61 protein-coding genes (2 of these 61 cut by a window edge) are annotated in these 53974 nt (G+C 44.8%); 28 read left to right on the forward strand and 33 right to left on the reverse strand.

Going from position 1 to position 53974, the window contains the following annotated elements; genetic code table 11:
• The 4 genes from ACLWBD_RS16235 to ACLWBD_RS16250 form a co-directional block, all read left to right on the forward strand.
• Positions 1-512: the end of an ABC transporter ATP-binding protein gene (locus tag ACLWBD_RS16235; RefSeq protein WP_063205385.1), read on the forward strand. 529 nt of this gene lie to the left of the window's left edge; only the last 512 of its 1041 coding nucleotides appear in the window; its start codon lies off the left edge, out of view; the stop codon is at positions 510-512.
• Between the two features lie 9 nt (positions 513-521).
• Positions 522-1970, forward strand: coding sequence for an alpha-amylase (locus tag ACLWBD_RS16240; RefSeq protein ID WP_413569001.1), 1449 nt, complete (start codon positions 522-524; stop codon positions 1968-1970).
• 4 nt (positions 1971-1974) lie between these two features.
• Entirely contained in the window at positions 1975-2937 is a 963-nt protein-coding gene (locus ACLWBD_RS16245; protein ID WP_413569002.1) for an ROK family protein, read from the forward strand.
• Between the two features lie 92 nt (positions 2938-3029).
• Positions 3030-3527, forward strand: coding sequence for an SgcJ/EcaC family oxidoreductase (locus ACLWBD_RS16250; protein WP_081112139.1), 498 nt, complete (start codon positions 3030-3032; stop codon positions 3525-3527).
• A gap of 173 nt (positions 3528-3700) precedes the next feature.
• On the opposite strand, the gene ACLWBD_RS16255 is transcribed toward ACLWBD_RS16250, so the two are convergent.
• Positions 3701-4603, reverse strand: a complete 903-nt coding sequence (locus ACLWBD_RS16255; protein WP_172795503.1) for a LysR family transcriptional regulator — start codon at positions 4601-4603, stop codon at positions 3701-3703.
• A gap of 95 nt (positions 4604-4698) precedes the next feature.
• Between ACLWBD_RS16255 and ACLWBD_RS16260 the strand changes: the two genes are divergently transcribed.
• Together ACLWBD_RS16260 and ACLWBD_RS16265 are read left to right on the forward strand one after the other, a co-directional pair.
• Positions 4699-5487 carry an SDR family NAD(P)-dependent oxidoreductase gene (locus tag ACLWBD_RS16260; RefSeq protein ID WP_063205390.1) on the forward strand — a complete coding sequence of 263 codons (789 nt, stop codon included), beginning with the start codon at positions 4699-4701 and terminating at the stop codon, positions 5485-5487.
• Between the two features lie 33 nt (positions 5488-5520).
• On the forward strand, positions 5521-6027 hold the full coding sequence (locus ACLWBD_RS16265; protein WP_063205391.1) for a DUF1993 family protein: 507 nt from the start codon (positions 5521-5523) through the stop codon (positions 6025-6027).
• Between the two features lie 25 nt (positions 6028-6052).
• Here ACLWBD_RS16265 and ACLWBD_RS16270 read toward each other — a convergent pair whose 3' ends face one another.
• Both ACLWBD_RS16270 and ACLWBD_RS16275 read right to left on the reverse strand, forming a co-directional pair.
• Positions 6053-7195 (reverse strand): winged helix-turn-helix domain-containing protein, encoded by a 1143-nt coding sequence (locus tag ACLWBD_RS16270; RefSeq protein ID WP_413569003.1) that lies wholly within the window; start codon positions 7193-7195, stop codon positions 6053-6055.
• Entirely contained in the window at positions 7192-7686 is a 495-nt protein-coding gene (locus ACLWBD_RS16275) for a hypothetical protein (RefSeq protein WP_413569004.1), read from the reverse strand. Before ACLWBD_RS16275 ends, ACLWBD_RS16270 begins: the two co-directional genes overlap by 4 nt.
• Positions 7687-7895: 209 nt before the next feature.
• Between ACLWBD_RS16275 and ACLWBD_RS16280 the strand changes: the two genes are divergently transcribed.
• Positions 7896-8546, forward strand: coding sequence for a L,D-transpeptidase (locus ACLWBD_RS16280; protein WP_063242386.1), 651 nt, complete (start codon positions 7896-7898; stop codon positions 8544-8546).
• 53 nt (positions 8547-8599) lie between these two features.
• On the opposite strand, the gene ACLWBD_RS16285 is transcribed toward ACLWBD_RS16280, so the two are convergent.
• The 4 genes from ACLWBD_RS16285 to ACLWBD_RS16300 form a co-directional block, all read right to left on the reverse strand.
• On the reverse strand, positions 8600-9040 hold the full coding sequence (locus ACLWBD_RS16285) for a hypothetical protein (RefSeq protein WP_413569005.1): 441 nt from the start codon (positions 9038-9040) through the stop codon (positions 8600-8602).
• 2 nt (positions 9041-9042) lie between these two features.
• Positions 9043-9831: a hypothetical protein gene (locus ACLWBD_RS16290; RefSeq protein WP_063205396.1), complete on the reverse strand. Its 789-nt coding sequence runs from the start codon at positions 9829-9831 to the stop codon at positions 9043-9045.
• 138 nt (positions 9832-9969) lie between these two features.
• Positions 9970-10335 carry an MGMT family protein gene (locus ACLWBD_RS16295; RefSeq protein WP_253696499.1) on the reverse strand — a complete coding sequence of 122 codons (366 nt, stop codon included), beginning with the start codon at positions 10333-10335 and terminating at the stop codon, positions 9970-9972.
• 9 nt (positions 10336-10344) lie between these two features.
• The gene (locus ACLWBD_RS16300) at positions 10345-12216 is read right to left on the reverse strand and encodes an OPT family oligopeptide transporter (protein ID WP_081112140.1); all 1872 of its coding nucleotides are present in this window, start codon (positions 12214-12216) and stop codon (positions 10345-10347) included.
• 122 nt (positions 12217-12338) lie between these two features.
• Here ACLWBD_RS16300 and ACLWBD_RS16305 point away from each other — a divergent pair, with 122 nt between their 5' ends.
• The gene (locus ACLWBD_RS16305; RefSeq protein WP_063205397.1) at positions 12339-13265 is read left to right on the forward strand and encodes an ABC transporter ATP-binding protein; all 927 of its coding nucleotides are present in this window, start codon (positions 12339-12341) and stop codon (positions 13263-13265) included.
• Positions 13262-14023, forward strand: a complete 762-nt coding sequence (locus tag ACLWBD_RS16310) for an ABC transporter permease (protein WP_063205398.1) — start codon at positions 13262-13264, stop codon at positions 14021-14023. Before ACLWBD_RS16305 ends, ACLWBD_RS16310 begins: the two co-directional genes overlap by 4 nt.
• A gap of 32 nt (positions 14024-14055) precedes the next feature.
• Here the strand turns inward: ACLWBD_RS16310 and ACLWBD_RS16315 are convergent, their stop codons facing one another.
• The gene (locus tag ACLWBD_RS16315; RefSeq protein WP_063205399.1) at positions 14056-14454 is read right to left on the reverse strand and encodes a DoxX family membrane protein; all 399 of its coding nucleotides are present in this window, start codon (positions 14452-14454) and stop codon (positions 14056-14058) included.
• A 23-nt stretch (positions 14455-14477) separates the two neighbouring features.
• On the reverse strand, positions 14478-15071 hold the full coding sequence (locus ACLWBD_RS16320; RefSeq protein WP_063205400.1) for a TetR/AcrR family transcriptional regulator: 594 nt from the start codon (positions 15069-15071) through the stop codon (positions 14478-14480).
• 155 nt (positions 15072-15226) lie between these two features.
• Here ACLWBD_RS16320 and ACLWBD_RS16325 point away from each other — a divergent pair, with 155 nt between their 5' ends.
• From ACLWBD_RS16325 to ACLWBD_RS16335, 3 genes are read left to right on the forward strand one after another with little or no spacing between them, the layout of a single operon-like run.
• Positions 15227-15739: an SRPBCC family protein gene (locus ACLWBD_RS16325; RefSeq protein WP_063205401.1), complete on the forward strand. Its 513-nt coding sequence runs from the start codon at positions 15227-15229 to the stop codon at positions 15737-15739.
• Positions 15718-16113 (forward strand): VOC family protein, encoded by a 396-nt coding sequence (locus ACLWBD_RS16330; protein WP_063206590.1) that lies wholly within the window; start codon positions 15718-15720, stop codon positions 16111-16113. The genes ACLWBD_RS16325 and ACLWBD_RS16330 overlap by 22 nt, the downstream gene beginning before the upstream one ends.
• 9 nt (positions 16114-16122) lie before the next feature.
• Positions 16123-16605, forward strand: a complete 483-nt coding sequence (locus ACLWBD_RS16335; RefSeq protein WP_063205402.1) for an SRPBCC family protein — start codon at positions 16123-16125, stop codon at positions 16603-16605.
• Between the two features lie 33 nt (positions 16606-16638).
• Here ACLWBD_RS16335 and ACLWBD_RS16340 read toward each other — a convergent pair whose 3' ends face one another.
• The 3 genes from ACLWBD_RS16340 to ACLWBD_RS16350 all read right to left on the reverse strand — a co-directional run bounded on the left by ACLWBD_RS16340 (position 16639) and on the right by ACLWBD_RS16350 (position 18320).
• Entirely contained in the window at positions 16639-17124 is a 486-nt protein-coding gene (locus ACLWBD_RS16340; RefSeq protein ID WP_216635248.1) for a PPC domain-containing DNA-binding protein, read from the reverse strand.
• 192 nt (positions 17125-17316) lie between these two features.
• A complete protein-coding gene (locus ACLWBD_RS16345; protein WP_063205403.1) occupies positions 17317-17775 on the reverse strand; it encodes a GyrI-like domain-containing protein in 459 nt (152 codons plus the stop codon).
• A gap of 11 nt (positions 17776-17786) precedes the next feature.
• The gene (locus ACLWBD_RS16350) at positions 17787-18320 is read right to left on the reverse strand and encodes an SRPBCC family protein (protein ID WP_063205404.1); all 534 of its coding nucleotides are present in this window, start codon (positions 18318-18320) and stop codon (positions 17787-17789) included.
• A gap of 88 nt (positions 18321-18408) precedes the next feature.
• Here ACLWBD_RS16350 and ACLWBD_RS16355 point away from each other — a divergent pair, with 88 nt between their 5' ends.
• Positions 18409-19032, forward strand: coding sequence for a TetR/AcrR family transcriptional regulator (locus tag ACLWBD_RS16355; RefSeq protein ID WP_063205405.1), 624 nt, complete (start codon positions 18409-18411; stop codon positions 19030-19032).
• Here the strand turns inward: ACLWBD_RS16355 and ACLWBD_RS16360 are convergent.
• Positions 19025-19900 (reverse strand): SDR family oxidoreductase, encoded by an 876-nt coding sequence (locus ACLWBD_RS16360; RefSeq protein ID WP_413569006.1) that lies wholly within the window; start codon positions 19898-19900, stop codon positions 19025-19027. The two genes, ACLWBD_RS16355 and ACLWBD_RS16360, sit on opposite strands and share 8 nt — an antisense overlap.
• Positions 19901-19999: 99 nt before the next feature.
• Between ACLWBD_RS16360 and ACLWBD_RS16365 the strand changes: the two genes are divergently transcribed.
• The 3 genes from ACLWBD_RS16365 (at position 20000) to ACLWBD_RS16375 (ending at position 22664) form a co-directional block, all read left to right on the forward strand.
• Positions 20000-20887: a LysR family transcriptional regulator gene (locus ACLWBD_RS16365; RefSeq protein ID WP_063205407.1), complete on the forward strand. Its 888-nt coding sequence runs from the start codon at positions 20000-20002 to the stop codon at positions 20885-20887.
• A 12-nt stretch (positions 20888-20899) separates the two neighbouring features.
• Positions 20900-21256 carry a zinc ribbon domain-containing protein YjdM gene (locus tag ACLWBD_RS16370; RefSeq protein WP_063205408.1) on the forward strand — a complete coding sequence of 119 codons (357 nt, stop codon included), beginning with the start codon at positions 20900-20902 and terminating at the stop codon, positions 21254-21256.
• Between the two features lie 76 nt (positions 21257-21332).
• Positions 21333-22664, forward strand: a complete 1332-nt coding sequence (locus tag ACLWBD_RS16375; RefSeq protein ID WP_413569007.1) for an erythromycin esterase family protein — start codon at positions 21333-21335, stop codon at positions 22662-22664.
• Here the strand turns inward: ACLWBD_RS16375 and ACLWBD_RS16380 are convergent.
• Together ACLWBD_RS16380 and ACLWBD_RS16385 are read right to left on the reverse strand one after the other, a co-directional pair.
• Entirely contained in the window at positions 22661-24475 is a 1815-nt protein-coding gene (locus ACLWBD_RS16380) for a methyl-accepting chemotaxis protein (protein WP_413569008.1), read from the reverse strand. The genes ACLWBD_RS16375 and ACLWBD_RS16380 overlap by 4 nt on opposite strands.
• Positions 24476-24636: 161 nt before the next feature.
• Complete coding sequence (locus tag ACLWBD_RS16385) at positions 24637-25182, reverse strand: glutathione peroxidase (protein WP_413569009.1); 546 nt, start codon at positions 25180-25182, stop codon at positions 24637-24639.
• A gap of 250 nt (positions 25183-25432) precedes the next feature.
• Here ACLWBD_RS16385 and ACLWBD_RS16390 point away from each other — a divergent pair, with 250 nt between their 5' ends.
• Both ACLWBD_RS16390 and ACLWBD_RS16395 read left to right on the forward strand, forming a co-directional pair.
• Entirely contained in the window at positions 25433-26977 is a 1545-nt protein-coding gene (locus tag ACLWBD_RS16390) for a methyl-accepting chemotaxis protein (RefSeq protein WP_063205412.1), read from the forward strand.
• A 105-nt stretch (positions 26978-27082) separates the two neighbouring features.
• Positions 27083-27565, forward strand: a complete 483-nt coding sequence (locus ACLWBD_RS16395; protein ID WP_063205413.1) for a BON domain-containing protein — start codon at positions 27083-27085, stop codon at positions 27563-27565.
• Between the two features lie 28 nt (positions 27566-27593).
• Here ACLWBD_RS16395 and ACLWBD_RS16400 read toward each other — a convergent pair whose 3' ends face one another.
• Positions 27594-27953 (reverse strand): DUF1428 domain-containing protein, encoded by a 360-nt coding sequence (locus tag ACLWBD_RS16400; RefSeq protein WP_413569010.1) that lies wholly within the window; start codon positions 27951-27953, stop codon positions 27594-27596.
• Positions 27954-28087: 134 nt separating this feature from the next.
• Between ACLWBD_RS16400 and ACLWBD_RS16405 the strand changes: the two genes are divergently transcribed.
• A complete protein-coding gene (locus tag ACLWBD_RS16405) occupies positions 28088-29359 on the forward strand; it encodes a putative DNA modification/repair radical SAM protein (RefSeq protein ID WP_413569011.1) in 1272 nt (423 codons plus the stop codon).
• Complete coding sequence (locus tag ACLWBD_RS16410; protein ID WP_413569012.1) at positions 29356-30723, forward strand: UdgX family uracil-DNA binding protein; 1368 nt, start codon at positions 29356-29358, stop codon at positions 30721-30723. Before ACLWBD_RS16405 ends, ACLWBD_RS16410 begins: the two co-directional genes overlap by 4 nt.
• Here ACLWBD_RS16410 and ACLWBD_RS16415 read toward each other — a convergent pair.
• The gene (locus ACLWBD_RS16415) at positions 30720-31652 is read right to left on the reverse strand and encodes an NAD(P)/FAD-dependent oxidoreductase (RefSeq protein WP_413569013.1); all 933 of its coding nucleotides are present in this window, start codon (positions 31650-31652) and stop codon (positions 30720-30722) included. The genes ACLWBD_RS16410 and ACLWBD_RS16415 overlap by 4 nt on opposite strands.
• A 94-nt stretch (positions 31653-31746) precedes the next feature.
• Here ACLWBD_RS16415 and ACLWBD_RS16420 point away from each other — a divergent pair, with 94 nt between their 5' ends.
• Positions 31747-32664 (forward strand): LysR substrate-binding domain-containing protein, encoded by a 918-nt coding sequence (locus ACLWBD_RS16420; protein ID WP_413569014.1) that lies wholly within the window; start codon positions 31747-31749, stop codon positions 32662-32664.
• Here ACLWBD_RS16420 and ACLWBD_RS16425 read toward each other — a convergent pair.
• The 5 genes from ACLWBD_RS16425 to ACLWBD_RS16445 all read right to left on the reverse strand — a co-directional run bounded on the left by ACLWBD_RS16425 (position 32661) and on the right by ACLWBD_RS16445 (position 37170).
• On the reverse strand, positions 32661-33263 hold the full coding sequence (locus tag ACLWBD_RS16425) for a hypothetical protein (protein ID WP_413569015.1): 603 nt from the start codon (positions 33261-33263) through the stop codon (positions 32661-32663). The two genes, ACLWBD_RS16420 and ACLWBD_RS16425, sit on opposite strands and share 4 nt — an antisense overlap.
• Positions 33264-33373: 110 nt before the next feature.
• A complete protein-coding gene (locus ACLWBD_RS16430; protein WP_413569016.1) occupies positions 33374-33955 on the reverse strand; it encodes a DUF2239 family protein in 582 nt (193 codons plus the stop codon).
• Entirely contained in the window at positions 33942-35174 is a 1233-nt protein-coding gene (locus ACLWBD_RS16435) for an MFS transporter (RefSeq protein WP_063205421.1), read from the reverse strand. Before ACLWBD_RS16435 ends, ACLWBD_RS16430 begins: the two co-directional genes overlap by 14 nt.
• Before the next feature lie 107 nt (positions 35175-35281).
• Entirely contained in the window at positions 35282-36637 is a 1356-nt protein-coding gene (locus tag ACLWBD_RS16440) for an MBL fold metallo-hydrolase (RefSeq protein ID WP_413569017.1), read from the reverse strand.
• A gap of 14 nt (positions 36638-36651) precedes the next feature.
• Positions 36652-37170: an SRPBCC family protein gene (locus tag ACLWBD_RS16445; RefSeq protein ID WP_413569018.1), complete on the reverse strand. Its 519-nt coding sequence runs from the start codon at positions 37168-37170 to the stop codon at positions 36652-36654.
• 124 nt (positions 37171-37294) lie between these two features.
• Between ACLWBD_RS16445 and ACLWBD_RS16450 the strand changes: the two genes are divergently transcribed.
• The gene (locus tag ACLWBD_RS16450) at positions 37295-37903 is read left to right on the forward strand and encodes an HAD family hydrolase (protein WP_413569019.1); all 609 of its coding nucleotides are present in this window, start codon (positions 37295-37297) and stop codon (positions 37901-37903) included.
• On the opposite strand, the gene ACLWBD_RS16455 is transcribed toward ACLWBD_RS16450, so the two are convergent.
• Entirely contained in the window at positions 37900-38397 is a 498-nt protein-coding gene (locus tag ACLWBD_RS16455; protein ID WP_155722544.1) for an FBP domain-containing protein, read from the reverse strand. The two genes, ACLWBD_RS16450 and ACLWBD_RS16455, sit on opposite strands and share 4 nt — an antisense overlap.
• A 204-nt stretch (positions 38398-38601) precedes the next feature.
• Between ACLWBD_RS16455 and ACLWBD_RS16460 the strand changes: the two genes are divergently transcribed.
• Positions 38602-39087, forward strand: coding sequence for a CBS domain-containing protein (locus ACLWBD_RS16460; protein ID WP_063205426.1), 486 nt, complete (start codon positions 38602-38604; stop codon positions 39085-39087).
• Positions 39088-39096: 9 nt separating this feature from the next.
• Complete coding sequence (locus ACLWBD_RS16465) at positions 39097-39459, forward strand: DUF4440 domain-containing protein (protein WP_413569020.1); 363 nt, start codon at positions 39097-39099, stop codon at positions 39457-39459.
• Positions 39460-39490: 31 nt separating this feature from the next.
• Here the strand turns inward: ACLWBD_RS16465 and ACLWBD_RS16470 are convergent, their stop codons facing one another.
• The 8 genes from ACLWBD_RS16470 to crtY form a co-directional block, all read right to left on the reverse strand.
• Positions 39491-40426 carry an SDR family oxidoreductase gene (locus ACLWBD_RS16470; RefSeq protein ID WP_413569021.1) on the reverse strand — a complete coding sequence of 312 codons (936 nt, stop codon included), beginning with the start codon at positions 40424-40426 and terminating at the stop codon, positions 39491-39493.
• A gap of 101 nt (positions 40427-40527) precedes the next feature.
• Entirely contained in the window at positions 40528-40959 is a 432-nt protein-coding gene (locus tag ACLWBD_RS16475; RefSeq protein ID WP_413569022.1) for a DUF2141 domain-containing protein, read from the reverse strand.
• Positions 40946-41884: a glycosyltransferase gene (locus tag ACLWBD_RS16480; protein ID WP_413569023.1), complete on the reverse strand. Its 939-nt coding sequence runs from the start codon at positions 41882-41884 to the stop codon at positions 40946-40948. The genes ACLWBD_RS16475 and ACLWBD_RS16480 overlap by 14 nt, the downstream gene beginning before the upstream one ends.
• A 95-nt stretch (positions 41885-41979) precedes the next feature.
• A complete protein-coding gene (locus tag ACLWBD_RS16485) occupies positions 41980-42570 on the reverse strand; it encodes a hypothetical protein (RefSeq protein WP_063205431.1) in 591 nt (196 codons plus the stop codon).
• Positions 42557-43423, reverse strand: a complete 867-nt coding sequence (locus ACLWBD_RS16490) for a phytoene/squalene synthase family protein (protein WP_063205432.1) — start codon at positions 43421-43423, stop codon at positions 42557-42559. The genes ACLWBD_RS16485 and ACLWBD_RS16490 overlap by 14 nt, the downstream gene beginning before the upstream one ends.
• Positions 43420-44910 carry a phytoene desaturase gene (locus ACLWBD_RS16495; RefSeq protein ID WP_063205433.1) on the reverse strand — a complete coding sequence of 497 codons (1491 nt, stop codon included), beginning with the start codon at positions 44908-44910 and terminating at the stop codon, positions 43420-43422. The genes ACLWBD_RS16490 and ACLWBD_RS16495 overlap by 4 nt, the downstream gene beginning before the upstream one ends.
• On the reverse strand, positions 44903-45931 hold the full coding sequence (locus tag ACLWBD_RS16500; protein ID WP_413569024.1) for a polyprenyl synthetase family protein: 1029 nt from the start codon (positions 45929-45931) through the stop codon (positions 44903-44905). The genes ACLWBD_RS16495 and ACLWBD_RS16500 overlap by 8 nt, the downstream gene beginning before the upstream one ends.
• Entirely contained in the window at positions 45928-47073 is a 1146-nt protein-coding gene (gene crtY, locus ACLWBD_RS16505) for a lycopene beta-cyclase CrtY (RefSeq protein WP_413569025.1), read from the reverse strand. The genes ACLWBD_RS16500 and crtY overlap by 4 nt, the downstream gene beginning before the upstream one ends.
• Positions 47074-47211: 138 nt before the next feature.
• On the opposite strand from crtY, the gene ACLWBD_RS16510 reads away from it, so the two are divergent.
• From ACLWBD_RS16510 to ACLWBD_RS16525, 4 genes are all read left to right on the forward strand, one after another.
• Entirely contained in the window at positions 47212-48120 is a 909-nt protein-coding gene (locus ACLWBD_RS16510) for a MerR family transcriptional regulator (RefSeq protein WP_413569026.1), read from the forward strand.
• Between the two features lie 107 nt (positions 48121-48227).
• Positions 48228-49181 (forward strand): GNAT family N-acetyltransferase, encoded by a 954-nt coding sequence (locus ACLWBD_RS16515; protein WP_413569027.1) that lies wholly within the window; start codon positions 48228-48230, stop codon positions 49179-49181.
• A 93-nt stretch (positions 49182-49274) separates the two neighbouring features.
• A complete protein-coding gene (locus tag ACLWBD_RS16520; protein WP_413569028.1) occupies positions 49275-49937 on the forward strand; it encodes a dihydrofolate reductase family protein in 663 nt (220 codons plus the stop codon).
• Between the two features lie 78 nt (positions 49938-50015).
• On the forward strand, positions 50016-51560 hold the full coding sequence (locus ACLWBD_RS16525; protein WP_063205439.1) for an AbgT family transporter: 1545 nt from the start codon (positions 50016-50018) through the stop codon (positions 51558-51560).
• A gap of 48 nt (positions 51561-51608) precedes the next feature.
• Here ACLWBD_RS16525 and katG read toward each other — a convergent pair whose 3' ends face one another.
• Both katG and ACLWBD_RS16535 read right to left on the reverse strand, forming a co-directional pair.
• Positions 51609-53807: a catalase/peroxidase HPI gene (katG, locus tag ACLWBD_RS16530; RefSeq protein WP_413569029.1), complete on the reverse strand. Its 2199-nt coding sequence runs from the start codon at positions 53805-53807 to the stop codon at positions 51609-51611.
• A 118-nt stretch (positions 53808-53925) separates the two neighbouring features.
• Positions 53926-53974, reverse strand: partial view of a YciI family protein gene (locus ACLWBD_RS16535; RefSeq protein ID WP_413569030.1) — the 3' end only. 305 nt of this gene lie beyond the right edge of the window; the window shows 49 of its 354 coding nt (coding positions 306-354); the start codon falls outside the window, past its right edge; its stop codon occupies positions 53926-53928.

The raw sequence follows: 53974 nt of genomic DNA on the forward strand, positions 1-53974 counted from the left end.
AACGTCTTCACCAAAGTTTGAAATCAACCATGATTTACGTCACCCACGACCAGATGGAAGCAACAACCATGGGGGACCGTATCGCCGTTCTTAAAGACGGGATCGTGGAACAAGTTGGAACTCCTACCCAAATTTACCACCAACCGAAGAATCTTTTCATCGCCGGGTTTATTGGTTCTCCTGAGATGAACTTCATTCAGGGTTCATTGTTGAAAAAACTTCCTTGGAAAGAAGTCCAAGATGGCGACATTTTGGGTGTGCGCCCCGAAGCCTTTAAGATTTCCAACGGAAACTTGGAAAGCAATGAATTAGAGCTGGGAAGCTACCAAATCGAGCTTTCTGAAAATTTGGGAGGCCAACAGATGCTTCATGGCTCGTTAGAGGGCCAAAGTGTCAGAATTCTTGTGGATTCTTCTTATAATTTTTCTAAAGATGAAAAGGTTCGTTTAAAGATCGACCTGACAAAGTCCCACCTCTTTGATAAAAAAACGGGACTGAATAAGCGACTTTAAGGAGACTGCATGTCTTTGAGCCTTTGGGCACGCCTTCTTTGTTTTGCCATCTTTGTGACAGGCCTGCAGGTGCATGCAGCTCCGCGCACTGTCTTCATACAACTTTTTGAGTGGTCTTGGGCTGATGTCGCCAATGAGTGCGAAAATTACCTGGGACCCGCGGGTTTTTCTGCGGTTCAAGTTTCTCCTCCGCATGAACATATCATGTGGGAAAACACGCCTTGGTGGGAACGTTATCAGGTCGCAAGTTATAACTTAAATTCTCGAAGTGGCAATGAGGCTGAATTTGCAGACATGGTTCGCCGCTGCCAGTCCGTGGGCGTTGATGTTTACGCGGATGCGGTCATTAACCACACAACAGGCATTCCTGGTGGTGTTGGTTTCGGGGGAACAGCATTTACCCATTACGATTACCCAGGCCTTTATTCGCACAAAGACTTTCATCACTGTGGCCGTAACGGCAACGACAACATTGTGGATTATTCTGACCGTTACGAGATTCAAAATTGCGAACTTGTGGATCTCGCCGATCTTGCAACAGAAACAGAGTACGTGCGCAACCGCTTGGCCGCTTACCTGAATAAGCTTTTGGACTTGGGTGTTGCGGGTTTTCGCATTGACGCCGCAAAACATATTCCAGCGCAAGATTTAGCAGCCATTTATTCCCGCTTAAAACGTTCGGCTTATATTTACCATGAAGTTATTTACGACCCTCAAGGTCCTATCCAATACAGCGAATATCTTCCCTACGGCGACGTGATGGCTTATGACTATCCTCGCGTACTTGCCGGGGGATTGCGCTTTAAAGATGCGGAACGTTTGCATCGTATCGCCGAAGGTTTTCCTGACAGCAAAGACTGTATCGTGTTCACAACAAATCACGATCTTGAACGTCACGATGCAAACTCGGTACTAAGCTACAACGGTGCTGAACAACGTCTTTACCGTTTGGGCCAAGTCTTCATGCTGGCGTGGCCTTATGGATACCCTCAGCTGTTCTCGGGATTTAAATTTGAAAACTTTGATCAAGGTCCTCCTCTGACTTCTGAAATGAAGTCTCATCCCGTCTTTGATCAAAATGGTCAATGTGTCGCCCCTTGGACGTGTGAACATCGTCTGCCTGAAGTTGCGGCGATGGTGGACTTCAGAAATCAAACGGACAAAGCCTTTTATATTTCCAATTGGTGGTCCAACGGCAAAGACCAGCTGTCCTTCGGCCGCGGCAGCTTTGGATTTGTCGCAATGAATTTTTCCGATGCAGAAATGCAACGTGATTTTGCCACGTCGCTGACTCCGGGTGCCTACTGCAACATCGTCAGCTCTGATTATAATCCTCGCACGAAGACCTGCACTGAATCATGGACCGTCACCAGTCGTGGTTACGTTCACGGAAAAATTCCAGCGATGTCAGCAGTCGTGCTTTTAAAAACTTCTCCATTTAAAACCAGAAAAAAGTAAATCCATGAAAAAGACTTACACTATCGGCTTTGATCTTGGTGGTACAAAATTAGCAGCGGCACTTTTAGATAATAACGGCACTATGCTGGACTTTATTAAAGTGCCGGTGGATATGAAACGCGAGAAATCCGCACTACAGACGCAAAAGCGGGTGATTGGCTTGATGGCAGATATTGCCATGGATTTCAAAAAACGTTTTCCAAAAGAAACAACGGGGAAACATTTTCTAGGTATCGGACTTGCTAGCGCCGGACCATTGAACGCCGAAGAGGGCAAGCTGATTCACCCGATGAATTATCCAGGCTGGAAGATTGTTCCGATTCGTGATCTTGTTGCAAAAGAAATCAATGCTCGTGGTTTTAAAACAAAAGTGCATTTCCAACATGACGGCACAGCTGCGGCGTTGGCAGAAGGCTGGGTTGGTGGCGGTAAAGGCATGCGTTCTTACGCGGTCGTTACGGTAGGAACTGGGGTGGGTTCGGGAGTGATCTTCAATGGATTTCCCGCACAAAGCCGCGGCATGGGCTCTGAATACGGGCATACAATCGTAGATTTTAAAAAACTTCAAGAGACTCCCGATAAACTTCATCACTGCACGGTAGAAGGAGTGGCTTCGGGCACGGGCCTTCTTCGTCGCGCAAAAGAGTTGGGTTTCACCGGAAATTCCGTCGAAGAACTTGTAGAATCTAAAGACGCCAAGTACCAGACGCTTTTTAAAGAGATGGGTTGGGCTTTGGCCTGTCTGTGTTATGACCTTTCAATTGGCTATAACTTAGAAAGAATTTTCTTAAGTGGCGGACTTATCAAGATTAAGAATCTTTATTTCAACGATCTTAAATCTCACTATAAAAAAATGATTCACCAAATGAATCCTATGTTCGAGTGCAAGATTGAAATCGCGAAAACCAAAAACCACGCCGGAGTTCTAGGCGCTGGCTACCTTCCATATCTAGCTCTTAAGAAATAAGTCCCTAGGTCGTGATGTCATTTACGGCCTAGCCTTGCGATGGCCGTAAAACTCTCGCACACTTTGCTCAAGCACTCTTGCGGGAGGTGGTCGTGGATTTACATCCTCACACGGGCGAAGAATCCCAGATTCGCATTTTGTATCACAACCTTTTAAGTGCATGGAATAAGCGCAGTGCCGCTGACATGGCTCATCTGTTTTCTGAAGATGCGAACATGATCGGCTTTGATGGCAGTCACCTTATGGGACAAGAAGAAATCGGAAAGCATCTGGCAACGATTTTTTTTCATCATCCGACGGGGTCCTTTGTGAACATTGTACGCAATGTGCGTTTTATCGCTCCAGAAGTCGCTGTATTGAATGCAGTAGCAGGTATGATTCCACCTGGGAAGACGGACATCTTGCCAGAGCTGACGGCCATACAAACGCTTGTCAGCGTGAAAGATGATGATCACTGGCGAATATCGATATTTCAAAATACTCCGGCCGCCTTCCATGGTCGGCCTGAAGAAATTGACAAGTTAGCTTTAGAATTAAGACGCGAGATGCGTGAATCCTTTCGCGCCGAAAAAAGTGCTCAAGGATTTTAGAAAAAAATAAGGAGGCCCCACGACAGGGCCCCCATGCAGGGACTGGAAAAGGATTACACTGATTTCTATAAGCAGGATTGGTGCCAAACTTCTATTCTTACGTATTGAACGTGAAGGAAATCGCACTCCCTTTTCTCCTCATTTGCGGGTGATTTTGCCCCACGGATTCTTTGTCAATTTGCGGACTCGAGGAACTTTGGAAATTCCTGCACCAAAGTGTCCATCAACGCCCGCACTCGTCGAGACATATAGCGGTTCGATGGGGTCACGATGTAAGCGTCGTGTCCGCTTTCAAGCCGATCGTTGAGTACAACTTCCACAACGTCTTTTTTCCTCAACAAGTCTGCCACGTCCCAGTGAGATCGCACCGCAATCCCCGCCCCCAGTTTCATAAGTTCAGTTAGAAATAATCCATTGTTCGAATGAGTCGTTGGTTCTTTGCTAACCTCGCCTAAACTGAGTCCCGATTTTACAAACTTTCTTTGGCGATGAATGGAAAGAAAGAGCAGACGATGTTTCACAAGATCTTTCACCGTTTTGGGAGTCCCGTGTTTTTTTAAGTACGAGGGTGAGGCAATGATCTTTAAATAATTGGGGCCCAGACGACGGGCTATTAAAGAAGAATCTTCAAGCGTTGAAAAGCGAATCGCCAAATCAAAACCCGATTCCACGAGTTTTTCGAGTTTATCGCTGAAATGCACACTGACTTCCACTTTCGGATGATTTTTGGAAAAATCCGCAAGGATTTTCGCAACCGGCCCTTGCGCCAAGGTTAAAGGCAAAGTCAGGCGCACGGGGCCTTTCAACTCATTCGTGTCGGCAAATTGTTCTTCAACTTCTTTAATATCCCCTAAAATTCTTTGTGCTTGTGGAACTAAAATTTTTCCTTCTTCCGTAAGATTCACCGCGCGCGTGCTTCGTTGAAAAAGACGCAAACCTAATACTTCTTCTAATCTTGCGATTCGTTTACTAAGAACAGAGACAGGGACAGAAAGGGTTTTGGCCGCTTGAGAGAAACTTTTAAGCTCTGCCACCTGCAAAAAAGCAACGAGGTCTTCTAAATTCTGAATTTTCATATTTTCCATAATAGAAAAAATGTTTCTCTGATTCAATGTATTATCAGCGAATCAGAAATAGCGTAGATTTAGATAGAATTTAAATCGGAGACCTAATGAAGAAAAAACGTTTAGCTTTAATCACAGGTTCGACAGCCGGTATCGGTTTTGCCATTGCCGAAAAAATGCTTCAGCAAGGCTTTGATGTCATTATCAACGGTCGCAGCGAAGCTCGAGTCAACCACGCAATAAATCAGTTGATCGAAAACGGAGCGACTAAGAACGCTTTGCAAGGTGTCGCAGCCGACTTAACTACTATAGAGGGCATTAACACAGTCACCGACCTTTTTGCGGATGTGGATGTTCTTGTGAATAACTTCGGAATCTTTGAGCCCAAAGATTTTGTCGATATCACTGACGAGGACTGGAACAAAATGTGGAACGCCAACTTTCTTTCAGGGGCGCGTTTATCACGACATTACTTTCCTCGCATGTTGAAAAAGAATTATGGTCGCATCATCTTTATTTCCAGTGAGTCGGCACTGCAAATCCCTCTTGAGATGATTCACTATGGAGTTTCAAAGACGGCGCAGCTTTCTTTGGCTAGAGGTTTAGCAGAAGCCGCAGCTCAAACAAACGTCACGGTAAATTCGGTGCTGGTCGGCCCCACGAAATCTGAGGGCGTTGGTACTTTCCTGAAACAGCTTGCAGAAAAAGCGCAAATGTCAGAAGAAGAAATCGAAAAAGATTTCTTTAAAAATGCGCGTCCGACAAGTCTTTTAAAACGTTTTATTCGACCTGAAGAGATAGGATCTTTCGTGAGCTATTTGAGTAGCGAAGAAGCTTCTGCAATTACCGGGTCTGCGCTTCGCGTTGATGGTGGTTTGTTAAAAACAATCGTTTAAGAATATTTCGGACTCATCACCCGAGGAGAAATAATGATCTTTGACCTGACTGTTCCCCAATTTATAAAGATGCTTCGTAACTTAGATGGCTTCTTAGATAAAGCATCTCATTATGCTGATACTAAAAAGTTTTCTACCGATGTTTTAGTTCAATCTCGCTTGGCTCCGGATCAATTTCCATTGGCTCGCCAGATCCAAATCGCCTGTGACACAGCAAAGCTTTGTGGATTTCGACTGACGGGCAAAACAGCCCCTTCGAACGAAGATACTGAAAAGACTTTTCCGGAATTGAAGGCCCGCATTGCAAGCACCATTGGTTATTTGGAAGGCTTGACTTTGAAAGACTATACCGAAGCTTCCGCAAAACAAGTGACTCAGCCCCGTTGGGAAGGAAAATGGATGAAAGGTGATGACTACGTCATTCATCACGCTATTCCGAATTTCTATTTCCATGTGACGACGGCTTACGCGATATTACGTCATAACGGAGTGGACGTAGGCAAGAACGACTACCTTGGAAAATTACCCTTTAATCACTGATTGAAATTAAAAACCCCTTAAGAGATTAAGGGGTTTCTTCTTTTGCGAGCTGAAATTTTTCGAAGCGATGAAGTTCTTCTTCTATACGCTCCTTATTTTTCTTAGATTTGTGTTTTCCTAACCAAGTCCACTTTTGCACCAAAAGTTCTTTGTTCGCCCGGTCTGTTTTTAGATCCAAAGCCGCGACAATCTCATCGTCTAACAGAACCGGTAAAGCAAAGTATCCGAAGACGCGTTTTTCTTTAGGAATGTAGGCCTCGAAACGATGCTCATAATCAAAAATGGCTTGCAGTCTTTTTCTCTGAATAATCAATGGGTCAAATGGCGATAGAATATGCGTGATTGGCTGCAACTCAAGTTTCATATCTAGATCTTCCGGACGAATCCATAGTTGATATTTTGAAATACCATCTATTTCGATCTCTAGAAGTTCCTTTTTTCGGACCCTTTGATCTATCAAACGACGAATCTCTGGTTTGCGACTAGGGTACAGGTGGCAGACCGAATCTAATGTGACGAACGATTGCGAACGCAGTGCCCGATCCAAAAGATAGTTATACACTTCTTTTGTTGAAGCCGGTTTTGGCTTTTTCTTCCAACCAAAATGCCGATCCAAAAGTTCATATTTTTTTAGCATCCCCAATCGCTCGGACACCGTTAAAAGACCTCCATTGAACGCCAGTTGCAGGGCTTTTTTGGAGGGTTTACGGCTAACCCAGGGATGATCTTTTTCAACTAAGACGTCATCTTCAATATCACGAATAGAAATGGCACCGTCTTTTTTAATCAACTTAAGGACTTTTTGCAGATCCTCTTTCTTAACGCTCTTGTACCAGTTCGAGGGCTCAAGTCGGCGCCTTTTCATGTCATTCATGAAATAGCGAAAGTCTTTCGTCGGCACGTAGGCCAGTGCATGGGTCCAATACTCAAATACAGACTTTTCTGTCGTCTGAGCTGTATGGAGATCCTGTCTTCGATATTTCGGAATGCGTGAATACAAAATATGGTGATGACAACGCTCGATCACGTGAATGGTATCGATTTGCACATAACCCAGATGATCAACAGCCGCACTTGTCGCTTTCGGGCCGGCTCCAAAAGGCGCCGAAACATCCAGTCTTTGTGCGTGAATCCAGAAGCGGCGGGCTTGCGCTTTTGTTAACTTCATTTTGGCAAAAGCCTTTTTGATTCAAGTTGCACAGGAATGCCAGTGCCACTCCACTTTGTAGTTTGATAACGCCCTTGCAAGACCTTTTCTGACTGAATATCTACATCGATCAAACCGTTGAATTTAGCTTTGGCCGCCAAAAAAGCCAGCCTTAACAGAGTCTCTTCACGGTCCGGACAGTCTTTGACTTTGAAAGGTTTCTCTTTGCGCTTTAAAAGTCGAGTTTCTTTCGTCTGCGTCTTAAAGAAAACCGCCACGTTCTTCGCTTCTTCCATTGTTTCATTGTAGTCCACCAACTGTGGCGCCACGTGATTATCGTAACAAGCTCCGCAATAAGTGCTGTGAGACAACTCTTCTGGAAGATTCTGCAAAAAAGAGAAGGTTTCTTTCTCTAAAAACTGCGCACAGTTCTTACAGACGGCGCTTTTGCAGTGACCGCATTCAAGGGTGGCTTTCGGTTTTTGACAGGAACAGCAGACATTATTTTCCATATATTTAAGACATCTAACATAGATTTCTGACAAATACAGCCTCCCGACTTCGGTGCGCAAATGTTTCTTCAGAACCAGAAATCGGGCTCTGCAGAAGGCTTAAATCTCACGAATTGCATGTCAGGCGTCTTAAGACGGCCCTCCCGTGTTGTACCGGAGCAGTAACATTGAACTCGGAACTATCAACAACACAAACACAGGAGGTGTTTATGAAAACAGGGCTGAAGATAACAACCTTCGTTTTCTCACTACTTTTTGGCATAAATTTCCAAGCCAACGCACAAACTGCAGAAGCCTTGGCAGAAGACGAACGCATTCCCAACATGATTGAGGAACTCGACCCTTTCGATCCGAACATCGAAGAGACCTTAGAGTACTACGATAAAATTTATGAAGAAGAAACTGGCAAACCTGCGCATCTTCCCGATGCCTTTATTAACGACATTATTGGTTTAGATACCTGTCGAAGAGCAAACTGCGCCGTCTGGGCACAAGTTGTAAAAGATACTCAGAGAATGTACTTGTATGTAAATGGAAGTCTGAGAGGTTCTTGGGCTGTTTCTACTGGAGTTAGTGGACATGGAACACCCAATTTCGACAAACATCCAGATGGACGTATCTACGACAGATACACCTCTAGCAAATTCCCTGGAGGAGACTATAATGGGTTAGGTAATATGCCTTATGCCGTATTTATTCGAGGTGGTTTTGCCCTCCATGGGACTCCACGATCGAATTGGCCTAAGCTAGGAACCCGGGCATCGCACGGATGTATCCGCATGCATCCCGACAACGCATATACGTTCAATCGCCTGGTGCGAGCGAACGGAGTACGCAATGTATGGATTACCGTGCAGTGATCTAGGTTTTTTCAGTGGAATATCCCCGATAGTCTCGGGGATATTCTTTTTTTTTACTTCTGACAATATTGTTCTACAGAGAATTTAAATTCTTTCCCCGCCTTCTGACATTTCGGTTTCATATCACCTAGCTGTCTGGCATCTGCCATCGTAGAAAGCTTGTTAAAAGAATCCGCATCAGTTTCACGCACTAAGACCGTGATGTATTTTCCGTCGTCAGATAATTTTGCCGACTGCGGTTTCACATCACAGACTGATTCTGAATCCGCCACTTGCACTTTTTGCCAGTTCGGAGCTGCGGCTCCGCAGCTGACTTTGAGTTCCACGGCGTAAGGTCTTCCCAGTTTTTCTTCTACGATGCGAGAAGAAACCAATGCCTGACCTTTTCCGTTCGGTAAAGTGACAGTTTTTTCACCCACAACATCATTTGCTGCAAAAGCGTTTGTTGAAAGGATGAATGTCGAAAGAGCTAATAAGTTTTTAAAGTTTTTCATAGTTACCCCGCACACAATGGGAATGAAAGATGGATATGGTCATTGTGAAGATCGTTACCGCCTAAAGCCGATCCTGGAATTCCAATGGACCCTGCGTATTCACGTTGACCTGGTCTGCACTTCGTAGGCATCGTGTCTTTCCAGCACTGACGGAAGGCATTGTAAAACGTCTTCGTTGTCCCTTTAAAGTCACGAACATGCGTGCTTACTGAAGTCACACCACCCGTTCTATCGTAAATAAGAAACTTCACAATGTCGATGGCGCGCGCATAAGCATGCATACTTAAACTCGAAGAGTTTCTGGCATTTCGATTCACATAAGTTCCCCAGTGACGAATGAAAACTCTTTCAGGTTGGGGATAGTTGGCTGCTAACGCCGCCGTTTCCACACAGCCAAAGAAATGTTTATTCAGGTGAGTCGCATAGTTTGGATGAATAGTTCCGTTACCGCATTTTGTATCGCTGTCATAACCGCCGCGAACAATCGCTGCCGAATCACAACCATTCCAAGTTTTACCTGGACCATAAGCAAGCTGTGTCGTTCCTGGTTTAAAAGAAAAATACAATCCGTTGATTGGAGGTTCTGTCGGAGTTGTGACCGTGCCAGAGCCCGTATCACCACCATCTGGAATTGTTGGTGAGGTGCCTTGTGTGGTGTCGTCGGGCTCTCCTGATGCCCATTCACCATCTCCTGAAGCCTGCGCACATCCTAGACCTAGAAGTGCGGAAGAGATTAATAAAATTGAAAGACCGCCTTTAATTTTGTTTGTCAGTGTCTTGTGTTTTTGCATTGGTTAAGTCTTAAGTGACAGCCTTGTAACTTAAAACCCCAATGGCCTAGCTCTGGACCATATATAGACCAAGGACTCCCGGGAAACCCGCTGTAGGAGCTATTCTCACGTCACTATACGAGAATCCTCAGAATAAAATCACTTTGAAAACATGCGAGGGGATCGAGACGATCTGATTTTTTTGGGCTCTTTTTTCCATTGGAACTTTTTAAGATCGATCTTATTTTTCTCTGTGAAAATCACGCCTTCCTTTATTAGCAGTGATTTTTGTTTCTTGAAGAACGAAGAGTCCTCTGGAAAAGATATTCTTCCTTGCGAGTTGATCACCCTTTGCCAAGGAAGTTTATAAGTCTTTGAAGAAGAGTGCAGAATCCAAGCGACTCCTCGCGAACCTTGGGGCTTCCCCGCAAGTTTCGCGATTTGTCCATACGTAGCGACGTTTCCCTTGGGAATCTGCTGAATAAACTTAATAACATTTTTCGAAAATTCATTCAGCTCTTCCAAGGTAACTTCCTATCCAACGGCGTTTTCTAAAAGAATCAGAATGATTCCGATAATAGAGCCGCCCGCGATCACACCCGCCGCCAAAGTTTCTTGATTCTCTACAAAAGCGCGATAGCCAAAGCTTGTTTGATCTTTGTAGCGCTTTTTTGCAATCCAGAACAATAAAGTTCCTAAAGCCATCGACCAAGCGTCAACGAAGCGAAGAACGAAACCAAGTCCCAAACCGACACCCGAAAGAGGGAAACGGCCTTTGGTTTTCTTGTTCAGAATTTCGATCACAATACCTGCTACTGCACCGACACCCGCCGCCAATTGCGCCGTAGGATGAAGATTGCTAAGTCCTTTCGTCAAAACCTCCGCAACACCTTTCCAAATCGAAGCTCCTGGAAGCGGCAACGCTTCCGAAGTGAAAAGTGAAACGTCTCCATGGAATAAAGAATAAAAAACCGGAACAGCAACCAGGCCGCCTGCGAAAATTCCCAGTACGTGTCCAACGGCTTGATGGCGAGGTTTACCACCTAACATGTAAGCAGGTTTAATATCCATCAACAGGTTGCTGGCGTTTAAGGATACTTCGGATGTGATTCCCGCCGTCATCAAGTTGGTCGTCACATTTCCGGGCGCCGCCACACCGTAAGTGATCTGAGTCAACTTACCTAAAGCTCCCCCTGGAGTGATACCAGTTAAACCTGTTGAAGTGACTGCGATCAAAGTAAAGATAAAGACAAGGGGGATGGCCAATAGACCCAACCAATAATGAATTCCAAACCACACATGACCGAGATAGATCGTGATCGCGCCGACGACAGGAATACCAACGGCGAAAATCCACATTGGAAGTTCAATTTTTTCAAGTGGATCTGCCTTTTTATCTTTCTTTTTAGCAAACCCCTTACGGAAAGTTTCAACCAAGATTTGTGGTTTAGAAAAGAAAGAATAAAGCGATGAGGTCGTCATAATCGCAGCACCACCCCATAAAGCCCACATCGTGATCGCCTTGAACTTCGCCTCTGGAATCACTCCATTGCTGATCATAATAGGTGCAAGAACGAAATAGTTTAAGAATCCACCCAGCAGAATAGACATCGCTGTCTTCATGCTCATCAAACCACCCGTTCCCATCATCACGATGGATGTATCAAACTGGATAGTGAGGTCTTTAAGAGGACTTCCCAAGATTTTAGGTGTCGCAAACTTATAAACGAAATCGTCCCAATAATGAGGAAGGGCTAAGAAAGGCATTTTGATTGCCGTCAGCACAGCATCCGCGCGCAAGATTTCAATCAAAGCGGAAATCCCCGCACCACTCATCAGGAGCTTCGCCTTAAACATCCCCTGTTTGCCATCCTCCGAATGCAAGCTGTCTAAGACGACGCCAGCGGCGTAACCTTCAGGGAACGGCAGTTGTTCTTCATTGATGAAACGTTTTTTAAGCGGAAATGCAAACAAGACACCCAAAATAGCCAAAACAACAATCCACCAGAATGTCTGCCACATAGGAATTACTTCCCCGGTGACCATCATGTAGGCCGGAATGGATGCCATCATCGGTGCTGTCATGTAGCCCGCGCTCGTAGCGATACTTTGCATGGCATTGTTTTCTAAAATCGACATGTGCGTGCCAAGCTTTAACTTGTCCATCAATTTAAAGAATGCAAAAGAAAGTATCACGGAAGAGATTCCGACGCCCAAAGTCCAACCGGTTTTAATTCCGATGTAAAGGTTTGTCAGGCTTAGGACACCACCCAAAATCATCCCAGTTAAAGCCGAACGAAGTGTTAGTTGCGGCATGTCGCCTTTATAAACATTCTTAAGCCACCACTCGTCTTTCTGTTCCAAGGTCATCGAATGGATTTGTTCTTCGTTGAGTTCTTTAATCATGAATAGCCTCCGCAAAAAGTAGAAGACCAGATTTTGCGCCAGGACACAATCATTATCAGAGGGAAAAAAAGATGACCACTGAAGCGAAACTCTGAAACAATCAGATGAAAGAAGGTACTGCGATGTCGGACGTCATTAATATTTCAGAGCTGAATAAAGTGTATTCTTCAGGTCATAGCGCCTTAAAAAATATCCAACTGCAGATCCGCCGTGGAGAGATCTTTGCGCTTCTTGGGCCTAATGGTGCCGGAAAGACGACGTTGATCAATATTATTTGCGGCATCGTCAACCGCAGTTCGGGATCGATAATTGTTGATGGACTGGATATACAAAAAGACTATCGAAAAGTTCGAGGCAAGATCGGCTTGGTCCCTCAAGAGTTGACCGGCGATATGTTCGAGAAAGTGTGGGATTCAGTTGAATTTAGTCGCGGTGTCTTCGGAAAACCGCGAAACGCAAACCACTTGGAAAAGGTCCTAAAAGATCTGTCCTTGTGGGACAAGAAGGATTCTAAAATCATGACTCTTTCAGGTGGAATGAAAAGAAGAGTGATGATTGCCAAAGCTCTTTCCCACGAGCCTGATATTCTATTTTTGGATGAACCTACGGCGGGAGTGGACGTGGAGCTTCGCCACGATATGTGGGCCATGGTCCGCAAGCTTCGCGAGAGCGGAGTCACAATCATTCTGACGACCCATTACATTGAAGAAGCTGAAGAGATGGCGGATCGAATCGGCGTCATTAACAAGGGCGAACTGATTCTTGTCGAGAATAAACACACGCTGATGAAAAAACTGGGTAAAAAGCAACTGACGCTGCAACTGCAAAGTCCCCTGGCCGAAATTCCCTCCGAATTCAAAGGCACGCATTTGGAACTTTCAGAAGACAAGAGCCAACTTATTTACACGTTTGATACTCAGGCAGAGCAGACCGGAATCTCAGAGCTACTAAGAAAACTCGGCACCTATGGGATCGACTTTAAAGATCTAAAGTCTTCCGAGAGCTCCCTTGAAGAAATCTTCGTCAAACTTATTGGAGGCAAAAAATGAATATTTATGCGATCCGCGCTATTTACTGGCACGAACTTGCAAGGTTCTTTCGCACGCTTTTTCAGAGTATCGCTTCTCCGGTTCTTTCAACGTCGCTTTACTTCATTGTTTTCGGTGCCGCCATTGGTTCACGCATGAACGACATGAATGGAGTTAGCTACGGAGCATTCATCGTTCCCGGATTGATTATGCTTTCAATTCTGACTGAAAGTATTTCGAACGCCTCTTTTGGCATTTACCTTCCACGCTACACCGGTACGATTTACGAAGTGCTGTCCGCTCCCATTTCGGCATTTGAGATCGTCATTGGTTATGTTGGGGCCGCCGCCACTAAGTCCATTATTCTAGGTACAATCATTTTGATCACTTCAAGAATCTTCGTTGACTACACGATCGCGCACCCTTTCGTCATGATCGCATTTCTTATCCTAACTTCGGTCACCTTCAGTCTTTTCGGATTTATTATCGGTCTATGGGCCGACGGCTTTGAAAAGCTTCAAGTGATACCACTTATGATTATTACACCACTGACTTTCCTGGGTGGAAGTTTCTATTCCATCGACATGCTTCCCCAGTTTTGGCAAAAGGTGTCTTTGTTCAATCCAGTGGTATATCTGATCAGTGGTTTTCGTTGGAGTTTTTTTGAGAAGGCCGACGTCAGCATCGGGGCAAGTCTGGGACTGACGTTTTTATTTTTCGCAATATGCATGGCGATTGTCTGGTGGATCTTTAAAACGGGCTACAAAATCAAAGCATAAAAAAAGAGGCAGATAAATCTGCCTCTTTTCGTTTACGCGCGTGGGTTGCGTTTAAAAAGTGGAGCATACAAATGCCAGTAAGCGCTTGCCGCCAAGATATGAAGTACGATCATCGCTAAAGGCATAATGAAGTTCTGAAATCCCGGTGTTAAAAAACCGTGGAATAAAGCAATTTGCAATGTGATTGGCGCAAGGATCACCAAAGCCACTGGCGAGGCAAATCCCAAAAGCAACAAAGCACCACAGATAGTTTCTGTTCCCTTAAGAACAGGCATGAAGTAGGCCGTCGACATCACCCCTTCAAAAAACTTCATAACACTTTCCGGTTGTGTTGCCGGTGCTGGAATGAAATTAAAAAATCCATTCAGACCAAAAACAAAATAGATCAAACCAAGGATAATCTGTGCTCCTAGAGCGATTTTATTTTTCATAACGTGCTAAACCCTTTCTGTGGTTATTTTTTTGTTCTTAAAGATTTAATATAGTTTAAAGCTTGAGCGGCGGCATTTTCGAACATATCGGGATCCCTCTTCATTTTTGTAAGAAGCATCCCGCCTTGCATGATAGAAATACAGAAATCCGCTAAAGGCTCTGGCTTTGCGGATGAAACAAGCTCACCCGCCGCCTTCTTTTCGGCAAAAAAACGTGTTAGCTGCCCGCGACTCCACTCTAAAAATAGTCGGACATCCTGACGAAGAAGCTCTTGTTCGTTAGAGATATCAGCTCCGATAGTTCCAATTGGACAGGAACATTCAAACTTCACGCTTTTTTGGAAATCGATGTAAGTCTGGAACCAGTTTTCCAGATCTTTCCAGGTTTGGATGTTGTATCCCGTTGGGGTTTGACCCGACCGAATCACTTCGTGCAAAAACTGTAAAACTGCATGAATAAGGCCATCTTTATTGCGAAAGTAATGAGAAAACTGACTTTTTCCGGTTTCAGACTGGGCCAAGATTTGATCAATACTAGTGGCATTCACACCCTGACGGTGGAACAACTCTAAAGCAGCATTAATCATACGCAAACGGGTGTCAGATTTGACGGCCATGCTAAACCTCTATCATTCTGTTCTATATAGTACAAGATTTACATGAATTTGTGGCAAGAATTAGGATGAAAATGCCCCAAAACGAGGCTTATTCTATTCTAGACTTGAAGTGTACCAATTAGTACAGTAGAACTAAAAATGAACTGGAGGCTGTTATGGAAACACATTCAGAACCTATTATAGTCACTCGCTTATTTGATGCTTCCCGCGACGATGTCTGGAAAAGCTGGACCGTCCCTGAACGAATCAAACAATGGTGGGGGCCCCACACGTTTACGGCTCCCACAGCCAAATGTGATGTCCGAGTCGGTGGCGTTTACCTCTTTGCCATGCAAGATCCCGAAAAAAAAGTTTATTGGGGCACAGGAACCTATAAAGAGGTAGTTCCTCATACCAAACTCGTCTTTACGGATTCTTTCGCGGATGAAAACGGGAACATTGTTTCTTCCGAGTACTATGGAATGCCCGGAATTCCTAAAGAGTTGTTAGTCACCGTGACACTGGAAGAAGAAAACGGAAAAACCAAAATGACGTTGAAGCATGAAGGATTTCCTGCAGGCGAAATGGCCGATCAGTGCAAAGAAGGTTGGGAACAGTCTTTTGATAAATTCGAAAAAACACTTAATAAAGAAGAAGGGCGCAAGCAATGGCTAGACAAATCTATGTAAACTTACCCGTGAAAGATTTAAAAAAATCGATGAACTTTTTCTCTCAGCTTGGTTTTGAATTCAATATGGAATTTACTAATGACCAAGGGGCTTGCTTGATCATTGGTGAAAATATTTATGCCATGCTTTTAGCTGAAGACTTCTTTAAAACGTTCACTAATAAACCTCTTGTCGACGCAAAGAAAAGTACGGAAGTCTTAGTTTGCTTTTCGACCGACACGCGCAAACAAGTGGATGAGTTTGTGGCTAAAGCAAAGCAAGCCGGAGGAACTGCTCCCCGCGCTTCGCAAGATCACGGATTTATGTATCAACATGGTTTCGAAGATCTTGATGGACATATTTGGGAAGTCGTATCCTACGAACAAGCGAAATAAGGAGAGAACGTGAAAGTAAAGAAGCATCCTGTAAATCCGGAACTGGATTTAGTTTTAGAGCGAGTCGTCGATGTTCCGAGACATCTTGTTTGGAAGGCGTGGACAACGCCTGAACTCATGAAACAATGGTTTGCGCCCCGCCCTTGGACGACGCCCCAAATTCGCTTGGATCTTTATCCCGGCGGCGCTTTTAATACCACGATGAAATCCCCCGAAGGACAAGAGTATCCAAGTCAGGGCTGTGTCTTAGAGGTTATCGAAAATGAACGTTTGGCCTTTACTTCCGCATTGAGTGAAGGTTTTCGCCCGACGGGTGAATCCTTCATGACAGCGATCATCACCCTTGAAGATCATCCCCAAGGAACGAAGTACACGGCTCACGCTGTTCACAAAAATAAAGAGGATAGAAAAACTCACGAGGACATGGGGTTTATGACGGGTTGGGGTATCTGTCTTGATCAACTAGTCGAACTGGTCAAAAAAGGAATTTAAATAAAGAAGCCGCTTGCAGAAGCGGCTTCTTACTTAGGGGATTTCTAAGATCTTTGCTCCTAACGATTCATCCATCTTACGGTTCAACTTTTTATCCATAAGTTCCACCCGGATCTCCAAAGATCCCGTGTCGACCGTAGCTTCAAGAATGTGACCTGCTACCGCCTGAAAATTTTCCCCCGCTCCGACTCCATGTGCATGCAGCGAGGGCTTTCCCTCTTCCCAGGCGATACTTCCTTTCAAACTTGCCAGTTCGATTTTTTTAAACTCTTTAGGAACATACTCTTTCGTTTTAAAATCAAAGAATCCAAATTTTACGTTGGCAAAACCGATACCACTGAATGTGGCACTTTTAATATTTTCTTTCTTCGCTAATTCTTCTAGATGCTTAAATACTTGATCACCCTCTCGCAACACCATCAGGTAACCGCCACTGACCTTGATATATCGTTTCGTTGTATCCGCCTGAGCGATTTCAAACATAAACACCACCATCATTCCAAATAAGAAAAGCTTCATTGAACTTCCGCTGATTCAGCAGATCGCTCTTGGAGCGGCGGCAAACAAAGAGCCAAGTGTTGCGTGGAAAGAAAGAAAATTGAAAGACTGCAAAAAAGACGCACAGCCGCCTCCTTATGACAACTGCGCTAAAGAATAGTGTCAGTCAGAGGCGGCATCTAGAAACATGATTTTATTTTGTCGGAAAACAGCTTATTTCGTAGGAATGAGTATTTCGGTCACAAGCTGCTCTTCGGGGGTCGTTTTGGGATCATTCACATAATTTTCAATGAAGAAGTCATCGCGCATAGGGGCCGCCGACTTTTCAAAAGAGCTAAAGATCATCCCGCAAGCCTCAGGCAGATTGGCATACGATCCCGTCATCGTGTAACGAGAGTATTTACCGCCCTCAAATCGCATGTACTTAAAACCATCCGGCAGTTTTTCTGGCTTCTCTTGCACGGCGACTCCCGCACAGTAAAGCATTTGAGGCTGCACCTTATAAAGACTCATAAACCCCTTAAGCTTCATATCATTAGCAATTCCAGCCAAGCCGGCGTGCAATTCTTGCCACGCTTTGGGTGCTGTCTCTTGAAAAGGTCCGATTTTTTCGATGTAAACATAGTGCGTTGCAGGCCACTGAATGATTTCTGCTTTGTCTGTCACTTTCATAATTCCTCTTTTTAGTTTTTTGCTTCAACGAGTGTTTTCAAATTTTGAATACCTTGAACAAATTGATCGCCGACCATTTTTTCAACATCGATAAAAACATGGACGAGCTTTCCCATAAACCCGCCGTCACCTTCCATAGACCAGGTGAACCGAGTGGCATCCCCTTCAGACGTTAACGTGTAAGTGACTAGGTTTTCCGCGTGCATAGGTTTTATCATCGTTAATTTAAGTTCCACCGTTTCCTGAGGAGTTAGTTTCACAATTTCAATTTTTCCGGAACCGGATTGATCATTTCCCTCAAAACTCATGGTTGCTCCGACGCCCGCCTCAGGCCCCGAAAAGGACTTTTTCATCGTAGGATCTGCTTTTTCATAAGGAGACCACTCGCCCCCCAACTTCAAATCACTGATATAGGGATAAATTTTATCCTTGGGAGCCTTAATCAAATCACTACGAACGTATTTGAATTTCCCCTCTCGTGTAGAAACATAGCCAAGAAATGCCACCAAAAGAACCAGAACCGCTAAACCTGCGACTTTCAACATATAGAACCTCATAAGTTAAATGTGAATTCAGCTTAACATACTAAATAGTATGTTGTAAATAGTATCGAACTTTGTTAGACTTTTCTTTATGAAAAAGAAGACCGCGGCCCCAAAAAAGACACGAAATCTTGAGAAATCTCGAAAAGAGATCCTGGAGGCCGCTTTTCCATTGGTTTTCGCCCGCGGGTTTCAGGGTGTCAGCATCGATGACATTGTTAACCAGACCTCACTAACCAAAGGTGCTTTTTATCATCAGTTTCCCACGAAGTTAGAACTGGGTTATGCACTGGTTGATGAGGTTATTAAGCCTATGATCATCGACAGATGGATTAAACCACTAGAAGGATTTGAAAATCCTCTAGAGGGAATTCTAAAACAAATGAAGACATTGATCGGCAAAGCTTCTCCTGAAGAACTGCGACTGGGCTGCCCTTTGAACAATTTGGTCCAAGAAATGGCGCCGATCGACACCGGCTTTCGAGACCGCTTAGAGGCTTCGCTCACTCTGTGGATTGACGAGATGGAAGTTCATATCAAAAGAGCTAAGAAAGAAGGCTATCTAAAAAATGACGTCAACACTCGTCACGTCGCTCATTTCGTGGTGATGACTCATGAAGGCTTTTACGGAATGCTCAAAGGCCTTCATGATCCGAAAGCCTTTGACGCCTTATTTGATTCCTTAAAAAGATACTTTCAAACTATTTCTAATTAAGCAGGGCCGCGCGATTTTCACTTAGAAACTGTCTTAAAAGAACAGGTTCTTTGTGCGCAAAATCTTTCACTGCTGTCGTCACGGATTGAAGACTTCCCTTTCTTGCGGAAGCATCAAAGGTCATAAAAACTTGCGCCCAAGCTTCTGGAAGTCCGGATTTGATAAGAGCTCCTGCAAATTCTGAATCTGAAAGATCTTGATAACGAATCGTTTTACCTAAGACCTCGCTCAAAAGTTTCACAAGATCCTCATAACTAACAGCTTCGGAACCTGTGATATCGATGATTTTATTTTCATAGATCTCTTCCGCCAATGCCCCCGCTGCGGCTTCGGCACAATCTGCACGACTGACGTAAGCGATTTTACCGGCGCCGGCAGAGCCGTATAAAGTACCCATCGCCACCGCACTTTTTAAAGACATTAGCAGGTTATCCATATACAGATTGTTGCGAAGGAACGTGTAGGTCAGTCCACTTTCTTTAATCGCTACTTCTGTCGCGTAATGATCTGGAGCTACCACGGAAGGACTGATTTCTGCCTGAGGAAGAGATGTATAAAGAATATGCTTCACACCGGCTTTCTTGGCTGCATTGACTGCATTTTTGTGAGCCTTGATGCGATCTCCAAAACGATCTGTACTAATCAATAATAAGCGGGACCCGCCTTTAAAAGCCGACTCTAGCGAGTTCACATCATCAAAGTCTGCAAAACGCACATCCACCCCTTGTTGGACCAGATCCTTCAATTTATCAGGTGTTCGTGTAGTGACGATGATGCGATTTCCTGGCACCCGCTTTAAAAGAGCTTTTAAAGTTAATTGACCTAAATTTCCGGAAGCGCCAGTAAGAATAAGTTTTCCTGAGTTCATATTTATCTCCTTTTGACACCTTAAGTATGAACTATCTTCGCGGGCGCGATTAGACAGTAAAATCTGGAAATATTATGCGGATATCCGTATAATGAGGGAATGAACTTAGATGGAATAGACGTTTTTGTAAAAGTAGTTCAAGCAGGAAGCTTCACCGCAGCGGCGAAGTTATTAAATATGCCGACAACGACTGTCAGTGGAAAAGTAGCCCACTTAGAGCGGCGACTGGGAGTCACTTTACTTCAGCGCACCACCCGCAAACTCAATCTGACTCAGGCCGGTAGCAAGTTTTTCTCTAGATGCGTAAAAGCTTTGGAGGAAGTAGAAGCGGGCGAAAGTGAACTCACTGCGATTAAGGCGGAACCTCAAGGACTTTTAAAAATCACCACGGTCGCGGATCTTGGGCACTCATTGATGCCGGATCTTATTCGCGGTTATTTGAAAAAATATCCCCAAATGCAGGTGGAGCTTATTCTTACAACTCGCGTAGTGGATCTTATCGGCGAGGGAATAGACCTCGCAATCCGTACCGGCAGTTTGGAGGACTCTACTCTGATAGCGAAGAAGTTTTATAATGATGAATTGGGACTGTGGGCCTCTCCGGCTTATTTAAAAAAGAACGGCATACCAAAAGCCGTGAAAGATCTTAAGAAACACCAATTCATTAAGTTTTCTTCTAGCCCCCGGCTGTTCAAAGCTATGAGCGACAAAGACTCTGAAAAGCTCGTTATGCCCAGCCGAATTTTCGTCGACGACATGGAAACAATGAAGGCTTTTGTGTTGGGTGGAGATGGCATTGGTACTCTTCCAGGCACATTGGCGGATAAGGAAGAAAAGGCGGGTAAAATCGTGCGCGTCCTACCGGGATGGAGATGGGGTGCCGCGAACTTTTACTTCGTCTATCCTCCTCAACGCTTTGTTTCTTTAAAGGTCCAAACTTTCATTGAACACGCTTTGCAAACCCGTGCAGAGCGCAAAGATCTATGATAGGTTGCAAGAATGGAAAATCAAACTCACTGTCCTCAATGCAATTCTGAAAATATTTATGCCGATGGAAATCTTTGGATTTGTCCAGAGTGCGGTCACGAATGGAGTTCGTTTGCCGCCGCTGAAGGCACGGCGGAAAAAGTCGAAGACACAAGTATTCGCGATGCGAATGGCAACGTCCTTAACGATGGGGACTCCATCACTGTTATCAAGGATCTGAAAGTGAAGGGCTCTTCATTGGTTGTAAAAGTGGGTTCAAAGGCTAAAAATATCCGCCTCGTTGACAGTGCTGATGGACATAATATCGCCTGTAAGATTGATGGTATCGGCGCGATCAATTTGAAGTCCGAATTTGTAAAGAAGGCCTAAAAACCATTCTTTGATTCTTCACCAAATCTGCTTATTTATTTTCTCGGCCCGCCGTTGTCTATGATGATATCGGGCCATGAATCAGTCATCACAATACACGTCACAAGTCCCGGGTTCCTCTCGCATTCTTCAAGAAATTGAAAAGAACGCCGTACCTCTGAAGGATAATCGGGATTTAGAAAAACTCATTAAAAATATCGCCGATAAAAAGATCGTTATGCTGGGAGAATCCAGCCACGGCACAGAAGAATTCTACAAATGGCGGCGCCTTCTTTCTCAAGAGCTTATTCAACACCACGGATTCAGCTTTATCGCAGTCGAGGGGGATTGGCCTCCCAGCGCGGAGCTCAATCGCTTTGCCCAAGGCGGCACTCGCACGAAAGCCCCCGAAGATGCTTTGAAGAGTTTCCAAAGATGGCCGACCTGGATGTGGGCAAATACCGAGATCGTACGATTGGCTCACTGGCTTAAGGATTATAATAAGAAAGAAAAACAGAAAGTGGGCTTTTTCGGACTGGATGTGTATTCACTATTTGAATCCATTGATGAAATTATTAAACAGCTCAACAGCATTGATCCGGATTTGGCATATCATATTCAAAGTCAGTACGCATGTTTCGATCCGTATCAAAGAGATGAAAGAACTTACGCCAGATCGCTGATTCAATTTCCGGAGGGCTGCGAGAAACAAGTCTTAAAAGCCTTAACCGATCTTCTTAATGTGCGACTGGATAAGATGACCCGTCATTCTGAAAAGTATTTCGACGCTCGTCAAAATGCGCGCATCGTAAAAAATGCTGAAAAATATTATCGTGCCATGATTCAAGGGGAAGAAGACTCTTGGAATGTCCGGGATCGTCACATGATTGAAACACTAGATATTCTTCTAAACCGTCATGGAGAAAACTCAAAAGCCATCGTTTGGGCGCATAACACTCACATCGGTGATTACCGCGCCACACCCATGCTACAGGAAGGCCAAGTAAATATCGGTGGACTGGCCCGTGAACAATGGGGTGCTGAAGAGGTCGCGCTTGTTGGATTCGGAACATATCAAGGCGAAGTCATCGCCTCTCATGCCTGGGACGGACCGATTGAAGTCATGAAAGTGCCGCCCGGAAGGGAGCAGAGCTACGAATTCTACTTTCATGAGGCCTCAAAACACCTTCGCGAAGATTCATTTTACGTTTGGTTGAATAACAGTGAAATTTTATCTGAAACTTACGGTCACCGAGCGATTGGTGTCGTCTATGATCCCGAACATGAACGCTTCGGGAACTACGTGCCTTCTTCTTTGTCAAAGCGTTATGATGCCTTTGTTTTTATAGATAAAACGACGGCTCTCACCCCTCTAAAACAAGATTTTAAAAGGGACGAGATTCCAGAGACGTGGCCCCGTGGAACTTAAGCTTCTGCTAAAATCTGAGAGGGCGAACTTGATTTTTGCAAGACCGCAGAGCGACCGCGAACATCCATTTCAAGTTGAGTTATAATTTCATTTAATAGATGAACCTGTGCAAAGACCTCGTCAGAAGCATCAGACACTTCTTTCATGCTGTCTTTATTTTCGTTGGTGGCTTTTTCGAAAGCACTAATAAGCTTTGAAATATGGATCAAGCCGACAGCTTGTTCTTTTGTAGCTCCCGCAATTTCTGTATTTAGGGCGGTCACTTTTTGCACAGAAGAAACAATGTCGTGAAGAAGTTTTGCCGCCTGATCAGCCCGCGCCTGACTTGAATCGACTAAAAAGACATTCTCTTTAAGCAAAGAATTGATCTCTTTAGCCGAAGTCGCACTCTTCTGTGCCAACGAACGGACAGCATCCGCGACAACGGCAAAACCTTTTCCTTGTTCACCGGCTCGGGCGGCTTCGACCGAGGCATTCAAAGCTAAAAGATTTGTTTGAAATGCGATATCATCGATGACCGTGATTGTTTCTACGATCTTCTTGGAACTCATCGCGATATCTTTCATCGAATTAAGCACTGCCATAATCTCGGCCTGACCGTTAACGGCGGATGCGTTCGCGTTTGTGGCGACGGCCGCCGCTTGTTGCGAACTTTCTGTGCTAACCTTGAGCATGCCATTAATTTCTTCGATAGAGGCAGCGGTCTCTTCAATTGTGGCGGCTTGTTCAGTCACCTTTTGATGAACGCTCTGAGAAGCATTCTGCAATACGGCGCTCACTTCTTGAGAGGTGTCTGCTGACTGCTTTAATCGCGTGATCGATTTCAAAATCGAGGTCAGGCTTTGGCCAATTGTGTTTCCAATATAAATGGAAATCAGAATGGTCACTAATAGCGCAAGGCCTGAATAAATCAAAGACTTTGCTCGCCCGTCCTGCAATGTCTGGATTCTGACTTTCAAAAGCACTTCCAGTTCGGCATTTGCAACGGTCCAGGAGGCGAAGCTTTGATCAATGGCCTTCATCCCACTTTGAAATAGAGCGGTTCTTTCAACGCTTTCGCCTCGCGAGAGCGCTCTTAGTTTTTCAATCACGTCCTTAACACTGTTTGACAGTATAGAGACCTCAGCCGGTATTCTTTCTTGTAAAGACGAAGAAGTTCCATAAAAGTTCGGGTCTTCATTGATTGCCGTTTGGCTGTCGGCAATGATGCGGTTTAGGTCCGATTCCTCTAGCTGTGTGGCGTAGAGAGCCGCTTGAATACGACGATCAACATCGCTTCCGTTGACATAAAGGGCATCTAAGTTTCCAGTGATACTAGCAAGACGATCCTGCATTTGCGGTAGTGCCAATAAAGAAATATCCATCATGTAGTAACTGTCTAAATCGGGATCCAGGATTAAGTTGGAAGTGTCACCCAAATGTGTGATTGCTGTTTTCACAGAAGAAATAGCCTCACTCCATTTTTTCTCTTTAATCAAAGAAGAAAGCTCTTGAAAGCTCGCGATTTCACGTTTTCTTTTTGCAAGCTCTGCATCTGAAAACTGTAAGAGCTCTTCGCGAATATGATATTGCGCTTCTAACCTTTTCAATGAATCTTCCGGAGACTTATCCGTAGTTCCCAGCTGCAGATGAACGAGCTCTTGCCACAAAGCCTCGTAAGATTTCTGCAATTCATTCCCCTCATATTCTTTCAAAGAAAAGTCGACGTTGACACTTTCAGATCTGTACATCAAGACCGTCAAAACAACGATGGGAAGTGTGAAGATAAAAATATTAATTATTAAGCGCCACTTTAAAGGAATCTTTTCCACAAAAACGTACCTATCTATGAGAACCGACTCATGTTTTTATTGTGGAAATAAACAAAGGAGGCCGTCAATGAAGGAACAGGCGCAAGGGCTTTGGGCTAGTGTTTTGGCGCGTACAGGGGGCGCTGATCCATATAGTTCTTGAATCAGCGCCGTCAAAATGCCTAAAGAGCGGCTTCGATAGCCTTAATAATAATGGGATCGTCAGGAGTGATATCCGGAGAGAAGCGAGCAATCACTTCACCATCACGGCCAATAAGGAATTTTTCGAAATTCCAAAGGATATCTTCTTTCTTTTCACGCACGATGCCGTACTCTTTAAGCTGCTGTTCAAAGTTCACGCCGTCTTTCAAAGTAGCCACGGGTTTCTTTTCAATAAGGAAGCGGTAAAGAGGATGTTGACCATCACCCTTCACCACGATTTTTTCAAACATGGGAAATTTAATACCAAATTTGCTTTGGCAGAAGTTTTGAATTTCGGCGTTACTACCAGGCTCTTGCGCGCCAAACTCATTTGCGGGGAATCCTAAAACTGCGAATCCCTTCTCTTGATACTTTTCATAAATCTTTTCCAAACCTTCATACTGCGGCGTCAGGCCGCACTCAGAGGCCACGTTCACCACCAACGCCACTTTTCCTTTGAAGTTTTCCAAAGGTGTGTTTTCACCACGGATGTTTTTCATCGTAAACGTATAAAAACTGGTACTCATAGCGAACTCCCTCGTAACTGAAAGTACTTCAAATTCTTGTCGACCTTCGACAGGATTTATTACGGCGATCAGACTCTCACTCCGATCATAAAGGTGCAAATAAGAATTTATTTTTAAACGCAGCATCCACCCAGGGTGCATTCCGCCCAGTTAATTTTTTTTGTTTGCAGCATTTTGAAATTCCTCCCGAACTATTCGCCAACCACCGCCACAACACGAACAGTGGCAACAACTCCACGGAGATGGGGAAATGAAAAACACCAGTCTGAGTTTTAAAATGTACTTCGTTATGGGAATCTTGATTGCGGGATCTATTGTGATCGCCGCCATCGGCCTGAGCCGTATGAGAAAAATCAACGACACTCTTCATTCCATTGTGAATGAAAAGTCTGCGCGAGTCTCTATCGTCAAAGATATTCGCTCCACTTTTTATCTCCAACTGATGAATGAAAGAAACTACATTCTAGAAACCGACCCGGAAAAAATGAAAAAGATCGATGCTCTCATGGAAACTCGCCATGACGAGATCTTAAAGCGTGTCGACGATCTGCACGCTGTATCTACGGAGATTGGCAAGGAAGAGGCTGCCAAGTTTAAAGCCGCTTATCAGGAATGGTGGAAAAACACGCAAGAGGTCAAAGCCTTCGTAGCCTCCGGCGATAAGACCAAGGCTTTACATCAAAGCCAGTCCGTGGGTCACGAAATTCGTCAAACAAGCGAGTCGATCATTAATGGCAACGTACAAAGAAATGAAGAGCGGATGTCTAAGGAAGCCATACAGGCAGAAAAAGATTATGAATCAGCCAAAGTTTTGATGCTGACCGCAAGTATCGGGACAATCCTTCTTGGTCTATCTATTGGTGGATTAATTTTGCGTTCGCTATCAAAATCGATTAACCAAATCATCGGAAATCTTTCTGCTTCGTCGAATCACGTATCAGCAGCGTCCCAACAAATTGCCTCCGCCTCTGTCGAACTTTCGGAAGCTACCACAGAACAGGCTTCTTCCCTGGAAGAAACCGTCGCGACCATTGAAGAGCTTTCATCAATGGTCAAGGTCAACGCTGAAAATGCCGGCCAAGCGTCTTTGCTTTCGAGTCAAGCCAGCAATATCGTTTCTCGAGGCGAAAAAGAAATGGGTTCATTAATCTCTTCCATGGGAGAGATTTCCCAAGATTCTAAAAAGATCTCGGACATTATCAATGTGATCGACGACATAGCCTTCCAAACAAATCTTTTGGCCTTAAATGCGGCCGTAGAGGCGGCACGCGCCGGAGAACAAGGCAAAGGTTTTGCGGTGGTCGCCGAGGCTGTTCGAACCCTCGCCCAGCGCAGTTCGATTGCCGCTAAAGACATCGCGGAACTCATTAAGTCTAGCGTGGGCCGCATCGAACATGGCAGTGAGCAAGTAGAGAAAAGCAGTGCTGTCCTAACTGAGATATTGAGTGCGATCACGAAAGTGGCCCAACTCAATCAAGAGATTTCCGCTGCCAGCACTGAACAATCCAATGGGATTGCCCAGATCAGCAAAGCCATGAATCAGTTAGATCAAGTGACGCAAGTCAATGCCGCATCGTCTGAAGAGGCCGCTGCCTCCGCAGAAGAACTTTCAGCACAAGCAGACAGCTTAAAGAATGTGATTTCAACACTTGTCCAAGTTGTTAAAGGCAAATCCGAAACCCCAGAGGAAATGCCTGTCAGCAAGTTGCCGTCGAAAGTGCCGGTGAAAATGGGATCCACTAGACCACCGACTTCACACAGTGAAGATTTGCTTCCGTTAAATTCTGCGGGCTAATCGCTCTGGGAATTAACAGCAAGGTGTAGTTTCGCGTTGCCTCTTCTTTTTGCTCTGTAAAATCGGATTCCTATTTCAGAATTTACAGAGCAGGGAGGCTTTTTCATGAAAGACACAAATCCACGATATCGTCATTTCACATCTGATAGCGTCGACTATGGATTAAGAACAAATGCCATTCATAATCCTTCTTCAGGTTACAGCTATTCCGAGGCTGAATCTTACGAGTGGGATCGTTCTATGAACCCCAATGTTCGTTACATTCCCGGTGAGAGCAATCGGGACCTTGCCCGTCGCGAACGAGACTATTCTGGAGTGGGTCCTAAAAATTACCGCCGCACCGATGAACGTATCTATGAAGATGTGTGTGAAGTTTTGTCCCGACATCCCGATATTGATGCGAGCGAAATTGAAGTATCTGTGCGCGACGGAATTGTTTTTTTAGATGGGACCGTTGAAACTCGTCGAGTTCGCCGACTTGCTCAAGAAATCATAGACGGACTGCCTGGCGTTGAAGACGTTGAAAACTATCTAGATGTTCCCGAAAGAGATCGCGACCGCCGTCGCATTGCACGCAGTTTAAGCTAAAACAAAAGGGGATACTCTCCCCTTTTTACTATTTAACAGAAACGATGGTTTTAAATCCCCCGTACGCCATTTTATGCATTTCAAACGGGCTGTCTTTGGGGTCGAAAGATGTCATAAAAGGATCCGCCATTACTTTTTTATTAACGGCATTGCGATGAGCTTTTGATTTATAAACAATCCAAGAAAACACCACAGTTTCGCCGGATTCTGTTTTTGCAAGTTTCGTAAATGGCATCACTCCTTTTACTTTCAAATCATCACCCACGGTTTCAATATATTCTAGAGCACCGTATTTCATCCATACTTTGGAAGCTTTCTTAGACATCTGCTGGTACTTTTTAAGCTTCGATTTTTTAATCGCAATCACAAAGCCATCTACGTAAGCCATGAAGAACTCCTTTATGAAATTTGGTTTAGTTCATGATGGATTTTCTGGACTAAAAAGCCAAAGAAATTAAAAAACTTCCTCATTTTTGGACCAAACTATTGCTTTTTTCGTATATGTAAATAATATGTAAATCAATGGCTCTTCCCGACTGGAACTTATTAAAATCGAAGCTTTCTGTTTTAGCTGACGCCGCGAAGTACGATGCGTCCTGTTCTAGCAGCGGATCGCAACGCAAAAGAGATCCCAAAGGTATGGGAAATGTTGAAGGCATGGGAATTTGTCATAGTTATGCTCCGGATGGCCGATGTATCAGCCTTTTAAAGATTCTGATGACGAACTTTTGCATCTACGACTGCAAATATTGCGTCAACCGCGTATCAAGCGACGTTAAAAGAGCCAAGTTCAGTCCCGAAGAAATCGTCACCCTGACACTTGAGTTCTATCGTCGTAATTACATTGAAGGGCTTTTCCTTAGTTCAGGTATTGTTGAAAGCTCAGACTCGACAATGGAAAAATTAATTTTAGTGGCAAAAACTTTGCGACAAGCTCATCGCTTTCAAGGATACATCCACTTAAAAGTTGTCGCTGGTGCTTCACAAGAGCTTATTGAAGAAGCCGGCTTATGGGCTGATAGAGTCAGCGCAAATATTGAAATGCCCGCGCAGCCGGATCTGGATCTTTTAGCTCCTGCTAAAACAATTGAATCCGCTACGACTTCCATGGATCAGATCGCAGAAAAAGTGAAAGAGACAAAAGAGGAGCAAAAGAAAACTTTCCGTGCTCCTCGTTTTGCTCCGGCGGGACAGACAACGCAGATGATAGTGGGAGCAACTCCCAGTTCGGATTCGTTAATTCTGCAGTCTTCGCAAAATTTGTATAAGAAATATTCCTTACGACGGGTCTATTACTCTGCTTATAGTCCGATTCCTCACGCCGATGTTCTGCTTCCGACAGAGCAGCCGCCACTAATACGCGAAAATAGACTTTACCAAGCCGACTGGCTTTTAAGGTTTTATAAATTCGACGCTTCAGAATTAACAAGTGCTGAGGATCCAAATCTTGCTTTGGACATGGACCCTAAAACAGCCTGGGCTCTGAAACATCGAGAGTATTTTCCGGTGAACGTGAACACGGCTTCTCGAGAACAGCTCTTGCGGGTTCCGGGATTTGGTGTACGCAACGTCGAAAGAATTCTTCAGATGCGGCCCTTTCGAAAGATCACTTTGATGGATCTCGCCAAACTGCGCGTTCCTTTAAAAAGAGCTCGTTATTTTGTTATCACCTCAGATCACAACCCCGATGTGATGTTGCTAGACTCACAACACTTGAAAGAGTCCGTGGCACCGAGTTCGAACCAGCTTTCACTTTTTGACTTGGCCGTGACAGCAAAAACGGGCGAGCTATGAGCTTAACTTTTGAATCGTGGCGATTAAAAGCCCGTGATCTTTTGATAAAAGGTGTTCCACCGAATCAAACTTATTGGGATGAATCCCCTTCTCTTTTTAGTTTTGAAGAAACGGCTTTATTTGCTCCGGTCCCTCATCCAAAAGTTCCTAAGGAGTTTATGGAACTCGCCGAGGCTGTGGCCTGCGCGCGCGATCCTGAAAGATGGGCCTTGCTGTATCGACTGCTCTTCCGATTGAATCATGAAAATCAGAATCTTCTAAACATTGTTGTGGATGAGGATGTGCATAAAGCAAAGCTACTTGCGAAATCGGTTCGCCACGATATTCACAAGATGCACGCCTTTGTTCGATTTAAAAAAGCAGACATTGACGGCGTCGAAACTTACGTTGCCTGGCATAAACCCGAGCACTTGATTCTTCCCTTGGCTTCTCCGTTTTTTGTTCGACGCTTCGGAGATAAGCCTTGGTCTATTTTTACACCTGACGGATCCGCTCACTGGAATTTACAAAGCTTGTCTTTTTCTGAAGGCATGCCGCAAAACGAGTTTGACCACGAAGACCCCTTCGACGAAGTTTGGAAAACTTATTACCGGTCTATTTTTAATCCCGCTCGCTTAAAAATTAAAATGATGAAGGCCGAAATGTCGCCAAAGTATTGGTCTAGCCTTCCAGAGACCGAAATTATTCACGAGTTGATACGCAACACACCTAAACGATTACAAGACATGGCCGAGGCTCCGCGCTTTAAAGCGGAAGTACCAAAGACAAGTTCTTGGGAAGAACTTCGTACAGCCGCTCTTTCTTGTAAAGCTTGTCCTATTGCTCAACAAGCCAATCACACTGTATTCGGTGAAGGACCGTTACAGGCTGATCTGATGATCGTGGGTGAGCAGCCGGGTGATGAAGAGGATCTTGCTGGTAAAGTCTTCATCGGCCCAGCGGGACAGATTTTATCACAAGCACTGGCATTAGCAGGTATCGATCGAGAATCCATCTATGTGACAAACGCCGTAAAACATTTTAAATGGACACAAGGAACAGAAAGCAAAGCGCGTATTCATAAAAAAGCCTCCGGAGCTGAAATGCACGCCTGCAAACCATGGCTTGAGTCTGAAATCGCTTTGGTTAAACCCAAAGTTATTCTGGCCTTAGGAGTGACGGCGGGTACGGCTCTTTACGGCCGCCTTGTGCAAATTCAATCTGAAAGAAATAAAGTAAATACCTCTAGTGCCTTTGCAAAAAGCCTTACGATCTCATGGCATCCATCTGCGATTCTTCGCGCATTCAATGACGACGACCGCGAGCAAAAAATGAAGGACCTTGTAGAAGACTTAAAAAAGGCACATCACTTAAGCCAAACTTAAATCTCATAAGAATTTCCCTTCAAAAAATCTTCGTTCACAAGCTCAAACACCGCTCCGGCTCCCGCCATGGAACCACTTGCCGCCGCTTGAAGCACGGACTGCATCATCGTCATGTTATCTCCTGCTGCAAAAACACCAGGGACCGAGGTCTGTTTCATTTCGTTGACTTGATAAAGTCCCATATCGTTTTTTTCGCATCCTAGAGATTGACCAATATCTGACTTCATTTGAAACGGAAGAAGTGGAGTCGCAAATAAAGCGTCTCGCTCTTTCGCCGTACCGTCTTCAAACTCAAGGCCTTGCAGACGCGTTCCCTCAAAAAGCAATTTCTTGATCTTCTTTTCAACGATCTCGATGTTGTTCTTCTTCATCTGAAGCTTCAGTTCTTCTGGAAAATCGGCAGGACCGTTTGTGAATACCACCACATCCTTAGAAAGCGCTGAAAACATCGGTATACCATGCGCAAGAAATTTGCCATTTCCCACGAGTCCCAACTTATGATTTCGCACTTCAAAGCCATGACAATACGGGCAATGAAAAACGGCTTTTCCCCATAATTCTTTTAACCCGGGAATTGCAGGGAGGCGATCTTGAATACCATAAGCAAGAATCACTTTTCGGAAATCCTTCACCTCTCCGGAAGAAAGTCGGGCGCGAAAAAAATTCGTGTGTTTTTCGACCGAAGCGACCGAGCCTGAAAAAAATTGGATAGTTTTATATTTTTCGAGATCGCGTCGGGCTTCTTTTCTCCACGTCGCAGGGTGAATCCCGTCCTGTGTCGGAAAGTTATTAAGATGTTCTGAGGCCTCATTGCGAGGTCTTGCATCGTCACATACCAAAGCTGTCCGCCCGATTCTTCCTAAAGACATCGCAGCACTTAAACCCGCAGGTCCACCGCCAATTATAAGTACATCCATAAGTTTATTCATGCGTCCTCCGTACCATTTCATACTAATAGATTCAGTGTGAAACGATAATTGCTAATACAATTGAATTATTGATACTTTTTTGGTATCAATAGGTATGGATCTATCTAAGCTTAAGGCCTTTGTCGTAGTCGCCGAAGAACTGAATTTTCGTAAGAGCGCTGAAATACTGGGAATGTCCCAACCTCCCCTCACCCGCCTTATTGCTTCATTTGAAGATGAATTAGGGACCGCTTTGTTTGAAAGGACCACACGCCAAGTGAAGCTCACGGGGGCCGGTGTCTTTCTTTTGAAAGAAGGAAAGGAAATCCTTTCGCGTGCACAAGGGCTGGAATCCGAGATTAGAGCTTTAGGGAAAATGAAATCCGGAAAAATCAGCATCGCCTTTTCCTCCACGGGATTTTTGGCAAATCTTCCTAAAATTATCCGCGAGTTTCAGGACAGATTCCCGAAAATTAAAATTGAGCTTCAACAAGAAACCCGCGCTGCGATTGTTAAAGGTCTTAAAAGCGGCCGATTTGATGTCGGATTTTTAGAGGGCAGCCTGAAGGATGAAAACTTCCAGTTTCATTCAGTCCAGGATGAAAACCTGGGGGTTCTGCTTCCGAAGAATCACCCATTGAGCAAAAGAAAAGAAATCGAACTTAAAGAGCTCAGGGATGAAACAATCATTCTTCATCCGAAAAAGGACAACAAAGATTTTTACGAAACGATCTCTTACTTGTTTGTTCAAGCTGGAATTAAACCGCTGACTTATGTAAAGAAAGATCACGAAATCTGCCCGTTGCTTGTCGCTACGGGAAAGGGCGTATCTTTGACGATCGCCGCGACTCAAAATTTTGCTCCTGCAGAAACTCGATTCGTACCGATTAAAAAACTTTATCTGCCGGTCAGCGTGTTTTGGGAAAATGAAAATACGAATGCATCCTTAAAGACATTCTTAAGCTTCGTCGTCGAAAATCATGCGCTTTCTAACGGGAAGCCAGAATGTCTTATGGACGTGATGAGACTCTAGTGGGATGTAAATTCAGAGTTAAACGCGTGAATACGACGACCGATCGCCGTTAAGCTTTGCTCTAAGGAATCTGCACCTTGTTCGAGTGTTTTCAATCTAGAAACTTGCGCCTCTTTTTTTAAAGTTCGAGCTTCATCAATAAGTGGCTCAAGCTGTAATTGGAACGCCGCTAGGCGGATGGCGACTTTACTTTGCTCTTCATCAGAAACCTTTTCGCCCTCGGGACGTTTCAAGTCATTCAACGACAAAGTCAGCTCACGAACCTTTTCGCCGAGCGCACGAAATTGTTCCATCTTTTGTTGGTGTTGATTTTGACGAGCCTCCAACATTTCAGCCTTTGCAGCGACCAATGCAGCCGCTTTTTCCGCTTCGGCACGAGCCTCATTAAGAGACGTGGAAAGACGAACAACTTCATCAGAAACACCCAAACCACATTCAGTGAAACGATTCATCAATCGCTGAACTTGTTCAAAGTCGAAATCTGATTTTAATTCCATCTCGTCGATCTTCGCACCCAAGCGAACAATCTCAGAAAGATAATTATCAAGTTTTAAAGCGGCTTCTACCAATGCAGAGGGATTTTTGATTTTGTTTGTCATGCCCCGGGGTTATGACACAGGCCGATTTTAAAGCCAAATTTTTCGGACGCAGTTTCCGTTACAAGTTCGCCATAATAGCAGGGGTCTGCAGAAGACCCCGCTTTATTTTCTTATAAGCTAGGCTCGGCTAGCATATTAATATGGGCCCGCACATCTTTAGGCCACTTTGAGATCAGTTTTTTAAACTTCTCTGCATCTTTCGCATAAAGAGCTCTAAGCGCTTCTTCATAGTCTGGCAGATCCCCGGCCATCACAGTCATAAATTTATAGGTGGCATCTTGAGATTGGCGGATCAAATCCTTCGCGGCATTTTTCTTTTTCGCCTCATCTACAAGTCTTCGCAACGTCACCGAAGCTCCGCCCGGCTGTTTTGCCAACCAGTCCCAGTGTTGCGGTAAAAGCGTGACTTCTTTTGAAGTGACACCCAACTTAGGACGGCCCGGACCGCCTTTGGCCGGCTCTTCTTCTTTGATCAAGCCTGATTTTTCAAGACGCTTAAGAACGGCATCGACCGTTCCCCGCAAGTCCAATTCCACTTGCTGACTTGTTTGATTATCAAAGATCAGAATGGCCGCTTGGGGATGATCTTCTAAATGCGCTTTCACTTTTAGAGCGACATCTTTTATGCTACCGCTCGCGATTCTTTGTGAACTGCTGAATGCTGTGCAGGTTTGCAAATCACTTTGCTGCATAAACGTTTCCTTTCAATGACTTCGCAATAAGCCACATCATAAATAAGGTTATAAGGGAGCTTGCAATCACGACGTAACCAACAACATCATAATGTTCTAAAACCCCTTGAGGTCCTTCAACAACGATGAGTCCGGCTACCACAGAAGCACATCCTCCAGCCACTTGCTGAATGGAAGATCCCACCGACATGAACGCTCCACGATTGGATACGGAAGGAATGCCTGACATCAAAGTCTGTGAAGGAATCATGCGCGAGAAAACTCCAACGAACATCAAGACGTTGACCAAAATCACAAGGCCCAAAGGCGTAATTCCAAGATGAGTATAAATCGCCACCATAATGATTCCTAAAATCGTTCCAAACAGAAAGACCTTGAAGTTTCCAAACGTGTCACACGCTCTTCCAACCAGGGGTCCAATGAGGATCGAGGCAAAACCAGAAATCAGATAAATCATCGGAAGCTGATTTTGAGAAATTCCTAAATTGTTCACGGTGAACGCGGTACCAAAAGGCATCAGCATAAAGCCACCGATCGAAAGAAGTGCTGTCGCGCCAAAGGCCATAAGGTATTTAGGCGTGGCCACGGTAGATACTAAATGCGCGACGGGGCTATGCTCTGTTTGAACTTTTAAGTGTTCATCAATGGGCTTAAGATAAGCGAAAATGCCGATGCCCGCGATCGTACTCACAACAACCAGCATGATAAACGGGGCTTTCCATCCCCAAAGATTTGAGAAATAAAGTCCCGCTGGCAAACCCAGGATTTGGCTAGCAGCAAAAGCTGTTTGCACAAAACCCATTACGCGACCGCGTTTTTCCATCGGAAATAAATCGGTGATGATCGCAAAGACGATCGACCCAATCACTCCCCCAAAGATTCCCGTGATCAGTCTGGCGGCAACAAGCCACTCAAAAGTATTCACAAGACCACACATCAAGGTTCCTAAAACGAAGCCCGTGTAAAAAAATAAAAGCAATTTCTTACGATCGAAACGATCCGCAAAACCCGCCGCTAGAAATCCGGAAACTCCGGCACTAAAGGCATACCCTGAGACCACGATCCCAAATTGTGCGGGTGTGATCTTCAGCGCCGGCATTAAGACCGCACCTAAAGGAGAAACAATCATAAAGTCTAAAATGATTGTGAATTGAAGAAAGGCCAATAGGGCCACAACAAATTTTTGGTAGCCCGTGAAAGGCTCGATTCGTTTTTCCATGAAATCAATTATACCCGGATAAAATAAAAATGCAATATTATCCGGGTAATATCATACGTTTAATAAAAAGCTAGCTATTTCAATGGCTTATATCAACAATAGATATATCACAGGTTGTTTCTACGTCGAATTTCTTGAATCTGCGCCTTCTGATAAGACCCAAATACATCATTGAACAGACATCGAATCAGGGGGTCCTCAACGATGTCGGCATATTGAATTTCTTCTTCTATTTTTGCTGTAAAACGAAAGTCATTAATACGAACATACATAGATGTCAGTGACTCGCCCAACTCAAGGGCGGCATACACTTTAAATAAAGGAACTTCTGTCACCCAAGCGACAGGAATCTGAGAAGATTCCTCAAGGATTTCTGCCGTTGAGTCTTTTAACAAATAATGAAAATCAAAAGCCTTACCATCGTGATCAAAAAGGGTCAGTCGCCAGCGGCGAGCTTTTAGAAAATAGTCATCCTGAGGCGGGTCCATAGATTCAAATTTCTCTATGAGACCTTTTCGACAATACTCTAACACCACCCGCTTTTCGGTATCTGAAAGTTTCGGGAATTTTCGTGCAATCTCCGCCGTCGGTGGCGGGATTAAAGAAGGATCAAATTTATAATCGACATTTTGTTCACCGATCGGCTTGATCCATCGCAAGGGCTCAGAGTGTTTTATGCCACTCTGACAAAGTTCAATCGAAACGCCAGGATTTAAACGAACAGTCTCTGTGTCTTGCAAAACATCGGAAATTTCTTTTTGAAACTGCTTATAAGTAATGGGAAAGAAAGCCTGATTATACCAAGACCAGGGCTCAAGCTGGAACTGGCAAGAGCTTGGCACAATGTACTTTGGATTAAGCTCCTTTATCTGTTCGATCCACTCTGGAGGAAGACTTCGTGAAACTTCGGGCGCACGAGAAGGCGCAATCACATCCAGTTCCCGCATTGTTTGAAAAGGCCAAAGCACCATGTCCCAAGAGCCCTCTTTTTTTAAAAGGTCCAAGGTGGAATAATCAATCCACGAATCTACAACATTTAAAACGTTGAAACCCTGATGCTTGATTTGAAAAAGCGAATCGACGTCCTGATCCAAAGCGCGACGGGGAATGATTTCGATATCGCCGATTTGTACACTTTCATTGAGACTTAAAGAAAAGACGTTTCTAAATCCCAGCTCACGAATCAAAGAAAACATCTCTTCATGAACGCAAAACATGTAAAGCGGCGTCTCTTTATCTAAAAGATTCAGACTTTCCATTGAACAATGATCATCATGGTAGTGGGAAACAAAAATAGCCGAAAGTTTTAGCTTAGAAACTTCTTTTAAATCGAATTCAATAGAAGGATACGCGTGACAGTTACGACTGAAAGGATTTTCAAAAATAGGATCAAACGCGATTTTAGCTGCGCCCGTTTCAAAAATATAACCTGCATGCAAAATTCGAGAGATTTTTAAAGACACGGGCGCATCATATTTTATTTTGCAGACTCTACCAAGCTTTTAAAATTCTGAAGTCCTTTATCAAATATGGGGCTCATCATAAAATCCATCATGATCCCAAGGTAGCGTTTAAAGTAGGGAAGGTTTTGTTCATAGGACCACGTCAGCGTCGTTGTGGTCTCGCCGGAAGCGGCAACAATCCAGTGAGCCATAGCCTCACCCGGCATAGGCTTGTAAAAATCCATGCGCAGGTCCACTGACTTATCCGGAACGGCATTCACAATGGTCATCTTGCCTTCACCTGATTTTTCACCTGAATAGGTCATCGTAGAGCCAATACCCGTTCCGACCACTTCTGTTTTTGAAGTGGGATCACTTTCACTGAAAGGATTCCATTTCACGAATTCATTCAGGTCAGTGAGGCGTGGGTAAACCGCATTAAGGGGGGCGTTGATTTCGATGCTTCGAGCTAATTGGTATTGGGCGGGCATTAACACAGGCGCGATCAGTAGCACGATGACCAAGGCGACAAGAAAATACATGGCTGTTTTCATAAAACTCCTCTCATTTTCCTAACACAAAGTCTGTCTACGCGAGACAAAACTGTCACGCGCAAAAGTGAGTCATTCTGTGATCAAGACTAGGAAGCATCCAAAGACCATGTCAAAATAGATGTCTATGTTAAAATCATTCTTTCCCGACCGCGATCACAAAGCTCTTTTATTTGATTTCGATGGCACTGTTGCTGACACCATGGGTGCGCACTTAAAGGCTTGGAATATTGGCCTAGCTTCTTACAATCTCACTTTAAGTAAGGAACAACACCAGGCTTGGGCGGGCCGCCCGACAAGAAAAATTGTCGAGATGCTTAATGAAATGCACAAAGTGCAGATCCCGGCAGACGTCTTCTTGAAAGAAAAAGAAGTTCACTACTTTTCAGCAATCAACGAAATTAAAGAAATCAAGGCTGTCATGGATGTGATCAAGCACTATCATCGCAGCCTCCCGATGGCGATCGTAACCGGCAGCCGTCGACATCCCGTTGAAACAACATTAAAGCATTTAGGGATTACTAAATACTTCGAGCATTTGATTTGCGCTGAAGATTACCAAAACGGAAAACCGGCACCAGACTGCTTTCTTTTAGGCGCGGAAAAGCTGGGGATTGATCCTGCCGAATGCCTAGTTTTTGAGGATGCGCACTTAGGAATCGAAGCCGCTCGTAATGCGCAGATGGATTGTTTGAAAGTGGACGAGTTTCAAAATCTCGTCGTAGTTAAATACTAATCTGGCTTGTAGCTGCTGATATTTTCAAAAAGCTTTGAGATTTTATGATAAAGCTCTGAGATATTTTTCTCAGGGCTTTTTCCAGATAAGTTTGAGGCATCTTCAATTTTTTCAATGCAGCGCAAATCTTGGCAGATGTAGTAAGAGCTACTGACATCTGAGCTCATGTTCACCGTTAGCATTCCAATATCTTCGGAAGTGCCGTAGGCATGGCACCAACTGCAAAGCCCTCCCACCGGATCACCCGTCGCAGCAGTCTTTTTGAAAGCGACTCCACGTGGAAGATCCCAGTTAGGCATTTTAAATACAAGATAAGTGTAAACTCCCGAGGGCTCTCTCCACGTAAAGTAGGAACTCACATTTAGCGGATACTTAAGACTTTCAGGAAGAACGAGTTTTTTCTGATCGCGTTTGCGAAAGGCCTGAAGCAACTCCTCTTCAGAAGCGATAGAAAACACATGTTCTTTTTGGAAGTTATTAATTTGCGATAGCACCTTACTCACCTCTTCTTACTAATTTTAGGTCAGATGTTACGAAAACAAAAGACTCAATTTCTAGGTCGGGCTTCTTTTCAGAGAGTGACTCAAATAAAGCTTTCAAACCAGTGATGTTTACCAAAGATGTGTCAAAGGCGTCACCGTCTGTATCTAGGTGATCTAAAATAGAATCGTGCCCTCTAAGGGCGAAAGGATGACTTTATGAAAGCAAAATTTACTTCCCCCGAATCCGATCGAAGAACCCACCGTCCCCATCTGGAATGGGAAAAAACTGAAATCATCTCTATTGATCCGGAGGCCTCTCTTACTGAAGCAGCTGAACTCATGAAAGAATATCAAATCGGTGATGTTTTAGTTATGCATGAAGATGGACATGGTTCACTTCTTGGAATTCTTACCGACCGGGATATAGCTATGTGTATCGCCGATGGTGCCAATCCGGATCGTGTGCGCGTAAGTCGTGTGATGTCGCGCTCGCCAGTCACGGCTAGATCCGAAGACGATGTTTTTACGATGATATCTTTAATGAAACGTTCGGGCGTGACTCGCTTGCCTCTTTTAGACCGCCGAGGCCGGCTTACAGGAGTCATCACCGCGAAGAACATGATTGAAATTTTAACGGGCGCTCTTTTCGATCTGACTCAGATCGGAGAAACGCAGCACGATAATGAATGGCAGAAACATTAGGAGGTTTTTATGAATGCTCCGAACAAAGAAGAGATATTGAATCTAGAAAATCAGTATTGGGATGCAATGAAGACGAAGGACGTCGAGGCGGCTGTGTCTTTAACAAAGTTTCCCTGTATCGTCACAGGCCCAGAGGGTGTGCGTAGTATCGACGAAGAACAGTATCGCCAAATGATGAATGCGATGACTTCCACTGATCGCTTTAAAGATATCGAAATTAACGAGCCCCAATTAACTGTACTTAACGAGGATGCGGCTTTGCTTACTTACAATATTGAAGTGAGCGGAATGAAGATGCTCGATGTATCAACTTGGGTGCGCGAAAATGGCAAATGGGTCTGCGCCTATCACTCTGAAAACCCTGTGCACTAATTTTCACCGGAGTCGCCCACGGCGATTCCGGCTATTTTAAAAAGTCTACCACGTTGGGATGAAGTCCCTTTTCTTCGGCATCCATGTATGACCAGACATCCGGTTGTGTTCCATTGATGTCGCGAACTCCATATTCTTTGGCAAGCTGTCCTGAATTGACGGAACGCTGATTCCAGCGAGAGCGCTCTGAATCTGCGGCCACCGCCGCAATACATCTTCCAACAAATCTTGGCGATTCAGATAAAAGAAATCCTGGAGGCGCCTTCGCGTCTTTCCAGTTCGCTTCAGTCACGCCGAAATGCTCAAGCATCATTTCAGATCTTAACCAACCTGGTGATACCGTCATCGCGGTGGCGCCAAATTGCTTAAGCTCATGACCTTGAGAAAACCCCAAGCGATTGACCGAAAATTTCGCCAAATCGTAAAAAACAGAGATGCGGTAATTCTTAAGGTTGTAATCTAAAGTCCCGTCCGTAACTTCCACAAGAAGTCCACCGGGCTTACGTAAAAGCGGCGACAGAAAAAAAGATGTGATCAAGTGAGTATCTACAGCTAAACGCAACATGCGAAGACCTTGATTAAGATCAAGCTCCCACAGAGGTTTATTCCAGGTATCCGGGGAACCAACCATGGCTTCGCCACCCCAAATATCATTCACCAGAATATCAAGGCCACCAAAGTCTTTAGAGATGCGGTCGGCAAGATTTTTTACTTCATCTTGATTCAAATGATCAGTGGGAATGGCAATTCCGTTACCACCTAAACTTGTTACAAGCTCTGCGGTTTCCTCGATAGTTTCTGATCTTTTATAATCAGAGCGCGCCGAGCCTTCAGCCCGAGTTGTTCGGCCTGTACAGATCACAGTCGCGCCCGCCTCGCCCAAAGCCGTTGCAATTCCGCGACCGGCGCCACGAGTCGCACCAGCGACAACTGCAATTTTATTCCTGAGAGGTTTTGATGTGTTCATTGATAACCGGCCCTATTGAAAGCTAAGTGCTAAAACCTGCGCCTTGCACACCATATTCCAAGATATCTTCATCAATCTTGTCAATGAGTCGGTTGTAGGGGCTAAAAATACTTTAGTTTGATGTCCAATGTTTTTGTTTCCGAGGATTTAAAGGCAGCGCGTTTAAAACTGGGGACTCCAAAATAGACTCGGGGGTTCATAGAAAATCCAAAACCTTCTTGCGGCAGTCCGACAAAATTTGTCTTAAATTTTTTATCTTCGTCTTCATCGTGCATGACCGCAACGGCATATGTGTCATCGTCAAGATCATCGACATCAATGCTCAATTCTTTTTTACCTTCGAGCTTGAGATAAAATGTTTTAGTCGCCTGTTCTGCTTTGCCTGGAAAACTTTCCTTCTGCTTTTCTGAAAAAATGCTGACGGCCAGATATCCATTTCCGTTTCGCAAGTTTGAAAAATTTAATGTCAGTGACCACGCAGGCAAAGAAAGTAAAATGATGACATAGGCACATAAAAATTTAAGCTTCGACATAATCTCTCTCCTGCCAAGTTACTTTTTTCTTTCTCAGTGTCTCTAAAACTCCGGCCATGGATATCACAGCAAAAAGAATTAGGCTCAATGGCGCTAAAAGAACTCCCCACCAAGAAAATCGCCCGTGTTGACGTTGAATGAAACCAAGAAACAAAAGTCCTACGACAGTCATCCAAGTGAACTGAAAAAAGAGGCAGTAGACTAGAGTAATTTCAAGAAAGGCTGCAAAAGAAACCTTCTTCATTCCGAGCCTTAGAAGACGTATCCATCCACGCCAAAACTCTTTAGCAGTATCGTACATCTGAACTTCATAAAGGGAGGTCTTGGGAAAAATGCGGTACTTTAATCCTTTTTCTAAGACTCTTTTTGCCATATCAATGTCTTCGGTAAGTGAAGAACGAAGTGCTTCATGACCGCCTATAGAGTTATAAGCCGCCTTTGAAATTAAAAGATACTGCCCGATGGCGTAGATGCGCGAGGTGCCTTTGCTTTGCGGAAAACCAGCCGCGATTAAAGGAAGAAGATGAAATAAACCTAAACCCTGCTCCCACCAGTTCAAGCAACGGTGGTGCGGAGGTGCTGAAATGAGGTCCGCTTTTTCCTGCAAAAGAAAACCTAAAGCTTGGGATAAGGAATCGGGCCTGTGACGAGTGTCTGCATCAGTAAAAAGGAAGTAATCACCTTGCGCTAACTGCGCGCCATAAGCACAAGCCCATGACTTTCCTACCCAGCCCTCGGGTTTGGGCGGAGCTTTTAAAACTCGCACGTTCTCCCGTGCCGCCACTTCGAAAGTTTTATCCGTAGAGCTGTCATCGACAACTAAGATCTCTGCTTGCACCCCCGACAATCTTTGCAAACTCTGAAGCAAAGGACCGATGTTGTGCTCTTCATTTCGGCAGGGAACGATAATTGAAACCAGCGGCATTTTTTTTATAGTCAAGTTAGTTGCGTGCCGACGCCATGATCTCGTGCGGATAATTAAAACAAAAAGCCCTGCCGTAGATAAAAGCAGATTAAGAATCACTTTAAAACCGCCAGAGTCTCTTTCACTCCAGGATAACCTTCAACAAACCAAGTCCACCAGGCTGTGATCATTATCAAATGACCGACAAGGATAAAAAAGTGACTCCACATCTCTACTCGATCTGATTTCTGAGTAAAATAGCGATGCCAGTGCATACCTTCGTCAACCAGGCTGTAAACGATGCTTAGGAATATCAGCACCAAGGCTGGAATTTTCATAAAGCTAGGATTCTCATAAGCCAAGCACAGCGCCAGCACACTTGAAATACCGGCCGCAATTGTGATGTGATGAACTAAGGCTTCTCCACGTTGAAGCGCCTCTTTATAGACGGTGCGGTGGCCAATCGTATCAAAGGCGATTGCGGCGGTGAAAATAAATGTGCCTACCGGAATATTCCAAGCATAGCCCGGGTATTCAATTCCGTTGATATAACCCACGCTGAAAAAAGCGGCGATGACTGAAAAAAGACCTAGCATCATGCCAACCCACACCGTGTAAACCAGCCAGTCTTTTAAATCAAACTGACGAATACGCATGACGTAAACAATGGAATCTTCAAGAAATGTAGTTTGCTCAGGCTTTTGCATTGGACCTCCATAAAACTATACGCCCGGTTAACGAAGACATCACCCAGAATATTCCAAGACCAACGAGCCAGATCTTGTGCGGGAAAGAAACATATATACGCGAATCCAAAGACGTGGGGCCCAGGCGTAAGATTTTAGATCCGATCTGTGAATACACGGCAGCCGCAATCGCGACAGCCAAAGCAGAGCGTAGCGGAAGGTATTTTAGTCCTTCGCGACCCTCGCGATATAATCCATCTGCCTTTTTTAATAGCCTCTGAACCACGGTGTACACTTGCTCTCTCTGTTCGATAGCAAGAAGGCGCTCGGTGTTCACACCGGCCTCATCCAACCAAGATTGAGGCAGATAGATACGGCCTTTTTCAAAGTCTTCTTTCACGTCGCGCGCGATGTTCGTCAGTTGCATCGCATTTCCCATACTAATGGCAGCTTGTTGTGCTAATGCCAGATTGGCTTTCATCAGGTAACACATCATAACGCCGACAACACCTGCAACCTGATAGGCATACACATCCAGCTCGGCCTCGTTTTTGATACGAACGGCTTGAGTGTCTTTTTGAAATCCAGCAAGAAGCTCAAAAGGATGCTCTGCTGGGATCGAGTGCTTTCGACACACTTTTCCTAAAGAAGAAAAAATTGCGTGCGTGTTTTCGCCACGCAGACCTTTGAGGGTGTTGGTCTGCAATTCTTCAAGCTCACGAAGATTTCCGCCGTTATCGATCACATCATCGCAATGACGACACCAACGATACAACACCCAACAGTCATGCTTAGTTTCTTGAGAGAAAAAGAGACTTGCAAGATAAAAGCTCTTTGAGCCTTTTTCTATCGCCTGTTCAGCGTCTTGGATCATAATCTCCCCATATCTTCCTGAATAACACTGACTGTGGCCTTAGCTGAGGAAATGACTCCAGGCACTCCTGCCCCCGGATGAGTTCCCGCTCCTACAAAGTACAAACCCTTCACCGAAGCATCCCGATTGTGAGTTCTGAAGTAAGCACTTTGGTGCAGGACCGGCTCTAAAGAAAAGGCCGAGCCGACGTGAGCATTCAAGTCTTTTTTAAAATCATCCGGAGTTACAATTTTTTGCACGACCAGATTTTCCTTAAGGCCCGGAAGATATTTCTCTTCCAAATAGTTCATAATCTTTTCGGCGTATTTAGGACCTTCCACGGACCAATCAACTTTGAGATTTCCCAAATGCGCGACGGGAGACAACACATAGAAGCACTCATGCCCTGCCGGAGCCAAAGAAGCATCAGTGCGCGTGGGTGCGTGCAAATAAAGAGAGAAGTCATCCGGAAGTTTTCCGCGCTTAAAGATGTCATCAAGAAGACCGCGGTAACGAGGTCCAAATATCACGTTATGATGAGCCAGTTCGGGATAAGTTTTCTTCGTTCCAAAGTAGATCAAGAATAACGCCATACTGTGGCGCATGCTTTCAACCCGACGAGCGGTTTCTTTCGTCGCTTTTTCAGAGCGCAAAAGGTGCTTGTACGTATGGACAACATCACCATTACTTACGACCAAGTCGAACTTTTGTGTGCGACCATCTTTTAACTTTAGACCTGTGACCTTTTGCCCGGTAGTGAGGATTTCATCCACCTCGCAAGAAAGCTCAATCTTTCCACCCAATTCTTTAAAGAGTTTTACCAATGCTTGCACTAAGGCACCTGTTCCTCCGCGAGGAAAATAGACGCCGCCTTTTCTTTCAAGGTAGTGAATCAAAGTATAGATACTTGACGTAGAAAAAGGATTTCCACCTACAAGCAAGCTATGAAAACTAAAGGCCTGGCGAAGATGTTCATTTTTAATGTAGCGACCAACAGTATCATAAACACTGCGGTCGGCGCGAAGTCGCATCAGCTGAGGCGCGGTTTTTACCATGCTCCATACATTTAAAAAAGGTTTTGCCGCTAATTTTTCATAACCTTCGTGGTATACGTCTTTCGAGTAAGAAAGAAACTTACGATACCCTTCCGCATCTGACGGAGAAATTTTCTTGATCTGGCCAATGGTGTCTTCGACATCACCACCATAATCAAATTGCACACCGTCGTGCCAGAACAGCTTATAAAAAGGCTCCACTTTCATAAGTTCGACGTAGTCTTCAATTTTGCGACCACTAATCGAGAATAATTCCGTTAATGTTTCTGGAGCCGTGATGACCGTAGGGCCTGCATCGAAAGTAAATCCGTTTTCTTTAAAGACATAGGCTCTTCCGCCTGGCAAATCGCGTTTTTCAAAAATCGTGACATCAAAACCTGCCGTTTGCAGTCGTATTGCCGATGCCAGTCCACCAAATCCACTGCCAATAACCGCAGCTTTTTTTCTATTCATAAGCTTTCATCAGTTTGTGCTGAAGCCCTTCTATTGTACTTTTTTGTTCTGATGTTAAAAGGACGGCGCTCTCAAGATCATTGAGGGCCGACTGAAGATAAGAATTTGCCCGAGCCTTGGCCGTAGCCACAACCCCGGCGTGAATAAGAAACTCGCGCACTTTTTTAAAATTCTGGTCCGAATCTTTCGTAAGCTCTTTTAGCTCTGCGTATTTATCTGTTGAAAGAACTTCGGCCGCCGTCGCGATAACAAAGGTCAATCGTTTCAGACGTGTGTCTTCGATCCACTTTTTTTCATTGTTCGACGAACAAACATTTCCGATATCGTCGAACATCTGCAAAGCAATTCCGAATTTTTTGCCAAATGCCCCCAAACTTTGAATGAGGGCTGACTCAACTTCACAGGCGACGGGCCCGAATTTGCTCGCTAATTCAGACAGCGCTCCTGTTTTTAGCTCCATGGAGGCCATCGAGATTTCGGGTATTCTTCCCTGGGGCAAAGCACTCCACTCAGTGCCTACGTCAATCGCCTGACCATAGTGAGCTCTTAATAAAACATTTTGCAATTCTTCGGACAATCCTTGTCTAGCTTTATCCGAAACGGGCATACCGCTGATAATTTTAAAAGGAAGGAAGTACATCCAGTTCCCGGCATTCAAAGCCACGGGAAGCCCATAAAGAATATGGACTGCCGGAGCCCCCCTTCTTTCCGTGCTTCCATCTTGAATATCATCAATCACCAAAGAACCCGTATGCAGAATTTCTAAGACAGCACGAGCTTCTTTAGCAATTGAGTGCAGCTGCTCATCAGAAATTTTTCCCTGATTTTTAGCGATCGAAATTCCCAGGTCCACAAGAGTGGACCGCAAATTCTTGCGCGGTCGCGATAGCAAGTTCTTGAGGGGCGCTGTAAGAGCTCCCTCGAGCAAATCGTCGACAGTAGCATTGTTACTGAGCTGAAGAAGACTCCTCAGGCGGGCCCCTTGCGGAAACTCGATATCAGATTCAGATGAAAGATTCATAAAGCCTCTTTTACCTTTCTAGAGAACACCGCACGCAATGCAGGTCCTATATTCACCGGAGGTCTTCCGCTTAAAATTCTAATTCTGTCTAAATACGTCGTATTGCCCGCATAGAAGCGCTCAATCACGGATTGAGGCATGCGATAGAAGTGCTCAAAAACTTTTCTTCTTTCTGAATCCGGTGCCGCTAAGAACAACATACGGTTCAGTAGAAAATAAAACTGTCTGCGCTTCATCTGCTCTGATCGATAGGCTTCAATTGTCGCTAGCAAAGTCTTTCGATTTAGTTGAGATAAAGCAGAAATGCGATCAGCCAATCGGACACTGTCGGGTAAAGAGTAACCCGTCACCGGATGAAAAAAACCGGCCGCCATTCCCGTCTTAAAAGAATTAGAGGTTGGAGTTTCCGCGTCTAGCGGAATGGGAAGAACTCCGCTTTCGGTTTTTAGGATACGCTCGATCTTCCAGCCACGTCTTTCAATATAGGAGCTGATCTCCCGGGTGAGATCTTCCTGATTCAGGTGCGAATTGCGCGAATACCGGGTGTCCTCAATCAAAAATTCGGTTTCAGAAAAGGGAAGAATATAAAAGAACCGGTAACCATCAAGCTGTGGGACTGTCGCATCCATCAGGAGGGGGACTTGCAGACCATGAGGTTTGCTCAGTCGAACACACTGTCCTAGAAATTTCTGATACCCCAATCTAGCAGAAGAGGAAGTAAATCCTCTTCCGTCCACAACAGCTTCGAAAAACAGAGTTCTCCCGTCACTGAGCGCGACATGATCGTGCGCTACAGTTTGCACAGGTGAAAGAAATTGTAGGTCGACACCCGCCTTTAGAAGTTCTCGCTGAAGTTTTTCAGGGGTGATAGTGGCATACGTCGAATCGTAACGCTTTTTATACAAGGGAAAGGAAACTTCGTAACCGTTCCAACTATGAGCAATCAGCTCTTGCAGCACTGCGAAGTTGGCTTCACCTACGTCCGTTTTATGAAAGGACCATGTTCGGCCCTCATCGATGCGAGATTTAGACTCATAAATTACTATATTGAGATCAGGATGCCGCTTACGCAGAAACCAGGCCAAAATACCGTTCCCCAGGCCCGCGCCAACTAAACAAAGAGTGCTTTCTTGCGTCGTCATGGTCCAGAATGTCTAATATTTGTATAGGTTCCGTCAAGTATGCTTATAATATATGCAAGACCATTGTATTTATACAATACTTAGACAATGATTTGACTACTGGCATACCTTGAACTATGTCTGTCATTTGGAGTGACTATGGAAGTATTTAGCATCGGCATCGTCGCAAAGATGACCGGCCTTACCGAGTTTACTCTTCGCGCTTGGGAAAGACGTTACGGCGTCCCTCTTCCAAATCGAAGTGATACCGGACGGCGCGTGTATGCACTTCGTGAAATCGAGAAGCTTAAGATATTAAAGCTCCTAACAGAGAGCGGTCACTCTATTGGTGAAATCGCCCATCTTGAGCTGCCAAAACTCAATGCTTTGGTGAAGCAAAGCGTGGAAAATTCGGCCACAGCTCAAACAGTTCTGAAATTAGTGGCTGCAACCTCAGAGTGCGATCTTCCCCGGCTCTCCGCCCTATTAAAATCAGCTCAATTGGAAAATGACACCCGAACACTGTTAGTAGAAGTTATCAGCCCCACCCTAGCCGAAATCGGTCGAAGAGTTTTCGACGGCGAGCTTGATGTCTATCACGAGCATGCGGCCTCCTCGGTGATTCGAAATCTTCTTTCGGGGATTCTCTATTCTATAGAACAACTGCCGGATAAGAACGAAACAAAAACCATTATTCTAGCAACTCCGGAAGGCGAGCATCACGAATTCGGAGTTCTTATTTCTGCCATTCTAGCAGCGCTTCGAGGAAATAAGGTTTTATACCTCGGCCCCAATATGCCCGCTATTTCTTTTGCCCGCGCCATTAAAAACGCCAACGCCGCAGTCGCGGTTGTTGGGTGCTCAGCTCCCCAAGAAGCTTTATCAACGTCTCGGTACAAAGACTTTGTGAATCAGCTTTCAGCGGAGGTGGATAACTCGGTTCCCTTCTGGTTTGGGGGCTTTCGAAATGAGGATATTGAAAAGCTCTCCTGTCTGACCAAAAGAGATGTTGTTTTCATGAACCGCTACCAGGATCTGGAGCGAGCCTTAAGAGAACTTTCTAAATAGCTTAAAACTTTAAGGCCCCAGAAATGGGGCCTTTCCATTTATTAAATAATTTATACGGACCTGGTTTTTCGTTTACAAATTACGTAACTAGTTACATATATCTCATCATGAAGATATTTGAACAGCTCGGCCGTGTTGCCTTAGGAACCCGTGTGCGCTTTTTCGGCGAAAGAATCGCCGATGATGCCACAAAGATTTATGGTCTTTATGACATTGATATGAACCCCAAGTGGTTCCCGGTGTTTTACGTACTTTCTCAGGACGAGGAAAGAACGATCACCTCTATTGCAGAAGAGATCGGACACTCCCACGCCTCCGTCAGCAAGATCGTCAAAGAGATGATTAATGCCCGGCTAATTCTAGAAAAAACGAGCAGTGCAGATAAACGTCGCACGCTGGTCAGTCTTTCGAAAAGCGGTAAGGACATGGCACGCAAGATTGAAGCCCAGTATCTGGATGTCAAAGCCGCTGTCGAAGAACTTTCCGCCCAGTCGAAAAATGATCTTTGGAAAGCGTTGGAAGAGTGGGAATATCTTTTCGCGCAGAAGTCTTTGTTTGCCCGGGTCGCTGAACAAAAGAAGAAGCGCGAATCAGCGCATGTTGAGATCGTTCCCTACTCACGAAAATACCGTTCGGCCTTTTTAGAGCTGAATGAAGAGTGGATTCGCACTTACTTTAAAATAGAACAAGCGGATCGAGACGCCTTAGGGGACCCAGAAGGTTATATTCTAAAGCGCGGCGGTCATATCTTCGTCGCACTTTTAAATAATAAACCCGTTGGCGTGTGTGCTTTGATTAAACGCGATGACCCAACTTATCCCTATGAGTTAGCAAAGATGGCGGTGGCGCCTGAAGCCCGAGGCAAAAATATCGGTTGGCTTTTGGGAAATGCCATTGTGGATAAGGCCAAAGAACTAAAGGCAAAAAAATTGTTTTTAGAAAGCAATACCATTTTAAAGCCTGCCATCTCTCTGTATGAAAAATTGGGGTTTAAAAAAGTCGTGGGTCCTCCCACACCCTATGAAAGATGCAATATTCAGATGGAACTGAAGTTAAAATAAGCTCCATAAGCTTTTATCTTGCGCGAAAACAGCCGTTCTTAATTTGACTGGTTTATTTTCCGAAATAGAATCGAAGTCACGACGGAGAACTCTATGCGCAAGATTATTGGCGGTGTCTTTCAATCTCTCGATGGTGTTATTCAAGCTCCGGGAGGTCCCGAAGAAGACCCCACGGGCAGCTTCAAGTACGGTGGTTGGTCCACTTCATTTTGGGATGAACGCATGAACGCCGCTATGGGAGCGGTCTTTGATCAACCCTTTGATCTTTTGCTGGGCCGACGGACTTATGACATATTCGCGGCGCATTGGGGTTATCTTGGCGACAGCGATCCCATCGCCGCTTCTTTTACGAAGTGCGCGAAGTATGTTCTGACCCACGGTGATCAATCTTTAGATTGGAAAAACTCGCATCGCGTTTCCAGCATGGAAGAACTAAAAAAAATCAAAAGTGCGGAAGGACCTGATCTTTTGATACAGGGAAGTTCGACACTTTACCCTGCGCTTTTTGCTGAAAACTTAATTGATCGTCTTTTCGTCATGACCTTTCCGGTGGTCCTTGGAAAAGGCAAACGCTTGTTCGGGGAAGGAACTCCCGGTGGCAGACTGAAGATGGTGCAAAGTGATATTTCTTCCACGGGAGTTATCATTGCGACTTACGAACCTGACGGCAAAGTTCCCATAGGAGATTTTGGTCTTTCAAAACCAAGCCCCGCAGAACTTCAGCGCAGAGAAAAAATTAAAAAGGGTCAGTGGTAAGAATCCGTCTTTATTCTTGATCCTAACTTTCAACAGTGGTCTGCTTGGTGAGTAGAGTTTTTACTACCGAGGGGACGAATGAGTACAGATGTTCAGGCCGCAGACAATCGACTGTTGAATAGAATTCTTTTAAAAGTTGAAAAAGCCGGAAACGCATTGCCACAACCGGCGCTGATGTTTTTACTTTTGGCGTTCATCGTCGTCATTGTTTCAGCTATTTTGGCTGCGATGGGAATTGAAGCGACAAATCCCGTCACTAAAGCCGTCATCAAACCAGTGAATCTTCTCTCTGTTAGCGGACTGCATATCATTCTTACGGACATGGTAAAAAACTTCACAAGCTTTGCGCCATTGGGAACTGTGTTAGTGGCCATGCTGGGTTTTAGTTTGGCAGAGAAAAGTGGACTTTTAAGTGCGATTCTTCGCTTGGTCGTGACTAAATCTCCGCGAGCTCTTTTAATTCCCGCTATTTTACTTGCAGGTATTCTTTCGCATACGGCAGGTGATATCGGGTATGTTCTATTAATTCCCCTTGCTGCGATGGTATTTCACAGTGTGGGTATGCATCCTTTGGCAGGACTCGCTATTTGTTTTGCCGGAGTCTCTGGTGGATTTGCGGCAAATTTTATCATTAGCTCTATTGATCCTTTGTTAGCGGGCCTTTCTCAAGAAGCTGCCCGCGTGATGGATCCGAACTATGTTGTGACTCCGGTTGTAAACTGGTACTTCATGTCGGCTTCTTCGCTTTTGATTATTGTCGTGGGTACCATCATTGGAAAGAAAATCACCATTCCGTATCTAGGAAAATATCAAGGAGATGCTCCGCATGCGGGACCAACAGAACTTAATGCCTATGAGCGCCGCGGTCTTTTATGGTCCGGAGTTGTTTTTGCGATTTTATTAGTTATGCTTCTTCTGGGAACAGTTCCCTCAAATGGTTTTTTAAGAAACCCAGAAAATGGTTCGGTGCTTGATTCTCCCTTCTTAAAAGGCACAATCGCGATCATTTTCATTTTCGGTATCTTAACGGGCCTTGCTTACGGCTTTGGCGCAAAAACATTTAAAAGCCAAACCGATATCACCAATGCCCTTCAAGATTCGATGGCAACTATGGCGCCTTATCTTGTCATGGTATTCTTCGCCTCCCAGTTTATCGCCTTGTTTGCGGCTTCCAATGTAGGTCTTATTTTAGCGGTGAATGGTTCCGATTTGCTTAAATCAATGGGACTTTCGGCGATTCCGTTGATGATTGGTTTTATTATTCTGATCTGTGTTCTAGATATTTTTATCGGGAGTGCTTCCGCGAAGTGGGCTTTAACTGCCCCTGTTTTTGTTCCCATGTTCATGCTTTTGGGTCTTTCACCAGAGCTGACACAAGCATCTTACCGTGTGGCGGATTCCGTGGTGAATATTATTTCTCCGCTGATGCCTTACTTCCCTTTGATTCTAGCATTTGCGAATAAGTATGATCCTAAAGCTCGCGTCGGTACTTTGATCGCGCTGATGATTCCTTACTCAATTGCATTCTTAATCACTTGGTCCATTATGCTCTTTGTTTGGATCGGCTTTGATTTGCCACTAGGACCAGGAGCCCACTTAAAATATATTATTCCTGGACAATAGGAATAAAACGAAAGGTCCCATCGCTTCTGCCATGGGACCTTTTTTTATTTACGCTCGAGGCAGATCGTAACGGTCCAGATTCATCACCTTGTGCCACGCCGACACGAAATCACGAACGAATTTTTCTTTGGCGTCGTCCGCTGCATAAACTTCAGACAGGGCCCGGAGCTGAGAATGCGCGCCGAATACTAAGTCTACCGCCGTCGCGGTCCACTTGGTTTTTCCTGACTTGTCTTTTCCTTCATAGATGCCGGCTTTTGATGGCTCACTCCACTCGATATTCATATCAAGAAGATTTGTGAAAAAATCATTGCTTAAGGTGCCTGGGCGGTCGGTCAGAACACCGTGGCGGCTGCCCTTGTGATTGATGTCTAAAGCTCGAAGGCCTCCTAAAAGGACTGTCATCTCCGGAGCTGTGAGGTTTAATAGATTCGCTCGATCCAACAACAAGGTCTCTGGTGAAAGCTTAGAACCATCGCGAACGTAATTTCTAAATCCGTCTGCTTTGGGTTCTAACACTGCGAATGAATGCTCATCCGTTTGGTCTTGAGAGGCATCCATACGCCCCGGCAAAAACGGCACGGTCGTGTTATGACCCGCTTTCCGTGCGGCATCTTCAATGGCGGCGCATCCACCTAAGACTATGAGATCTGCCATAGAGATCTTTTTTCCGCTCGATTGGGAACTATTAAAACTAGTCTGGATCTTTTCTAGCGTCTGCAGAGCTTTGCTTAATTCAGCTGGCTCATTCACTTCCCAAGTTTTCTGAGGCGATAAACGAACACGGCCTCCATTCGCTCCACCCCGTTTATCAGTTCCACGGAAGGACGAAGCTGCCGCCCACGCGGTTGCGATCAAGCGAGAATTGCTCAGGCCCGATGAAAGAATTTTTTCTTTCAAGGATTTGATATCTGATTCATCAACGAGTTTGTGATCTACATCAGGAATCGGATCTTGCCACAACTGTGGGGGCGGAACCCAGGGTCCCCAATAACGCGAACGCGGACCCATATCACGATGAAGAAGCTTAAACCATGCTTTCGCAAATGCGTCTGCGAACTCCGCCGGATTTTGATGATAGCGTTTTGAAATCTTATCGTACTCTGGATCCATCTTAAGGGCTAAGTCGCTTGTTAGCATTGTCGGTGAATGACGTACTTTGGGATCATGCGGATCAGGCACAGTATCTTTGGCTTCTTTATTTTTAGGCTTCCACTGGTGCGCCCCTGCCGGGCTCTTAGTTAATTCCCAATCATAATTATAAAGATGATTAAAGAAATCATGAGACCACTTCGTGGGTTGGGTCGTCCACATGCCTTCAAGGCCGCTTGTGATTGCGTGCGGGCCTTTACCGGTTTTATAGGAATTCTTCCACCCTAAACCTTGCGCATGGAAAGGGCATCCCTCTGGTTCTGGCCCGACATGATCGGGTTTCGCGGCTCCGTGAGTTTTTCCGAAAGTGTGCCCACCTGCAATCAGAGCCACCGTCTCTTCATCATTCATCGCCATACGCGCGAAGGTTTCTCTGATATCGCGTGCCGAGGATTTGGGATCGGGTTTTCCATTAGGTCCTTCGGGATTCACGTAAATTAATCCCATTTGGACAGCCCCAAAAGGTGCGGCTAACTCGCGATCTCCGCTATAACGTTCATCCCCAAGCCAGCTGTCTTCAGGTCCCCAGAAAACTTCAACTGGTTCCCACACGTCTTCGCGACCAAAAGCAAAGCCGAAGGTTTTAAAACCCATCGATTCTAAAGCGCAGTTCCCCGCAAAAACCAAAAGATCAGCCCAGGAAACCTTGCGACCGTATTTTTTCTTAATCGGCCATAGCAGACGACGGGCTTTATCTAAGTTCGCATTGTCAGGCCAACTATTCAATGGAGCAAAACGTTGGGCTCCATCGCCACCACCACCACGACCATCTTCGATACGGTAAGTTCCCGCTGCGTGCCAGCTCATGCGGATGAATAAAGGGCCATAGTGCCCAAAGTCCGCAGGCCACCACTCTTGAGAGTTCGTCATCAGTTGAATGACGTCTTGTTTTAATGCATCCACATCTAACTTTTTAAACTCTTCAGAATACTTGAAAGTATTTTCCATCGGATTAGCACGCGGCGAATGCTGATGAAGAACGGAAAGATCTAATTGATTCGGCCACCAATCACGATTGTTTCTAGGACGAGCCGTCTTCTTTGGCTGCGGTGGAGATATGGCGGGATTTTCACTTTCACTGCGTGGTTCAGACATGAGCGACTCCTTTGAATGTCCTCCACGTTTTCAAAAGTTTTTTAAATTGGAAAGGCTTTAGTATCAGAAGCCTGCGAACATTGTGTTTACACATGTCCGCAAGTAAATGATCATGTTTTTACCAGTATTGTTCCGCAGGACGAATTTCAATCGCTCCGCCAAGACGA

Source organism: Bdellovibrio sp. HCB117 (assembly GCF_047305915.1).
GTDB lineage: Bacteria > Bdellovibrionota > Bdellovibrionia > Bdellovibrionales > Bdellovibrionaceae > Bdellovibrio > Bdellovibrio bacteriovorus_B.

What these genes read in the sequence shown, in the direction of transcription:
- ACLWBD_RS16240 (WP_413569001.1), top strand. Translation starts at nt 522, where the DNA reads ATGTCTTTGAGCCTTTGGGCACGCCTTCTTTGTTTTGCCATCTTTGTG.
- ACLWBD_RS16245 (WP_413569002.1), top strand. Translation starts at nt 1,975, where the DNA reads ATGAAAAAGACTTACACTATCGGCTTTGATCTTGGTGGTACAAAATTA.
- ACLWBD_RS16255 (WP_172795503.1), bottom strand. Translation starts at nt 4,603, where the DNA reads ATGAAAATTCAGAATTTAGAAGACCTCGTTGCTTTTTTGCAGGTGGCA.
- ACLWBD_RS16260 (WP_063205390.1), top strand. Translation starts at nt 4,699, where the DNA reads ATGAAGAAAAAACGTTTAGCTTTAATCACAGGTTCGACAGCCGGTATC.
- ACLWBD_RS16265 (WP_063205391.1), top strand. Translation starts at nt 5,521, where the DNA reads ATGATCTTTGACCTGACTGTTCCCCAATTTATAAAGATGCTTCGTAAC.
- ACLWBD_RS16270 (WP_413569003.1), bottom strand. Translation starts at nt 7,195, where the DNA reads ATGAAGTTAACAAAAGCGCAAGCCCGCCGCTTCTGGATTCACGCACAA.
- ACLWBD_RS16275 (WP_413569004.1), bottom strand. Translation starts at nt 7,686, where the DNA reads ATGGAAAATAATGTCTGCTGTTCCTGTCAAAAACCGAAAGCCACCCTT.
- ACLWBD_RS16280 (WP_063242386.1), top strand. Translation starts at nt 7,896, where the DNA reads ATGAAAACAGGGCTGAAGATAACAACCTTCGTTTTCTCACTACTTTTT.
- ACLWBD_RS16285 (WP_413569005.1), bottom strand. Translation starts at nt 9,040, where the DNA reads ATGAAAAACTTTAAAAACTTATTAGCTCTTTCGACATTCATCCTTTCA.
- ACLWBD_RS16290 (WP_063205396.1), bottom strand. Translation starts at nt 9,831, where the DNA reads ATGCAAAAACACAAGACACTGACAAACAAAATTAAAGGCGGTCTTTCA.
- ACLWBD_RS16300 (WP_081112140.1), bottom strand. Translation starts at nt 12,216, where the DNA reads ATGATTAAAGAACTCAACGAAGAACAAATCCATTCGATGACCTTGGAA.
- ACLWBD_RS16305 (WP_063205397.1), top strand. Translation starts at nt 12,339, where the DNA reads ATGTCGGACGTCATTAATATTTCAGAGCTGAATAAAGTGTATTCTTCA.
- ACLWBD_RS16310 (WP_063205398.1), top strand. Translation starts at nt 13,262, where the DNA reads ATGAATATTTATGCGATCCGCGCTATTTACTGGCACGAACTTGCAAGG.
- ACLWBD_RS16315 (WP_063205399.1), bottom strand. Translation starts at nt 14,454, where the DNA reads ATGAAAAATAAAATCGCTCTAGGAGCACAGATTATCCTTGGTTTGATC.
- ACLWBD_RS16320 (WP_063205400.1), bottom strand. Translation starts at nt 15,071, where the DNA reads ATGGCCGTCAAATCTGACACCCGTTTGCGTATGATTAATGCTGCTTTA.
- ACLWBD_RS16325 (WP_063205401.1), top strand. Translation starts at nt 15,227, where the DNA reads ATGGAAACACATTCAGAACCTATTATAGTCACTCGCTTATTTGATGCT.
- ACLWBD_RS16330 (WP_063206590.1), top strand. Translation starts at nt 15,718, where the DNA reads ATGGCTAGACAAATCTATGTAAACTTACCCGTGAAAGATTTAAAAAAA.
- ACLWBD_RS16340 (WP_216635248.1), bottom strand. Translation starts at nt 17,124, where the DNA reads ATGAAGCTTTTCTTATTTGGAATGATGGTGGTGTTTATGTTTGAAATC.
- ACLWBD_RS16345 (WP_063205403.1), bottom strand. Translation starts at nt 17,775, where the DNA reads ATGAAAGTGACAGACAAAGCAGAAATCATTCAGTGGCCTGCAACGCAC.
- ACLWBD_RS16350 (WP_063205404.1), bottom strand. Translation starts at nt 18,320, where the DNA reads ATGTTGAAAGTCGCAGGTTTAGCGGTTCTGGTTCTTTTGGTGGCATTT.
- ACLWBD_RS16355 (WP_063205405.1), top strand. Translation starts at nt 18,409, where the DNA reads ATGAAAAAGAAGACCGCGGCCCCAAAAAAGACACGAAATCTTGAGAAA.
- ACLWBD_RS16360 (WP_413569006.1), bottom strand. Translation starts at nt 19,900, where the DNA reads ATGAACTCAGGAAAACTTATTCTTACTGGCGCTTCCGGAAATTTAGGT.
- ACLWBD_RS16365 (WP_063205407.1), top strand. Translation starts at nt 20,000, where the DNA reads ATGAACTTAGATGGAATAGACGTTTTTGTAAAAGTAGTTCAAGCAGGA.
- ACLWBD_RS16370 (WP_063205408.1), top strand. Translation starts at nt 20,900, where the DNA reads ATGGAAAATCAAACTCACTGTCCTCAATGCAATTCTGAAAATATTTAT.
- ACLWBD_RS16375 (WP_413569007.1), top strand. Translation starts at nt 21,333, where the DNA reads ATGAATCAGTCATCACAATACACGTCACAAGTCCCGGGTTCCTCTCGC.
- ACLWBD_RS16385 (WP_413569009.1), bottom strand. Translation starts at nt 25,182, where the DNA reads ATGAGTACCAGTTTTTATACGTTTACGATGAAAAACATCCGTGGTGAA.
- ACLWBD_RS16390 (WP_063205412.1), top strand. Translation starts at nt 25,433, where the DNA reads ATGAAAAACACCAGTCTGAGTTTTAAAATGTACTTCGTTATGGGAATC.
- ACLWBD_RS16395 (WP_063205413.1), top strand. Translation starts at nt 27,083, where the DNA reads ATGAAAGACACAAATCCACGATATCGTCATTTCACATCTGATAGCGTC.
- ACLWBD_RS16400 (WP_413569010.1), bottom strand. Translation starts at nt 27,953, where the DNA reads ATGGCTTACGTAGATGGCTTTGTGATTGCGATTAAAAAATCGAAGCTT.
- ACLWBD_RS16405 (WP_413569011.1), top strand. Translation starts at nt 28,088, where the DNA reads ATGGCTCTTCCCGACTGGAACTTATTAAAATCGAAGCTTTCTGTTTTA.
- ACLWBD_RS16410 (WP_413569012.1), top strand. Translation starts at nt 29,356, where the DNA reads ATGAGCTTAACTTTTGAATCGTGGCGATTAAAAGCCCGTGATCTTTTG.
- ACLWBD_RS16415 (WP_413569013.1), bottom strand. Translation starts at nt 31,652, where the DNA reads ATGAATAAACTTATGGATGTACTTATAATTGGCGGTGGACCTGCGGGT.
- ACLWBD_RS16420 (WP_413569014.1), top strand. Translation starts at nt 31,747, where the DNA reads ATGGATCTATCTAAGCTTAAGGCCTTTGTCGTAGTCGCCGAAGAACTG.
- ACLWBD_RS16425 (WP_413569015.1), bottom strand. Translation starts at nt 33,263, where the DNA reads ATGACAAACAAAATCAAAAATCCCTCTGCATTGGTAGAAGCCGCTTTA.
- ACLWBD_RS16430 (WP_413569016.1), bottom strand. Translation starts at nt 33,955, where the DNA reads ATGCAGCAAAGTGATTTGCAAACCTGCACAGCATTCAGCAGTTCACAA.
- ACLWBD_RS16435 (WP_063205421.1), bottom strand. Translation starts at nt 35,174, where the DNA reads ATGGAAAAACGAATCGAGCCTTTCACGGGCTACCAAAAATTTGTTGTG.
- ACLWBD_RS16445 (WP_413569018.1), bottom strand. Translation starts at nt 37,170, where the DNA reads ATGAAAACAGCCATGTATTTTCTTGTCGCCTTGGTCATCGTGCTACTG.
- ACLWBD_RS16450 (WP_413569019.1), top strand. Translation starts at nt 37,295, where the DNA reads ATGTTAAAATCATTCTTTCCCGACCGCGATCACAAAGCTCTTTTATTT.
- ACLWBD_RS16460 (WP_063205426.1), top strand. Translation starts at nt 38,602, where the DNA reads ATGAAAGCAAAATTTACTTCCCCCGAATCCGATCGAAGAACCCACCGT.
- ACLWBD_RS16465 (WP_413569020.1), top strand. Translation starts at nt 39,097, where the DNA reads ATGAATGCTCCGAACAAAGAAGAGATATTGAATCTAGAAAATCAGTAT.
- ACLWBD_RS16470 (WP_413569021.1), bottom strand. Translation starts at nt 40,426, where the DNA reads ATGAACACATCAAAACCTCTCAGGAATAAAATTGCAGTTGTCGCTGGT.
- ACLWBD_RS16475 (WP_413569022.1), bottom strand. Translation starts at nt 40,959, where the DNA reads ATGTCGAAGCTTAAATTTTTATGTGCCTATGTCATCATTTTACTTTCT.
- ACLWBD_RS16480 (WP_413569023.1), bottom strand. Translation starts at nt 41,884, where the DNA reads ATGCCGCTGGTTTCAATTATCGTTCCCTGCCGAAATGAAGAGCACAAC.
- ACLWBD_RS16485 (WP_063205431.1), bottom strand. Translation starts at nt 42,570, where the DNA reads ATGCAAAAGCCTGAGCAAACTACATTTCTTGAAGATTCCATTGTTTAC.
- ACLWBD_RS16490 (WP_063205432.1), bottom strand. Translation starts at nt 43,423, where the DNA reads ATGATCCAAGACGCTGAACAGGCGATAGAAAAAGGCTCAAAGAGCTTT.
- ACLWBD_RS16495 (WP_063205433.1), bottom strand. Translation starts at nt 44,910, where the DNA reads ATGAATAGAAAAAAAGCTGCGGTTATTGGCAGTGGATTTGGTGGACTG.
- ACLWBD_RS16500 (WP_413569024.1), bottom strand. Translation starts at nt 45,931, where the DNA reads ATGAATCTTTCATCTGAATCTGATATCGAGTTTCCGCAAGGGGCCCGC.
- crtY (WP_413569025.1), bottom strand. Translation starts at nt 47,073, where the DNA reads ATGACGACGCAAGAAAGCACTCTTTGTTTAGTTGGCGCGGGCCTGGGG.
- ACLWBD_RS16510 (WP_413569026.1), top strand. Translation starts at nt 47,212, where the DNA reads ATGGAAGTATTTAGCATCGGCATCGTCGCAAAGATGACCGGCCTTACC.
- ACLWBD_RS16515 (WP_413569027.1), top strand. Translation starts at nt 48,228, where the DNA reads ATGAAGATATTTGAACAGCTCGGCCGTGTTGCCTTAGGAACCCGTGTG.
- ACLWBD_RS16520 (WP_413569028.1), top strand. Translation starts at nt 49,275, where the DNA reads ATGCGCAAGATTATTGGCGGTGTCTTTCAATCTCTCGATGGTGTTATT.
- ACLWBD_RS16525 (WP_063205439.1), top strand. Translation starts at nt 50,016, where the DNA reads ATGAGTACAGATGTTCAGGCCGCAGACAATCGACTGTTGAATAGAATT.
- katG (WP_413569029.1), bottom strand. Translation starts at nt 53,807, where the DNA reads ATGTCTGAACCACGCAGTGAAAGTGAAAATCCCGCCATATCTCCACCG.